This is a genomic window from Nocardioides sp. (genome assembly GCF_025965415.1).
Lineage (GTDB): Bacteria > Actinomycetota > Actinomycetes > Propionibacteriales > Nocardioidaceae > Nocardioides.
Genome location: NZ_JAOPWY010000020.1, coordinates 1 through 50,487 on the forward strand (window position 1 = coordinate 1; position 50,487 = coordinate 50,487).

The 50,487-nt window shown below is 71.8% G+C and carries 50 protein-coding genes; 12 read left to right on the forward strand and 38 right to left on the reverse strand.

Going from position 1 to position 50,487, the window contains the following annotated elements:
* The 6 genes from JWN97_RS02140 to JWN97_RS02165 all read right to left on the reverse strand — a co-directional run.
* The coding region (locus JWN97_RS02140; RefSeq protein WP_297617455.1) for an SAM-dependent methyltransferase at nucleotides 1-1,337 on the reverse strand (1,337 nt) is incomplete at its 3' end.
* On the reverse strand, nucleotides 1,334-2,281 hold the full coding sequence (gene hemC, locus JWN97_RS02145) for a hydroxymethylbilane synthase (RefSeq protein WP_297617468.1): 948 nt from the start codon (nucleotides 2,279-2,281) through the stop codon (nucleotides 1,334-1,336). The genes JWN97_RS02140 and hemC, both read right to left, overlap by 4 nt.
* Nucleotides 2,278-3,564 carry a glutamyl-tRNA reductase gene (locus JWN97_RS02150; protein WP_297617479.1) on the reverse strand — a complete coding sequence of 429 codons (1,287 nt, stop codon included), beginning with the start codon at nucleotides 3,562-3,564 and terminating at the stop codon, nucleotides 2,278-2,280. The genes hemC and JWN97_RS02150 overlap by 4 nt, the downstream gene beginning before the upstream one ends.
* Nucleotides 3,561-4,235: a redox-sensing transcriptional repressor Rex gene (locus JWN97_RS02155; protein WP_297617482.1), complete on the reverse strand. Its 675-nt coding sequence runs from the start codon at nucleotides 4,233-4,235 to the stop codon at nucleotides 3,561-3,563. The genes JWN97_RS02150 and JWN97_RS02155 overlap by 4 nt, the downstream gene beginning before the upstream one ends.
* Nucleotides 4,236-4,524: 289 nt before the next feature.
* Nucleotides 4,525-4,776 (reverse strand): glutaredoxin family protein, encoded by a 252-nt coding sequence (locus tag JWN97_RS02160; protein ID WP_297617485.1) that lies wholly within the window; start codon nucleotides 4,774-4,776, stop codon nucleotides 4,525-4,527.
* Complete coding sequence (locus tag JWN97_RS02165; protein ID WP_297617487.1) at nucleotides 4,773-6,332, reverse strand: AMP-binding protein; 1,560 nt, start codon at nucleotides 6,330-6,332, stop codon at nucleotides 4,773-4,775. Before JWN97_RS02165 ends, JWN97_RS02160 begins: the two co-directional genes overlap by 4 nt.
* A gap of 195 nt (nucleotides 6,333-6,527) precedes the next feature.
* Between JWN97_RS02165 and JWN97_RS02170 the strand changes: the two genes are divergently transcribed.
* The 3 genes from JWN97_RS02170 (at nucleotide 6,528) to JWN97_RS02180 (ending at nucleotide 9,601) form a co-directional block, all read left to right on the forward strand.
* A complete protein-coding gene (locus tag JWN97_RS02170; RefSeq protein ID WP_297617490.1) occupies nucleotides 6,528-7,415 on the forward strand; it encodes an HAD-IB family hydrolase in 888 nt (295 codons plus the stop codon).
* A gap of 85 nt (nucleotides 7,416-7,500) precedes the next feature.
* Nucleotides 7,501-8,283 (forward strand): sigma-70 family RNA polymerase sigma factor, encoded by a 783-nt coding sequence (locus JWN97_RS02175; protein WP_297617492.1) that lies wholly within the window; start codon nucleotides 7,501-7,503, stop codon nucleotides 8,281-8,283.
* 79 nt (nucleotides 8,284-8,362) lie between these two features.
* Nucleotides 8,363-9,601, forward strand: a complete 1,239-nt coding sequence (locus tag JWN97_RS02180; protein WP_297617495.1) for a DUF5667 domain-containing protein — start codon at nucleotides 8,363-8,365, stop codon at nucleotides 9,599-9,601.
* Between the two features lie 21 nt (nucleotides 9,602-9,622).
* On the opposite strand, the gene JWN97_RS02185 is transcribed toward JWN97_RS02180, so the two are convergent.
* The 7 genes from JWN97_RS02185 to JWN97_RS02215 all read right to left on the reverse strand — a co-directional run bounded on the left by JWN97_RS02185 (nucleotide 9,623) and on the right by JWN97_RS02215 (nucleotide 15,417).
* The gene (locus tag JWN97_RS02185) at nucleotides 9,623-10,855 is read right to left on the reverse strand and encodes a lysophospholipid acyltransferase family protein (protein WP_297617498.1); all 1,233 of its coding nucleotides are present in this window, start codon (nucleotides 10,853-10,855) and stop codon (nucleotides 9,623-9,625) included.
* Entirely contained in the window at nucleotides 10,848-11,825 is a 978-nt protein-coding gene (locus JWN97_RS02190; protein ID WP_297617501.1) for an NAD-dependent epimerase/dehydratase family protein, read from the reverse strand. The genes JWN97_RS02185 and JWN97_RS02190 overlap by 8 nt, the downstream gene beginning before the upstream one ends.
* An 11-nt stretch (nucleotides 11,826-11,836) precedes the next feature.
* Nucleotides 11,837-11,938 (reverse strand): AURKAIP1/COX24 domain-containing protein, encoded by a 102-nt coding sequence (locus tag JWN97_RS02195; protein WP_008356322.1) that lies wholly within the window; start codon nucleotides 11,936-11,938, stop codon nucleotides 11,837-11,839.
* A 110-nt stretch (nucleotides 11,939-12,048) separates the two neighbouring features.
* Nucleotides 12,049-12,255: a helix-turn-helix domain-containing protein gene (locus JWN97_RS02200; RefSeq protein ID WP_297617505.1), complete on the reverse strand. Its 207-nt coding sequence runs from the start codon at nucleotides 12,253-12,255 to the stop codon at nucleotides 12,049-12,051.
* A gap of 182 nt (nucleotides 12,256-12,437) precedes the next feature.
* Nucleotides 12,438-13,619 (reverse strand): acetoin utilization protein AcuC, encoded by a 1,182-nt coding sequence (locus tag JWN97_RS02205; protein ID WP_297617508.1) that lies wholly within the window; start codon nucleotides 13,617-13,619, stop codon nucleotides 12,438-12,440.
* 58 nt (nucleotides 13,620-13,677) lie between these two features.
* Nucleotides 13,678-14,478: a pyrroline-5-carboxylate reductase gene (gene proC, locus JWN97_RS02210; RefSeq protein WP_297617511.1), complete on the reverse strand. Its 801-nt coding sequence runs from the start codon at nucleotides 14,476-14,478 to the stop codon at nucleotides 13,678-13,680.
* A 9-nt stretch (nucleotides 14,479-14,487) separates the two neighbouring features.
* Nucleotides 14,488-15,417: a proline dehydrogenase family protein gene (locus tag JWN97_RS02215; protein ID WP_363321242.1), complete on the reverse strand. Its 930-nt coding sequence runs from the start codon at nucleotides 15,415-15,417 to the stop codon at nucleotides 14,488-14,490.
* A gap of 89 nt (nucleotides 15,418-15,506) precedes the next feature.
* Between JWN97_RS02215 and JWN97_RS02220 the strand changes: the two genes are divergently transcribed.
* Nucleotides 15,507-15,878 (forward strand): hypothetical protein, encoded by a 372-nt coding sequence (locus JWN97_RS02220; RefSeq protein WP_297617517.1) that lies wholly within the window; start codon nucleotides 15,507-15,509, stop codon nucleotides 15,876-15,878.
* Nucleotides 15,879-15,887: 9 nt separating this feature from the next.
* Here the strand turns inward: JWN97_RS02220 and JWN97_RS02225 are convergent, their stop codons facing one another.
* The 6 genes from JWN97_RS02225 to JWN97_RS02250 all read right to left on the reverse strand — a co-directional run bounded on the left by JWN97_RS02225 (nucleotide 15,888) and on the right by JWN97_RS02250 (nucleotide 21,475).
* The gene (locus JWN97_RS02225; RefSeq protein ID WP_297617521.1) at nucleotides 15,888-16,625 is read right to left on the reverse strand and encodes an ABC transporter permease; all 738 of its coding nucleotides are present in this window, start codon (nucleotides 16,623-16,625) and stop codon (nucleotides 15,888-15,890) included.
* Entirely contained in the window at nucleotides 16,622-17,341 is a 720-nt protein-coding gene (locus tag JWN97_RS02230) for an ABC transporter ATP-binding protein (RefSeq protein WP_297617535.1), read from the reverse strand. Before JWN97_RS02230 ends, JWN97_RS02225 begins: the two co-directional genes overlap by 4 nt.
* 51 nt (nucleotides 17,342-17,392) lie before the next feature.
* Nucleotides 17,393-19,027 carry a heme peroxidase family protein gene (locus tag JWN97_RS02235; protein ID WP_297617538.1) on the reverse strand — a complete coding sequence of 545 codons (1,635 nt, stop codon included), beginning with the start codon at nucleotides 19,025-19,027 and terminating at the stop codon, nucleotides 17,393-17,395.
* Between the two features lie 74 nt (nucleotides 19,028-19,101).
* Nucleotides 19,102-19,716 carry a TetR family transcriptional regulator gene (locus tag JWN97_RS02240; protein ID WP_297617541.1) on the reverse strand — a complete coding sequence of 205 codons (615 nt, stop codon included), beginning with the start codon at nucleotides 19,714-19,716 and terminating at the stop codon, nucleotides 19,102-19,104.
* A 7-nt stretch (nucleotides 19,717-19,723) separates the two neighbouring features.
* The gene (locus tag JWN97_RS02245) at nucleotides 19,724-20,527 is read right to left on the reverse strand and encodes a sugar phosphate isomerase/epimerase (RefSeq protein ID WP_297617544.1); all 804 of its coding nucleotides are present in this window, start codon (nucleotides 20,525-20,527) and stop codon (nucleotides 19,724-19,726) included.
* Nucleotides 20,528-20,530: 3 nt separating this feature from the next.
* Entirely contained in the window at nucleotides 20,531-21,475 is a 945-nt protein-coding gene (locus tag JWN97_RS02250; RefSeq protein ID WP_297617548.1) for a Ppx/GppA phosphatase family protein, read from the reverse strand.
* 45 nt (nucleotides 21,476-21,520) lie between these two features.
* Here JWN97_RS02250 and JWN97_RS02255 point away from each other — a divergent pair, with 45 nt between their 5' ends.
* From JWN97_RS02255 to JWN97_RS02265, 3 genes are all read left to right on the forward strand, one after another.
* Nucleotides 21,521-22,297, forward strand: coding sequence for a hypothetical protein (locus tag JWN97_RS02255; protein WP_297617551.1), 777 nt, complete (start codon nucleotides 21,521-21,523; stop codon nucleotides 22,295-22,297).
* A gap of 94 nt (nucleotides 22,298-22,391) precedes the next feature.
* Nucleotides 22,392-23,030 (forward strand): VOC family protein, encoded by a 639-nt coding sequence (locus tag JWN97_RS02260; protein WP_297617554.1) that lies wholly within the window; start codon nucleotides 22,392-22,394, stop codon nucleotides 23,028-23,030.
* 2 nt (nucleotides 23,031-23,032) lie between these two features.
* On the forward strand, nucleotides 23,033-23,716 hold the full coding sequence (locus JWN97_RS02265) for a methyltransferase domain-containing protein (RefSeq protein ID WP_297617557.1): 684 nt from the start codon (nucleotides 23,033-23,035) through the stop codon (nucleotides 23,714-23,716).
* Nucleotides 23,717-23,776: 60 nt separating this feature from the next.
* On the opposite strand, the gene JWN97_RS02270 is transcribed toward JWN97_RS02265, so the two are convergent.
* Nucleotides 23,777-24,820 carry a LacI family DNA-binding transcriptional regulator gene (locus JWN97_RS02270; protein WP_297617560.1) on the reverse strand — a complete coding sequence of 348 codons (1,044 nt, stop codon included), beginning with the start codon at nucleotides 24,818-24,820 and terminating at the stop codon, nucleotides 23,777-23,779.
* 624 nt (nucleotides 24,821-25,444) lie between these two features.
* On the opposite strand from JWN97_RS02270, the gene radA reads away from it, so the two are divergent.
* A complete protein-coding gene (gene radA, locus JWN97_RS02275) occupies nucleotides 25,445-26,839 on the forward strand; it encodes a DNA repair protein RadA (RefSeq protein WP_297617563.1) in 1,395 nt (464 codons plus the stop codon).
* Between the two features lie 116 nt (nucleotides 26,840-26,955).
* The gene (gene disA, locus JWN97_RS02280; protein WP_297617566.1) at nucleotides 26,956-28,038 is read left to right on the forward strand and encodes a DNA integrity scanning diadenylate cyclase DisA; all 1,083 of its coding nucleotides are present in this window, start codon (nucleotides 26,956-26,958) and stop codon (nucleotides 28,036-28,038) included.
* Nucleotides 28,039-28,377: 339 nt separating this feature from the next.
* Here the strand turns inward: disA and JWN97_RS02285 are convergent, their stop codons facing one another.
* Nucleotides 28,378-29,184, reverse strand: coding sequence for a hypothetical protein (locus tag JWN97_RS02285; protein ID WP_297617569.1), 807 nt, complete (start codon nucleotides 29,182-29,184; stop codon nucleotides 28,378-28,380).
* A 67-nt stretch (nucleotides 29,185-29,251) separates the two neighbouring features.
* On the opposite strand from JWN97_RS02285, the gene JWN97_RS02290 reads away from it, so the two are divergent.
* On the forward strand, nucleotides 29,252-30,136 hold the full coding sequence (locus tag JWN97_RS02290) for an A/G-specific adenine glycosylase (RefSeq protein WP_297617572.1): 885 nt from the start codon (nucleotides 29,252-29,254) through the stop codon (nucleotides 30,134-30,136).
* Nucleotides 30,137-30,403: 267 nt separating this feature from the next.
* Here the strand turns inward: JWN97_RS02290 and JWN97_RS02295 are convergent, their stop codons facing one another.
* The 13 genes from JWN97_RS02295 to JWN97_RS02355 form a co-directional block, all read right to left on the reverse strand.
* Nucleotides 30,404-32,983 (reverse strand): ATP-dependent Clp protease ATP-binding subunit, encoded by a 2,580-nt coding sequence (locus JWN97_RS02295; protein WP_297617575.1) that lies wholly within the window; start codon nucleotides 32,981-32,983, stop codon nucleotides 30,404-30,406.
* A 150-nt stretch (nucleotides 32,984-33,133) separates the two neighbouring features.
* The gene (locus JWN97_RS02300; RefSeq protein ID WP_297617577.1) at nucleotides 33,134-33,457 is read right to left on the reverse strand and encodes an Lsr2 family protein; all 324 of its coding nucleotides are present in this window, start codon (nucleotides 33,455-33,457) and stop codon (nucleotides 33,134-33,136) included.
* 130 nt (nucleotides 33,458-33,587) lie between these two features.
* Complete coding sequence (locus JWN97_RS02305; RefSeq protein WP_297617580.1) at nucleotides 33,588-34,358, reverse strand: type III pantothenate kinase; 771 nt, start codon at nucleotides 34,356-34,358, stop codon at nucleotides 33,588-33,590.
* A gap of 10 nt (nucleotides 34,359-34,368) precedes the next feature.
* Entirely contained in the window at nucleotides 34,369-35,274 is a 906-nt protein-coding gene (nadC, locus tag JWN97_RS02310; protein WP_297617584.1) for a carboxylating nicotinate-nucleotide diphosphorylase, read from the reverse strand.
* A complete protein-coding gene (locus JWN97_RS02315) occupies nucleotides 35,271-36,944 on the reverse strand; it encodes an L-aspartate oxidase (protein ID WP_297617588.1) in 1,674 nt (557 codons plus the stop codon). Before JWN97_RS02315 ends, nadC begins: the two co-directional genes overlap by 4 nt.
* A gap of 9 nt (nucleotides 36,945-36,953) precedes the next feature.
* Nucleotides 36,954-37,370, reverse strand: a complete 417-nt coding sequence (gene panD, locus JWN97_RS02320; protein ID WP_297617591.1) for an aspartate 1-decarboxylase — start codon at nucleotides 37,368-37,370, stop codon at nucleotides 36,954-36,956.
* Nucleotides 37,370-38,305, reverse strand: a complete 936-nt coding sequence (gene panC / locus JWN97_RS02325) for a pantoate--beta-alanine ligase (RefSeq protein ID WP_297617594.1) — start codon at nucleotides 38,303-38,305, stop codon at nucleotides 37,370-37,372. Before panC ends, panD begins: the two co-directional genes overlap by 1 nt.
* The gene (locus JWN97_RS02330) at nucleotides 38,302-39,201 is read right to left on the reverse strand and encodes a Rossmann-like and DUF2520 domain-containing protein (protein WP_297617597.1); all 900 of its coding nucleotides are present in this window, start codon (nucleotides 39,199-39,201) and stop codon (nucleotides 38,302-38,304) included. Before JWN97_RS02330 ends, panC begins: the two co-directional genes overlap by 4 nt.
* A 126-nt stretch (nucleotides 39,202-39,327) precedes the next feature.
* Nucleotides 39,328-40,008: a methionine ABC transporter permease gene (locus JWN97_RS02335; RefSeq protein ID WP_297617600.1), complete on the reverse strand. Its 681-nt coding sequence runs from the start codon at nucleotides 40,006-40,008 to the stop codon at nucleotides 39,328-39,330.
* Nucleotides 40,005-41,033: a methionine ABC transporter ATP-binding protein gene (locus tag JWN97_RS02340; RefSeq protein WP_297617603.1), complete on the reverse strand. Its 1,029-nt coding sequence runs from the start codon at nucleotides 41,031-41,033 to the stop codon at nucleotides 40,005-40,007. The genes JWN97_RS02335 and JWN97_RS02340 overlap by 4 nt, the downstream gene beginning before the upstream one ends.
* Nucleotides 41,034-41,066: 33 nt before the next feature.
* A complete protein-coding gene (locus JWN97_RS02345) occupies nucleotides 41,067-42,011 on the reverse strand; it encodes a MetQ/NlpA family ABC transporter substrate-binding protein (RefSeq protein ID WP_297617606.1) in 945 nt (314 codons plus the stop codon).
* 177 nt (nucleotides 42,012-42,188) lie between these two features.
* A complete protein-coding gene (locus tag JWN97_RS02350; RefSeq protein WP_297617609.1) occupies nucleotides 42,189-43,139 on the reverse strand; it encodes a glycosyltransferase in 951 nt (316 codons plus the stop codon).
* Nucleotides 43,136-44,236: a sulfotransferase family protein gene (locus JWN97_RS02355; RefSeq protein ID WP_297617612.1), complete on the reverse strand. Its 1,101-nt coding sequence runs from the start codon at nucleotides 44,234-44,236 to the stop codon at nucleotides 43,136-43,138. The genes JWN97_RS02350 and JWN97_RS02355 overlap by 4 nt, the downstream gene beginning before the upstream one ends.
* Before the next feature lie 58 nt (nucleotides 44,237-44,294).
* Here JWN97_RS02355 and JWN97_RS02360 point away from each other — a divergent pair, with 58 nt between their 5' ends.
* Nucleotides 44,295-45,416 carry a glycosyltransferase gene (locus JWN97_RS02360; RefSeq protein WP_297617615.1) on the forward strand — a complete coding sequence of 374 codons (1,122 nt, stop codon included), beginning with the start codon at nucleotides 44,295-44,297 and terminating at the stop codon, nucleotides 45,414-45,416.
* A 3-nt stretch (nucleotides 45,417-45,419) separates the two neighbouring features.
* On the opposite strand, the gene JWN97_RS02365 is transcribed toward JWN97_RS02360, so the two are convergent.
* From JWN97_RS02365 to JWN97_RS02375, 3 genes are read right to left on the reverse strand one after another with little or no spacing between them, the layout of a single operon-like run.
* Entirely contained in the window at nucleotides 45,420-46,367 is a 948-nt protein-coding gene (locus JWN97_RS02365; RefSeq protein WP_297617618.1) for an ABC transporter substrate-binding protein, read from the reverse strand.
* A gap of 54 nt (nucleotides 46,368-46,421) precedes the next feature.
* Nucleotides 46,422-47,186 carry an ABC transporter permease gene (locus tag JWN97_RS02370; protein WP_297617620.1) on the reverse strand — a complete coding sequence of 255 codons (765 nt, stop codon included), beginning with the start codon at nucleotides 47,184-47,186 and terminating at the stop codon, nucleotides 46,422-46,424.
* Entirely contained in the window at nucleotides 47,183-47,881 is a 699-nt protein-coding gene (locus JWN97_RS02375; protein ID WP_297617622.1) for an ABC transporter permease, read from the reverse strand. Before JWN97_RS02375 ends, JWN97_RS02370 begins: the two co-directional genes overlap by 4 nt.
* Before the next feature lie 30 nt (nucleotides 47,882-47,911).
* Between JWN97_RS02375 and JWN97_RS02380 the strand changes: the two genes are divergently transcribed.
* On the forward strand, nucleotides 47,912-48,871 hold the full coding sequence (locus JWN97_RS02380) for an ATP-binding cassette domain-containing protein (RefSeq protein WP_297617628.1): 960 nt from the start codon (nucleotides 47,912-47,914) through the stop codon (nucleotides 48,869-48,871).
* A gap of 84 nt (nucleotides 48,872-48,955) precedes the next feature.
* Here JWN97_RS02380 and JWN97_RS02385 read toward each other — a convergent pair whose 3' ends face one another.
* Nucleotides 48,956-50,038, reverse strand: coding sequence for a GNAT family N-acetyltransferase (locus tag JWN97_RS02385; protein WP_297617625.1), 1,083 nt, complete (start codon nucleotides 50,036-50,038; stop codon nucleotides 48,956-48,958).
* Between the last annotated feature and the right edge of the window lie 449 nt (nucleotides 50,039-50,487).

A 50,487-nucleotide genomic window follows, 5' to 3' on the forward strand; every position in this document is an offset into this window, starting at 1 on the left:
GCGTCGCGCACCGGCGCCGGCGGCGGCGTGGCTCGCACCGTGCGGTAGGCGGTGACGTCGTCGCACTCCCAGCCGAGGTCGATCAGGCCAGCGACGAGGTTCTCCGTCGCGATGTCGGCGCGGGGCAGGAAGACCCGGTTGATCGGGTCGAGCATCTCGTCGTACGGCGGCCACTCCTCGAGCAGGCCGGCCGCGGACTGCTCGCCCGAGGGCACCAGGTCGGCGCGCAGACCCCAGGCGGCGATGGCCTGCGCGGTCTTGTCGCCGACCGCGGCGATCTTGAGCCCGGAGAAGGCGCGGGCGTCGAGGCCGTACTCCTCGAACTTCTCGCGCACGGCCTTGACGGCGTTGACGGAGGTGAAGGCGATCCACTCGTAGCGGCCCTCGACCAGGCCGCGTACGGCCTTGTCCATCTGCAGCGGGTTGCGCGGGGGCTCGACGGAGATGGTCGGCACCTCCTCGGGCACGGCGCCGTAGTCGCGCAGCCGGCGCGACAGCGAGCCGGCCTGCTCCTTGGTGCGGGGCACCAGCGCACGCCAGCCGAAGAGCGGCTTGGTCTCGAACCACGACAGCGTCTGGCGCAGGTCGACGACGTCGCCGATGACCGTGATCGCCGGCGGGGCGATGCGGGCGGCGCGGACGTCGGCGGCCACGTTGGCCAAGGTGGACACGAGGGTGTGCTGCTCGGTCGTGGTGCCGACGCGGGTCATCGCGACCGGTGTCTCGGGCGACCGGCCGGCCTCGATGAGAGCCGCGGCGGTCTCGCCGATGCTGCCCACGCCGGAGAGCAGGACGAGGGTGCGGTCGTCGGCGTAGGCGCTCCAGTCGACCTTCTCGCCGCAGGTGACGACGCACATCTCGCGGTGGCGCTTGGTGGTCAGCGGGATGCCGGCGTAGGCCGGGACCGCGCTCACCGAGGAGACACCGGGGACGACCTCGAAGCCGACGCCCGCCTTGACGCAGGCCTGCGCCTCCTCGGGGCCGGAGGCGTAGAGGAACGGGTCGCCCACCATGAGGCGGACCACGCGCTGCTTCTTGCCGTGGCGTACGACGACCTTGGCGCGGGCCGCGTGGGTCAGCGGCTGGCCGTCCTCGCCGAAGCCGCCGTCGACGATCTCGGGGCCGGTCTCGTCCTCGGTGAGGCCGAGCACGGAGCGGACCAGATCGGCGTGCTCCGGCGTCTCGGTCACGATGACCTCGGCACTCTCGATGAGCTCCACGGCGCGCACCGTCAGCAGACCCGGATCACCGGGTCCACTGCCGACGAACGACACCCAACCCGTGTTGGCCACCTGGGTCGCGGCGGTGCTGGCCTGCGGGGTCTGTACTCGCGTCATGCGTGCTGATTCCTCACTGGTGGTGCTTCCATCAGGTCTGCTGCTCCCTCGTCGAGCATGTCGCTCGCGAGGCGTGTTCCCAGGGCCTCGGCCTGGTCGACCGGGCCGGTGCTGCTCATGCGTACGGAGAGGGCGCCGTCCTCGGAGAGGGCCACGGCTCGCAGCCACAGTTCCTCACCGTCCTCACCTTCGACAACTTCAGCCAGCGCCCCCAGCGGCGCGGAGCAGCCGGCTTCGAGGGCGGACAGCACGGCACGCTCGGCGGTGACCGCCGCGCGGGTGGCGGGATCCTCCAGCCGGGCGAGCGCGGCGACCAGCTCGGCGTCGTCCGACCGGCACTCGATCGCGAGGGCGCCCTGGCCGGGTGCGGGGAGCATCTGGAGCGGGTCGAGGACCTCGGTGACCTCGTCGAGGCGGCCCAGCCGCGCCAGCCCGGCACGCGCCAGCACGACGGCGTCGACCTCGCCCTCGCGGACCTTGCGGATGCGGGTGTCGACGTTGCCGCGGATGCCCTGCAGGTCCAGGCCGAGGCCGAGCGCCTCGAGCTGGCTGACCCTTCGCGGGGAGCCGGTGCCGAGGCGGCTCCCGACCGGCAGCTCGCCCAGCGTCAGGCCGTCGCGGGCGACCACGACGTCGCGCGGATCCTCGCGCAGCGGGACCGCGGCGAGCGCGATGCCGTCGGCGGGCGCGGTGGGCAGGTCCTTGAGCGAGTGCACCGCGACGTCCACCCGGCCGGCGAGCAGGGCGTCGCGCAGCGCGCTCACGAAGACGCCGGTGCCGCCCATCGTCGCGAGCGGCGCCGAGCTGCGGTCGCCCTCGGTCGCGACCTCGACCAGCTCGACCTCGCGCCCGAGCTGCTCGCGGATCAGGTCGGCGACGAGGCCGGACTGGGTCGTGGCCAGCGCGGAGGCACGGGTGCCGAGGCGCAGGGCGGGGGTCCTCACTGCTTGCCCTCCGCCCGGGTCATCGCGTCCACGGCCTCGGGGTCGAGGCGGAAGAGCTCGGCCAGGGCGGCGGTGTAGGAGACCGCCGGCTCGGCATCGGCCAGCTCCTTGACGCGCACGGTCGGCTCGTGGAGCAGCTTGTCGGCGACGCGGCGCACCGTCTGGAGCAGCTCGGCGCGGGTCACATCATCCAGGTCGGGCAGCCGCGCGGCCAGCCGGGCCATCTCGGCGTCCACCACGGCGGTGGCCATCGAGCGCAGGGCCACGACGGTGGGCGTCACGCTCGCCTGGCGTCGTACGGCGAGGAAGGCGGTGATCTCCTGCCCGACGATGGTGCGTACGTCCTCGACCCCGGCGGTCGCCTCGAGGCCGCGCAGCTCGTCGGCGAGGCCGGTCAGGTTGACCAGCTCGACACCCGGGAGGTCGGCGACGGAGGGGTCCACGTCGTGGGGCAGCGCCAGGTCGATGACGGTGAGCGGCCGGTCACTGCTGCCACGGGCGGTGACGACATCGGCGAGGCGGACCAGCGGCTCGGGGGCGCCGGTGCAGGAGACGACGAGGTCGGCGCCGGCCAGCTCGTCGAGGAGCGCTGTCATCGGCAGGGACGTCGCGGAGTACTCCTCGGCCAGCCGGTCGGCGTTGGCGGCGGTGCGGTTGAGCACCGCGATGCGCGACGCGCCACCACGGGAGAGGTGGGCGACCGCGAGGGAGGCCATCGCACCGGCGCCGATGACGACGGCGCGAGCCCCCGCGACCGGGACGGTGCTGCGCTCGAGGGCGGCGCTGACGAGGGACGGGGCGGCCCGGTCGATGTCGGTCTCGGCGTGGGCCCGCTTGCCGACCCGGAGGGCCTGCTGGAAGAGCGTGTTGAGCGCCGGGCCGACGGTGCCGTGCTCCTGGCCGATCCGCAGCGCGTCGCGGGTCTGCCCGAGGATCTGGCCCTCGCCGACCACCATCGAGTCGAGCCCGGAGGCGACCTGGAAGAGGTGGGAGACGGCGCCCTCGTCGTAGTGGACGTAGAGGTGGGGCAGCAGCGCCTCGGTGGGCTGCTCGGCGCGCGCCACGAGGAGGCCGGAGAGGTCCTCGACGCTGCCGTGGAAGCGGTCGACCTCGGCGTAGACCTCGAGCCGGTTGCAGGTGACGATCGCGGTGGCCTCGGTGACGTGCTCGCCAGCGACGACGTCGGCGATCAGCTTCACGGTGGCGTCACCGTCGAGCGCGAGCCGCTCGAGCAGCTCGACCGGGGCCGACTTGTGGGAGATTCCGACGACGAGCACACTCACGATGCGTCCTCCGAAGCAGGAGCAACGGACTTGCGCTGCTCGTGGTAGGCGAGGATCTGCAGCTCGATGGACAGGTCCACCTTGCGTACGCCGACGCCGTCCGGCACCGACAGGACCGTCGGGGCGAAGTTGAGGATGCTCGTGATGCCGTTGGCGACCATCCGGTCGGCGACGGACTGGGCGGCGATCGCGGGGGTGGCGATCACGCCGATGGAGACCGCGTGCTCGGCGACGATGGACTCGAGGTCCTCGAAGGAGCGGACGTCGAGGCCGGCGACGACCTCGTCCTTGCGCTGGGGGTCGGCATCGAGCAGCGCGACCACGCGGAAGCCGCGGCTGCGGAACCCCGAGTAGTTGGCGAGCGCGTGGCCGAGATTTCCGATGCCCACGATGACCACGGGCCAGTCCTGGGTCACGCCGATCTCACGCGCGATCTGGTAGCGCAGGTATTCCACGTCGTAGCCGACGCCGCGGGTGCCGTAGCTGCCGAGGTAGGAGAGGTCCTTGCGCAGCTTGGCGCTGTTGACGCCCGCCGAGGCCGCGAGCTCCTCGCTGGAGCAGGTCGTCGTGCCGTCCTCGGCGAGGCCGGTCAGGGCACGCAGGTACACGGGAAGCCGGGCGACAGTTGCCTCGGGAATGTCCCGGGAAGAGTCGGGGGTCCGTGCGGTCACAGCTGCTTCTTTCCAGTCCCGCGAACCTCGCGTGGACCCCGCCACTGTAGGAGTTTGTGAACGGGAGAACAAAACGGGACGAGGGTCGACTAGCACATGTGAGATGACCCACCCCATAGGGGGGTCACCGGACTTGCATCAGGCACCGGAGAGGGCGTACGCACCTCGGACACGTGCCCGCTCGGCGGCCCGTCGACGAGCACACGGGTGACGACATCCCGGACACGCTGTCGGAGGGTGCCGGGCCCTCGCGATCAGGCCGTCGGCGTCCAGCGCGTGCAGGTGGCCCTCACCCGAGCGCCGCCCGGAGCCGGCCCTCGTCGACGCGCCAGTAGTCGTGCTGGCGCCCGTCGACGAAGGTCGCCGGGACCTCCTCGCCGAAGCGGTCGGCGAGGTCGCTGTCGGCGTCGATGTCGATCTCGACCCACGACTCGCCCAGGTCCTCGCAGACCTTCACGACGACCTCGCGGGCGGCGTCGCACAGGTGGCAGCCCGTCCGGGTGTAGAGGGTGACGCGCGGCTCGCTCATCGGGGTGCTCATGGAAGGAGGCCGTCGACGCGTCGTCGTTCGATCCCGCGCAAGCGGCCCTTCTGGACCTTGCCGGTGACGGTCAGGGGGAGCGCGTCGACGACCTCGACACGGGTGGGCTGCTTGAAGCGCGCGAGCCGCGAGGAGGCGTGCTCGCGCACCGCCGCGTCGACCGCGGCGCGTTCGGTCCCCGGCGCGACGACGTACGCCACGACGCTCTCGCCGGTCTCCGCGTCCGGTGCCCCGATGACCGCGACCTCGGTGACGCCCTCGACCTCGCGGATCACGTCCTCCACCTCGCTGGGGTAGACGTTGAAGCCGCTGACGATGACCAGCTCCTTGACCCGGTCGACCAGGAACAGGTCGCCGCTGGCGTCGAGGAAGCCGACGTCGCCGGTGCCGTACCAGCCGTCGGCGTCCGGCCCGTCGACCCCGAGGGGCCAGTAGCCGCTGAAGAGGTTGGCGCCGCGGACCTCGATCTCGCCCGGGTCCTCCCCCTCGATGACGTGGTAGGTCTCGTCGACGAGCCGCAGCTCGATCCCGGGCAGGGCGGCGCCGACCGAGCCGGGCTGGTTGCGCCGGCTGCAGAGCGTGCTGGTGACGACCGGCGACGCCTCGGTCAGGCCGTAGCCCTGGTGCACCGGGATCCCGGTGATCGCGGTGAACTCCTCGACGACGGCGGGCTCGAGCGGCGCGGAGCCGGAGAGCACCAGCCGCACCGGGCCGAGCCGCTCCTTGAGGTGCTGGTCGGGCAGCCAGTGGGCGAAGACCGGAGGGGCGATCGGGACGACGCTGCACGCCTCGTCGTCGATGAGGTCGAGGACCGCCTGCGGGTCGAACTGCTCCACCAGGAGCAACCGGGCGCGGTGGCGCAGGACGCCACCCAGCACCGCGTTGAGTCCGTAGACGTGGAAGAGCGGCAGCACGCCGAGCACCACGTCGTCGCCGTGCATCATCGGCGGCTCGACGGCCGCGACCTGCTCGATGTTGGCCAGCAGCGCCCGGTGGCTGAGCATCGCGGCGCGCGGCCGGCCGGAGGTGCCGCTCGTGTAGAGGAGGGCGGCCAGCTTCTCGGGGTCCGGGAGGGGCGGTACCGGTCGTACGTCGTCCGCACGGAGCTCGGCGAAGGCCACCTCGCCCTCGCCCGGCTCGGCCCCGGTGACGACGACGGTGGGCGCGGCGACGCCCCCGATCCGCTCGAGGTCGACCAGCGCAGCGCGTACGAGGTCGAGTGCCGTCTCGTCGACCACGACCAGCCGCGTGCCGGAGTCCGCCATCATCCGCGCGACCTCGCCGGGTGCCGAGCGCGGGTTGACCGGGACGGCGACGACCTGGGCTCGCAGCACGCCGAGGTAGGCGGTGACGAACTCGATCCGGTTGCCGACGACGATCATCACGCGCTGTCCAGCGCGGATGCCCCGCAGGCCCAGGCCGGTGGCGATCCGGGCGACCTCGTCCTCGAGGCCGGACCACGTGAGGATGCGTCCGCCGGACTCCACGAGCGCCTGGCGTTCGGGCACGTCCGCGGCAGCCTCGGCCACGAAGGCGGAGATGTCGTTGCGCGGCATGCGGGGATCCTTCCACAGCCTGTCATCATCGATCGACGCCGTCGCGAGCGTCATCAGGCGGGTGTGCTGGCAAGGCGGAGGGTCGAAGGCGGGCCGCTAGGCCCGTCGAGTGCGCGACAACGCAGCCAGCGCGCCCGCGTGGTGGCGCGCAGCAGGCGAGAGATCGGTGGTGCCAGGCGGCGCTACGCTTGCCGGGTGACCCGGTCCGAGCGTCCCCGTCGGCTCAACCTGCAGCAGCGCTCGGCCCTCGCCGGCGAGGCCGCGGCCGCGTCGGCAGAGGTCGAGAGCGCGCTCACCACGCCCAGCGACCTGACCGCGGCAGCCTTCTTCGACGTCGACAACACGGTCATGCAGGGCGCCAGCATCTTCCACCTCGCCCGCGGCCTGCACCGCCGCAAGTTCTTCACCACCCGCGAGATCGCCGGTGCGGCGTGGAAGCAGGCCTACTTCCGGATCGTGGGCGTCGAAGACCCCGAGCACGTGGCCGAGGCCCGGGCGTCGGCTCTCTCGTTCATCGCCGGGCACACCACCGCCGAGCTCGAGGAGCTCGGCGAGGCGATCTTCGACGAGGCGATGGCCCACCGCATCTGGCCCGGCACCCGCGCCCTGGCCCAGATCCACCTCGACGAGGGCCAGCGCGTGTGGCTGGTCACCGCGGCGCCGATCGAGATCGCCAGCATCATCGCCCGGCGCCTGGGCCTCACCGGGGCGATGGGCACGGTCTCCGAGCACGTGGACGGCGTCTACACCGGGCAGCTCGTCGGCGACCTGCTGCACGGACCCGCCAAGGCCGAGGCGATCAAGGCGCTCGCAGCCCGCGAGGGGCTCGACCTGGCGCGCTGCTCGGCGTACTCCGACTCCAGCAACGACCTGCCGATGCTCTCGCTGGTGGGCGACCCGTGCGCGATCAACCCCGATGCCAGGCTCCGCGCGCACGCCAGGGCCCACGGCTGGCGGGTCCACGACTACCGCACCGGCCGCAAGGCGGCCCGGGCCGGCCTGGTCGCCGCCGCGGTCGCCGGCGCGGTCTCCGGCGCCGTCGTCGCCGGCGTGAGCGTGCGTGGTCGCGGCCACTCCGCCTGAAGCTGTAACTGAAAGTTACGGACGGGTTCACAGGAGCCACGCGGCCACTTATCGTGGGGGTGCTGCAACCGGGGAGGGAATCCGCATGCGGTCAACACACGACCTCGAGCATGCCGTCGAGGCAGGACTGGACGCGCTACGGCGCGCAGTTTGGGCTGCCCTCTCCCCGCAGGTCCTGCTGGCCGAGACCGCGGTCCCCGGCTCGGCCTCCCGTCCGGCCGGCGGAGCCGGCCGCGCGGGCTCCTCAGGTTCTTCGGGCTCGAGCCCGGTCGGCGACGAGGACCAGGCCACCTCGTCCGAGGTCGACGGCGCCGAGCGCGAGCGGCTGATCGCGCTGGTGGAGCTGGCCCGGGCCGGCGACAAGGACGCCTTCGGCCTCCTCTACGACCACTACCAGTCGTCGGTCTACCGCTTCCTCTACTACCGCACCCGCTCCCAGGTGCTGGCCGAGGACCTCACCTCCGAGACCTTCTTCCGGGCGCTGCGGAGCATGAACAGCTTCCGCTGGCAGGGCAAGGACTTCGGCGCCTGGCTGATGACCATCGCGCGCAACCTCACCACCGATCACTTCAAGGCGGGGCGCACCCGCCTGGAGATGACCACCGAGGACATGTCGCCGCACGACGACGCCGAGGAGGGCCCCGAGAGCGCGGTGCTCGCGGGGCTGACCAACGAGGTGCTGCTCAAGGCGCTCACCGAGCTGCCGACCGAGCAGCGCGAGTGCCTCATCATGCGGTTCCTGCAGGGCCTGTCGATCGCCGAGACGGCGCTGGCCCTCGACCGCTCGGACGGCGCCGTGAAGCAGCTCCAGCTGCGCGGCGTACGCAACCTGGCCAAGCTGCTGCCGGAGGGGTTGAGGGACCTGTGACCCCACCCGTAACCCTGGCCTCGTCCCGCTCGTTCGTCTGGGTGGGAGCACCCACCAGCAGTGAGACAGGACGAGCACCATGACAGCCCCATTCTCGGCACGACGACGTGCCGACGAGTTCGAGGCACTCCTCTCCCGGGGACCCGGCACGCCGCTCACCGAGCGCGATGCCGAGCGTTTCGCTGCCCTCCTGGACGTCGTGTCCGACCTGCGCTCGTTCCCCGAGGTGACGCCGCGGGCGGAGTTCGTGAGCTCCCTGCGCGAGCGCCTCATGGCCGAGGCCGACACGGCGCTGGTGCGCCAGCCCGCCACCCCGGCGCGCCTGGCGATGCCGATCGCGTCCGGCCGCCGTGACCGCCGCGTCGCCGTGCTGCTCGGCGGTGCCGCACTCGTCGGTGCCACCGCCACCCTGGCGGTCGCCGCCCAGACCTCGCTGCCCGGGGAGTCGCTGTACGGCGTCAAGCGCGGCATCGAGTCCGCCCAGGTGCGCCTCGCCTCCGACGACGCGGCCCGCGGTCGCACCCTCCTCGCCCAGGCCGGCACCCGCCTCGACGAGCTCGAGGAGCTCGCGGCGGGCAACGGCGGCAACGACCGCCTCATCCCCGACACCCTCGACGCCTTCACCGAGCAGTCCGGCGACGGTGTCCGCAGCCTGCTCTCCGCCTACGAGGTCAGCGGCGCCGAGCAGGACGTGCAGAGTGCGCGCGACTTCACCGCGGAGAGCATGGACCGCCTCACCGCCCTGCAGTACGAGCTGCCCTCCAGCGCGCGTGACGAGCTGCTGGCGGCCGGTCGCACTCTCACCGACCTCGACGTGGAGCTCGACACCGCCTGCCCGGTGTGCTCCGGCGGAATCACCACGACGCCCGACTTCCTGCTCAGCAGCGCGCCGCCCGACCTGCTCACCGGTCTCGACAGCGACGAGCTGACCCTGGAGGCCGCTCCGATCTCGGGCCAGGACCTCGAGGGCATCACGGTGCCCGAGGCGCTGCGGTCCCCCGAGGCCAACCTGCCGACCCCGACGCCCACCGCGCCCACGTCCACGCTCACGCCCGACGCCGTACCCGACCCGACGAAGGCCGACCCCACGAAGGACCCGGACAAGGTCAAGGACATCACCAAGGGTGTCACCGACGGCGTCACCGACACGACCACCGACCTGGCCAACCAGCTCGACGGGGTGACCGGCGGAGCGCTCGGCGGCCTCAGCACCGGCCTCGACAACGCCACCGGGGGCCTCATCGGCGAGGTGACGGGCACGCTCGACGGGGCCACCGGTGGCACCCTCGGAAACGCGACCGGCGACCTGCTGCCCTGACGACCCGCGACCGGTGAGGGCCTAGCTGAAGACGCCGTCGCGCTCGCGCAGCAGGTCGAAGAGCGTGTGCTGGATGGTCTCGCGCACCTGGTCGGTGACGTTGAAGACCAGCATCGGGTCCTCGGCCTCGGTGGCGTCGTAGGAGTCGGTGCGGATCGGCTCGCCGAACTCCAGGATCCACTTCGAGGGCAGCGGCACCATGCCGAGCGGCCCGAGCCACGGGAAGAACGGTGTGATCGGGATGTAGGGGACCCCCAGCAGCCGCGCCAGTGACGGCACGTTGCCGACGAGGGGGTAGATCTCCTCGGCGCCGACCACCGACAGGGGGATGATGGGTACGCCGGTGCGCAGCGCGGCCGACACGAAGCCACCGCGGCCGAAGCGCTGAAGCTTGTAGCGCTCGCTGAACGGCTTGCCGATGCCCTTGAAGCCTTCCGGCCACACGCCCACGAGGTCGCCGCCGGACAGCATCCGCTCGGCGTCCTCGACGCACGCGAGGGTGGCGCCTCCCTTGCGGGCCAGCGAGCTGATGACGGGCATCTTGAAGACCAGGTCGGCGCCGAGCGGGCGCAGGAAGCGGTGAGCCTGGTCGTGCACCGCGAGCATCGTCATCAGTCCGTCGAGCGGCACCGTGCCGGAGTGGTTGGACACGACGAGCGCGCCGCCCTCCGCGGGGATGTTCTCCAGCCCGCGCACCTCGAGGCGGAACCACTTCTCCGCCACCGGTCGCAGGGCCGCCATGAAGAAGCGTTCGGTGAGCTCGCGGTCGAAGCCGTAGTCGTCGACCTCGTAGTCGCCCTCGAGGCGGCGACGCATGAACGCCATCAGCTCGGCGAGGCGTCGCTCCCAGTCGTCACCGAAGACCTCCATCGCAGCGCCCTGGGCGGCCGAGAGCCAGTCGCCGGCCGGGATCCCGGTCCTGGGCGGTGCGGCAGCCACCTTCTCTCGGGGAGATCCTGTGGCTGGACCACCGCTCGCCACGGCACCCGGGGCGGCGGGCTCGGCGACGGGTGCGCTGCGCGGGGCTTTCGTCGCCGGCTTCGTGGCGGCCGGCTTCGTGGCGGCCGGCTTCGTGGCAGCGGGCGTGGCGGCGGGCGGCTTGGCGGCGGACTTCTTGGCGGCGGACTTCTTCTGGGCGGCGGGGGCCAGGTCGCGCGCCGCCGACGACGGGCGGGCCCGGCCCGAGCCGCGACCCGGACGGCCTCCGGTGCCGATCGGGATGACCACGGCGTCCTCGCGCGCCTTCTCAGGCACGACCGGCTCCTTCCAGCGGCGCCGGCGTGAGCTCGCGGCAGAAGTCTGCGAACGCCTCGGCGGTGGAGTAGGTCGGCTCGAAGCCGAGCTGGGTGCGCATCCGGGTGGTGTCCACACCACGACCGTAGGTGAGGAACACCAGCTGCTCGGGCGAGAAGTCCGACAGGCGAGCCTGCCGCATCGTCGCGCCGAGGCGGCCCACGGCGAAGCGCGGCATCGCGAGCGACGGCTTGCCGAGGCGGCGTACGGCCTGGCTCAGCGTCATCAGCCCGTCGCCGGCGACGTTGAACGTGCCGGGGATCCCGGACGTCGCGGCGTGGCGCAGCACGGCGAGCAGGTCGTCCTCGTGGAGGAACTGCAGGCGCGGGTCGAAGCCCAGCACGCGCGGCACCACCGGGAGCCGGAAGTAGTTGGTCAGCGGGCTCGAGACGTGCGGCCCGACGACGTTGGCGGCGCGGATCATCGTGACGTCGACGTCGGGGCGGCGGCGGGCGAACCCGCGGACGTAGCCCTCGATCTCGTAGACGTCCTTGCCGTAGCCGGAGGAGGGCAGGCGCTTGGGCCCCATGTCCTCGGTGAACATCGCGGGGTCGCGCGGGCTCGAGCCGTAGACCGTGGTCGTCGACTTCACCACCAGGCGATCGACCGTCGTCGACTTCTGGCACGCAGCGAGCAGCTGCATGGAGCCGATGACGTTGAGCTCCTTCATCGTCCCGCGACCACCGGCCGAGCCGGGCGTCGCGATCACGCTCATGTGGACGACCGTGTCGACGTCCTCCTTGGCGAGGACCTTCGCGATGACGGGGTTGCGGATGTCAGCGCGGACGAAGGAGACGTCCCCGATGTCGCCCCGCGGGGGGACGACGTCCACCCCGATCACTCGCTCGATGGACGGGTCGCCGGTCGCGGCGCGCGCGAATCGTCGACCGATGTCCCGGGAGATCCCGGTGACCAGCACGACCCGTCCCATGGTCGAGGGTGTTACTTGCCGAGCTTGCGGCGCTGGACGCGCGTCTTCTTGAGCAGCTTGCGGTGCTTCTTCTTGGCCATGCGCTTGCGCCGCTTCTTGATGACAGAACCCACGTGGATCAGACCTTTCCTTTCGGCCGACACCTGTCGGCCGGACCCGCCCACCCTACTTGGCAGGGGTGGGCAGCGCGGAATCGCGTCAGGTCAGTGCATCCACGCCGAGCTCAGCCCGCGTTGTAGAAGCTCTTGCGCAGGTAGTCGTTGACGTCGTCCTCGGTGACCCGGAACGAACGGCCGACGCGGACCGCGGGCAGGTCGCCGCCGTGCACGAGCCGGTAGACCGTCATCTTCGAGACGCGCATCCTGGACGCCACCTCTGCGATGGTGAGGAAATGGGCCTCGGACATGTCTCCAGGGGTGTTCGCAGCCATGATGTGCACCGATCCTTCTGTGCGGGACGGCGCCGGCTTCCCCACCGGCGTCACAGGCGTGCCGCTTCTCGTGAGAATAGGGCTCGCGTGACGGGTGGGGAAGAGGAACGCCAAAGAAACATGTGGGACTGACGGCGTGTCGGTTTGATTCTTTACCGTGGCCCTCCCTCCCCCGGCCGCGCTCAGGGCAGCGGGTCGAGGCCGTGCAGCGGGAAGATCTCCATCCGCGTGGCGTGGATGGCACGGTCCAGCCAGGCGTCCGGGTCGTAGCCCGCGGACCAGTCCCGGTAGGCCGGGGTGCGCCCGTCGGTCATCCGGTGCGGCGCGGTCGCCCCCAGCACCTCCTCGACGTACGCCCGCCAGGCCGGCGGCGTCGCCAGCGTGGGCTCGAGCGGGTGCCCGGCGGCGATGGCGATGAGGTGCGTCCAGGCTCGCGGCACGACGTCGACGACGGAGTAGCCGCCACCACCGGTGACCACCCAGCGGCCGCCGGCGACCTCGTGGGCGAGCTCGTGGAGGGCGACGTACGCCGCTCGCTGCCCGTCGACGCTCAGCATCATGTGGGCGAGCGGGTCGTTCATGTGGGAGTCGCAGCCGTGCTGGGTGACCAGCACGTCGGGGCGGAACTCGCGCAGGAGCGGGGGTACGACGGCGTGGAAGGCGCGCAGCCATCCCGCGTCGGCGGTGCCCGGCGGGAGCGCGACGTTGACCGCCGACCCCTCGGCACCCTCGCCGCCGGTGTCGGTCGGGAAGCCGGTGCCGGGGAACAGCATCTGCCCGGTCTCGTGCAGGGAGATGGTCAGCACCCGCGGGTCGTCCCAGAAGATCTTCTCCACGCCGTCGCCGTGGTGGACGTCGATGTCGACGTAGGCCACCCGTTCGGCTCCGTCGGCCAGCAGCTGCGTGATGCCGACGGCGACGTCGTTGTAGATGCAGAAGCCGCTGGCGCGGTCGGGCATCGCGTGGTGCAGGCCGCCGGCGATGTTGACGGAGTGGAGCGACTCGCCGCTCCACACCTGGCGGCAGGCCTCGAGGCTGGCGCCGACGACGTGGGCGCTGGCGAGGTGCATGCCCTGGAAGACCGGGTCGTCCTCGGTGCCGAGCCCGCGGTCGTGGTCGACCCAGCCCGGCGTCGTACCTGCCTTGGTGACCGCCTCGATGAGGCCCTGGTCGTGCACGGTGGCGACCTGCTCGGCGGTGGCCATGGGTGCGTCGACGCGCTTGACGCCGTCGAGCACGCCGAGCTCCTCCGCGAGCCGCATCGTCAGGTCGACGCGGACCGGCGACATCGGGTGGGTCGGCCCGAAGTCGTAGTCGGTGAGCGTCGGGTCGAAGACGATCGACGTGGGCCCGGCACACTCCATGTGGCGGACGTTACTCCTGGCAGACGGTGACGGACCGGTCGGCCCGACGGGCGTCGTGTCAGGATCCCTCGGCCAGCTCGCGCGAGCGGTTGCGGGCGGCCTCCATGGCGGCGAGGAACGCCGCGCGGACCTTGTGGATCTCGAGCTCGCGCAGCGCGGACGCCGTCGTCCCTCCCGGCGAGGTGACCTGCTCGCGCAGGACGACCGGGTGGGTGCCGGTCTCGCGGAGCATCGCGGCGGACCCGACGAGGGTCTGCACGACGAGCTCGGTGGCGGTGGCGCGGGGCAGGCCGAGGTGGACGCCCGCCTCGATCATCGACTCGACGACGAAGAAGATGTAGGCCGGGCCGGAGCCGGAGATCGCGGTGACCGCGTCCATCTGCTTCTCGGGGATCCGGAGCACCTTGCCGGTGGAGGCCATCAGCGACTCGGCCTCGGTCAGGTGCGACTCGTCGCAGTGGGAGCCGGGCGCGATGGCCGCCATGCCCTCGTCGACGAGGGCGGGAGTGTTGGGCATGACGCGGACGACGGCGATGCCCTCGGGCACGCGCGACTCGATGAAGGCGGTGGTGATGCCTGCGGCGAGCGACACGACGAGCTGGCCGGGGCGCAGGTCACCGGCGATCTCGTCGAGCACGTCGCCCATGTCCTGCGGCTTGACCACCAGCGCGACGGTGTCGGCCTTGGCGGCCGCCTCGCGGTTGGAGACGACGGCCACGCCGTAGCGCTCCTCGAGCTCGCGGGCCCGGTCGGCCCGCTTCTCGCCGACCATCAACTGGTCGACGCGCCGCCCGGCGCGCACCAGCCCCGAGAGGAGGGTCTCCCCCATCACCCCGGCGCCGATGATCGCTGTGCTCATGAGGCCAACCTACTTCTTCGAGACGAGCGAGCGCGCGAAGAAGGCGAGGTTCTGGGGCTTCTCGGCCAAGCGGCGCATCAGGTAGCCGTACCACTCGGTGCCGTAGGGGATGTAGACGCGCATGGTCTCCCCGGCGGCGGCGAGGCGCTTCTGCTCGTCGGGTCTGATGCCGTAGAGCATCTGGAACTCGTAGGTCCCCGGGCGTCGGCCGAAGCGGCTCGCGAGCGACGAGGCGATCTGGATCATCCGCGGGTCGTGCGTCGCGATCATCGGGTAACCCTGACCGGCCAGGAGCACCTTGAGGCAGCGCACGTAGGACTTGTCGATGTCGATCTTGTCCTGGAAGGCGACCGCCTCGGGCTCCATGTAGGCGCCCTTGCACAGCCGCACGCGCGAGCCCTCGTAGGCCAGCGACCGGCAGTCGGCCTCGGTGCGGCGCAGCATCGCCTGCAGCACGGCGCCGGTCTCGGGGAAGTCCTTGCGGAGCTCGCGCAGGATCGAGAGCGTCGAGTCGGTGGTGGTGTGGTCCTCCATGTCGAGGGTCACCGTGGTGCCGGTGTTGCGGGCGGCCCGGCAGATCTCGCGGGCGTTCTCCAGGGCGACCTTGTGACCGTTGTCGGGGAGGAACTGACCGATCGCGCTCAGCTTGACCGACACCTCGGCCTGCGCGGCCAGGCCGCGCGAGGACAGCTCGGACAGGACGTCCTTGTAGGCCGCGACGGTCGCCTCGGCCTGCGCGGCGTCGGTGGTGTCCTCGCCGAGGTAGTCCAGCGTCACCCGCAGGCCGTCGTCGACCAGCTCGGAGGTGGCGCGGACGGCATCGGCCGTCGCCTCACCCGGGACGTAGCTGGTGACGATGCCGCTGGAGACGCGCATGGTCGAGACGAGCTTCTTGACCCCCTGGCTGCGGGCGAGCAGGAGGATCGGCTGGCGGAGCAACGACATGGCCGACAGGCTACGCCGATCCTCATCGAACCTTCACAGGTCCTCCACCCCTTCGGCAGGCCCGCGCACCTACCGTCGGAGCCATGATCTCGAGCCCCTCAGCAGCGGCCCCGCGCTACGCCCTCGCCCTCGGCATGTCGCTCATGACCGTCCTCTTCCTGTTGTTCGGCATCGGTGCCCTGGGCATCGTGGGCGACGGGGACCGCGACGCGATCTACCTCGCGGCGCCGGCCGTCGGGCTGCTCGTCGCCGTCCTCACCCGCTTCCGTCCCGGAGGCATGGTGCTCGCGTTGGGCGCAGCCTCGGTGACGACGCTGCTCGCGGGCGTCGTCGCGGTCGTCCTGATCACCACCGACCGCGAGTCCGCGTCCGTCCTCGACGTCGTGGGCCTGACCGGGATGTACGCCGTCCTGTTCGCCGCGGCCGCCGTGCTCTTCCGGCGCGTGCCTGAGTAAGCGGACGGGTCAGGGCGTACGACGGCGCAGGGTGGCCGCCCCCAGCACGAGCGCGGCGACGCCGAAGCACGCCACGACCGCGATGGAGCGCCAGACCTCACCCTGGTCGGCAGCTCCGACGAGCTCCTGCATCGCGTCGACGGCGTACGACAGCGGCAGCACGTTGCTGATCGCCTCGAGCACGCCCGGCATCGCGTCGCGGGGGACGAACAGCCCGCAGAGCAGGATCTGCGGGAGCACGAAGGCCGGCATGAACTGCACGGCCTGGAACTCCGTGGTGGCGAAGGCACTGACCAGCAGCCCCAGCGCGGTCCCGAGGACCGCGTCGACGACCGCGACGACGCCGAGCAGCCAGACCGGTCCGTTGACGTCGAGGCCGAGCAGGCCCACGCTCACCGTCACGGCGAGCGCCGACTGGACCGCCGCGAGCAGGCCGAAGGCGAGGGCGTAGCCGAGGAGGAAGTCGAGCTTGCCCATCGGCATCGTGAGGAGTCGCTCGAGCGTGCCGGACGAGCGCTCGCGCAGGGTGGTGACGCTGGTGACCAGGAACATCACGATGAAGGGGAACATCGCCAGCAGCGCGGGACCGAAACGGTCGAAGAGGCCGCCGGGCAGGTCGTCGAACATCCACCACAGCAGGCTGATCAGCAGGCACGGGACGACCAGCAGCATCGCGAGCGTGCGGTGGTCCCGGCGGACCTGGGTGAGCACGCGGTCGGCGACGGCGAGCGTGATGCGAAGGCTCATGCTGCGTCCCCCCGGTCCTCGACGAGGTGGAGGAAGGCCTGCTCGATGTCCGGGGCACCGGTGCGCCCGCGGATCTCGTCGGGCGAGCCGTCGGCGATGATCCGGCCCTCGCGCATCAGCAGCAGCCGGTGGCAGCGCTCGGCCTCGTCCATGACGTGGCTCGAGACCAGCACGGCCGCACCGGCGTCGGCGAGGCGGTGGAACAGCTCCCACAGGTCGCGCCGCAGGACCGGGTCCAGTCCGACCGTGGGCTCGTCGAGCACCAGGAGGTCAGGAGTGCCGAGCAGCGCGACGGCGAGGCTGACCCGGCTGCGCTGCCCGCCGGAGAGCCGGCCGACGACCTGCTGGCGCTGGTCGGCGAGCCCGACCACCTCGATCGCCTCGTCGCCCGACGACCGGTCGATGCCGAGCACCCTGGTGAAGAACGCGAGGTTCTCGGCCACGGTCAGGTCGTCGTACACGCTGGCCGCCTGGGTGACGTAGCCGATCCGGGTGCGCAGCGCCGCGCTGCCGGCCGGCTCGCCGAGCACCTCGACGGACCCGGACCGCACCTGCTGCGCCCCGACCAGGCACCGCATCAGCGTGGTCTTGCCGCAGCCGCTCGGCCCCAGCAGCCCGGTGACCCCGGCCGTGACGTCGATCGATATGCCCGGCAGCACCCGGCGTCCACCGCGTACGACGACGAGGTCCCTCACCTCGATGACGTTTTTCATCATGTGTTGAATTGTGCGCGCGGGTCCCGTGCTCGTCAACCCCGGGCGCGCCGCTCAGTCCCCCAGCGGCGCGAGCAGCGCCTTCTTCCCCTCGAAGGCGACCAGCAGCAGGTCGCTCATCCGGAACCGGCCGTCCTTCTCCCCCAGGTCGGGACGGAAGCCGGGGCTGCGGACGATCGAGTGGCTGCTGCCCTCCATCGCCCGGTGGAAGGTCTCCACCACGATCCGCGCCCCCACGCCTGTCAGCCGTCCGTCGTTGAGCTCCGCCTCCCGCAGGACGTAGAACCACAGCGGCGTGTCGGCCAGGAAGGCCTCGCGCTGCGGGTCGGTCAGCCCGTCGAGCCGTGCCGAGCTCGCGCCGCCGGCGCCCTCACGGAGCTGCGCCTTGGTCAGTGTCGTCACGGGTACGCCGGCCGCGCGCATGAGCGCCGCCATCTGCTGGCCGCTCGCCAGGCGCATCATCCGCGCCCGCACCAGGTTGCGGAAGGCGAGGTTGGCCCGGATGGTGAACGCGTCGGAGTCGGCACCGCCGAAGGACCTCACCGGCAGCGCGGCGAGCGCGTCGACGAGCCGGGTGTCGATGCGGCGGGCGAGGTTGAACTCGCCGGCCGGCGGCTTGAGCTCTCCGTGCCCGATCTGCGCGAAGCGGTAGAGCCTGCGCCAGTCCGCGATCCAGTTCGACGGCAGGGTCGGGTTGCCGCCGAGGTCCCCGCTCGTGCCGGAGAAGAAGAACAGCAGGTCGAGGGAACCCGAGCCGTTGGGGAACCGGGCGTTCCAGTCGTAGGCCTCGCGGATCATCGAGTGGCCGAGCCGGAACGCGCCGACCGAGAACTCCACGGGCATCGTCGGCATGCTGAGCGGGTCGGCCCCCGGGTCGACCACCTTGCGACCGTCGGTGAAGACGTCGGTGACGACGTCGCCGTCGCAGATCCGCGCCAGGTAGTCGGTGCGCAGCATCCACTGGTAGTGGAGGACCACCTTGCGGCGGGCCTTCTCGAACCGCTCGGCCGGCGGCGTGCCCGGCCCGAGCCCCGCCACCACCCGGTTGTGGAACCGGATCATGGCGGCGTGGGTCTGGGCCACGGCGAGGTTCTCGTCGTTGCGACGGTCCGGGATCGCCGCCTTGCGGGCGGCCGAGGCGGAGCCGGTGCCGACCCGTGGCAGGTCGAAGCCCACGCGCGCCTGGTCCCCGCCGATCCGGGTCGTCTTCCCCACCTTGAGGCGGGTGTGGTCGGACTCGTAGAACTCCGCCGAGACCGGGTCGAGCGGACCCGCGCCGTAGAGGCTGTCGAGGTCAAGAGTGGGCGAGCGCCCCTGCAGGAGCGCGGCCGGCGAGACGTTGTCGCCGAACGCGACCGTGGTCGCGTCGAAGGTGAGGTCGTGGTCGACGAACTGGCCGAGGTAGGTGTAGCCGGACGGGATGGTGCCGTCGACCTCCGAGCCGCCGGTCATCGCGAAGGCGACCTTGCGCAGCGTGGCCTCGGGCAGCCGTACGCCCTTCGGGCCCAGGCGGCTGAAGCGGAACGTCGGTGCGGCGGCCACAGCGGGACCGCTGGCGGCCGTGGTGTGGGCGCGCGCGGTCGTGGGCGGGACGGCCGTCGGGTCCTCGGACCCGACCACACCCTCACCCTCGATGAAGAAGCTCTCGCGCCCGTGGCGGGGGGTACGTCCTTCAGGAGTCGGTGACATGGCACCAACCTGGCTCTTCCGCGCGTCTTCGCGCATCGGCAATCCTGCGGATGTCTGGACCGGTGCCCGGGCGGCTAGCGGGCGATCCGCGGCGAGCCGTCGAGGTCGCCGGTCAGGTAGTGCTGCAGCACGGGCCCGATCCTCGCGACGACGTCCTCCGCCGGCATCTGCGCCATGGGCGGGAGGGCCAGGACGTAGCGGGTGACGATCAGGCCGAGGACCTGGCTCGCCACGAGGGGGATGCGGACCTCCGGGCGGTCCTTGACGAGCTGCCCCAGCACCGGTCCGAGCACCACCGGGATGAAGCCATCCTCGAGCAGGCGACCGCCGCCGTCGCCGAGCGCGGACCGCGCCACCGCGAGCAGCCGCACCTGGATCTCCGGCTCGTCCCACACGGACAGGAACGTGCGCAGCAGGCGTTCGCCCGCGCCGTCCGGGCCCAGGGCCACCACCGGCGCGAGGATTGCGCGCGGGTCGACGGGCATCTCGAGCGCGGCGAGGAAGAGGTCGTCCTTGGAGCCGAAGTAGTGGTGGACCAGCGCCGGGTCGACGCCGGCAGAGGCCGCCACGGCGCGGATCGTCGTACCCCGGAAGCCCTTCTCGGCGAACGACGTACGCGCGGCGGCGAGCACCTCGGCGCGGGTGTCGGGTGCGCCCGGACGCCGGCCCCGGGAGGCCCGTGACGTCACGGGGTGCTCACGGCGTGGTCACGCCCAGGTGGGCCCGGGCGAACTCCAGCGACTCGCGCAGGTCGGCCTCGCGCTCCGTCCGGTCGGCGCACCGACGGGTGTTGATCTCCAGCACGACGTGGCCGGCGAAGTCGGTGCGCGCGAGGTGCTGCAGGAACTCCGCGGCACGCATGACGCCGCGACCGGGCACGAGGTGCTCGTCCTTGGCCGACCCCGTGCCGTCGGTGAGGTGGATGTGCCGCAGCCGTCGGCCCATCCGGTCGGCCATCTCGATCACGTCGCTGCGCGCGATCGCGGCGTGCGAGAGGTCGATGGTGGTGTGGGCGTAGTCCTCCTGGCTGGGGTCCCAGCCGGGGAGGTACATCTCCATGCCGCGGCGCGACGAGGCGCGCCACGGATACATGTTCTCGACCGCGAAGGCGATGCCGGTCCGGGCCTCGAGCGACGCGATGCCCTCGACGAAGCCGGCCGCGTAGTCCTTCTGCCAGCGGAACGGCGGGTGCACGACGACCACGTCGGCGCCGACCGCCTCGGCCATCTCGGCCGACTTCTCGAGCTTGCCCCACGGGTCGGTGCCCCAGACCCGCTGGGTGAAGAGCAGGCAGGGCGCGTGGACCGCGCAGATCGGCACCTCGTGGTGCTCGCTCAGCTTCTTGACCGCGTCGATCTGCTGGCTCAGGGCATCGATCCCGACCATCACCTCGACCGCGTCGTAGCCCAGCGACGCGGCCCAGCCGAAGCCGTGCGCCGTCGACTCGGGGTAGACCGACGCGGTGGACAGGGCGATCTGGGGAGTCGTGGAGGAGGGCATGGCTCAGCGGCGCCCGGGGAAGATGGAGATCTGGTCGAGGCGCTCGAGGATCACGCCCTCGCGCAGGGCCCACGGGCAGACCTCGAGGGCACTGAGGTCGAAGATGTCCATGCACGCCTCCGCCACCAGCGCGCCGGGCACGATCTGGTGGGTGCGGCTCGGCGAGACGCCCGGCAGTGCGGCGAGCTCGTCGGACGACAGGTCCATCAGCTTGGGGATCCAGTCGGAGAGCGTCGCGAGCTCCAGCACCCGTGGCACCAGTGGTCCGTCGCCGCTCGGCGCGGCACCGCAGATGCGCGCCAGCGAGCGGAAGGTCTTCGACGTCGCTGCCGCCCGGTCGGGGACGCCCGGGCGCAGCAGATGGCCCGCGTCGCGGGCGATGTCGGCGCGGATCTGCTTGCGCAGCTCGCGGATCTCCGACTCCCCGGGCTGACCACCCCTGAACCACATGCGGGCCATCCGGGCCGCGCCCAGCGGCAGCGACCAGGCCACGTCGGGCGCCTCGTCGGTGCCGGCGGCGATCTCCAGGGAGCCGCCGCCGATGTCGAAGACCGCCAGGCGGCCGGCCGACCAGCCGAACCAGCGGCGTACGGCCAGGAAGGTCAGCCGCGCCTCGTCCTCGCCGGAGAGCACCTCGAGCCGCACGCCGGCGTGCTTCTCCACGTGGGCGAGCACCTCGTCGGAGTTGACGGCGTCACGGACCGCGGAGGTCGCGAAGCCGAGCATCTCCTCGCAGCCCTTGTCGTCGGCGATCTCGGTCGCGGAGGCGCAGAAGTCGGTGAGTGCCGCGATCCCCTTCTTGGTCACCGCGCCGTCGTCGTCGAGGTGCTCGGCCAGCCGCAGGGGCTGCTTGTGCGAGGAGGCCGGGAGCGGCGCGGCGCCGCCGTGCGCGTCGACCACCAGCAGGTGGCCGGTGTTGGAACCGATGTCGAGGACGCCCAGGCGCATGAAGGCCACGCTACTAGGCGGGGGGCACGCGACTAGGCTCGTCGCGTGCCCGAAGTCGACCTGGTGTTCCCCCGTGCGTTCGTCGAGTTCGCCGATCCCGCCGACGAGGGCCAGGTGTTCCGCTGCGACCTGACCTGGCTGACCTCGGCCTACATGTGCATCTTCGGCCAGGGGTGCCAGGGGATCTACGCCGACGCCCCCGACGTCGGCTGCTGCACCCTGGGCGCGCACTTCGCCGACAAGGACGACGAGAAGCGGGTCGCGGGCTTCGTCGCCCAGCTCACCGCCAACGACTGGCAGCTGCACCCCGGCCGGGTGGTGAAGAAGTCCGACTGGATCGAGACCGACGACGACGGCGAGCGCAAGACCCTCGCCGTGGTGTACGACGGCCAGCGGGCGTGCGTGTTCCACAACCGCACGGACTTCGCGCCCTCCGTGGGGGCCGGTGGCGCCGGCTGCGCCCTGCACGGGCTGGCGCTGCGACAGGGCCGCAACCCCCTGGAGACCAAGCCCGACGTGTGCTGGCAGCTGCCGATCCGCCGCCAGTACCGCACCGTCGAGGTGCAGGACGGGTCGTCCTACGTCGAGGTGTCGATCGGCGAGTACGACCGCCGAGGCTGGGGTCCGGGTGGGCACGACCTCGACTGGTACTGCTCCGGCAACACCGAGGCGCACGTCGCCCTGGAGCCGGTCTACCTCACCCACGAGCCCGAGCTCGTGGAGCTGATGGGACGCGCGGCGTACGCCGAGCTGACCCGCCACTGCGAGGCCCACGTCCGCTCGCGATCGGCCCTGGCGCTCCATCCGGCCGACCCCCGCTGAGCCGATCAGGGATTCCGCACTCCCGAATCGCTCGACATCAAGACAACCTGACCCCGGTGTCAGGAGCGTCAGGACACAGGCTCAGAATCTGTGCATGCGCCTGGACCACGTCAGCTTCGCCGCCGGACCTGATGGACTTGCCAGCAGCGCCCAGCGCATCGGTGGGCTGCTCGGCACGGACTTCGTCGATGGTGGTGTCCACCCTCGCTTCGGCACCCGCAACATGATCCTGCCCCTGGCAGACGGCACCTACATGGAGATCGTCGAGGTGCTCGACCACCCCGCCAGCGACAAGGCCCCCTTCGGCCAGGCCGTGCGTGCGCGGTCGGCCCTCGGTGGCGGCTGGATGGGCTGGGTCGTGTCGGTCGACGAGATCGCCCCGATCGAGGCCCGCCTGGGCCGCGAGGCCGTCAAGGGCAACCGGCACCGTCCGGACGGCACCGAGCTGGTGTGGCAGCAGATCGGCGTCCACGGCCTGATCAACGACCCGCAGCTGCCCTACTTCATCCACTGGCAGTCGCCCGCCGACCTGCACCCGAGCAACGGCGCCAGCGGCGACTTCTCCCTGGCCTGCCTGGAGATCGCGGGCGACCCCCAGCGGGTCAGCGAGTGGCTCGGCGAGACCGTCGAAGCGCCCCTCGAGGACGTCAAGGTCGACTGGGTCGCCCACAACGGCACCCCCGGCATCGTGGCCGTGCAGCTCCAGACGCCCCACGGCCTCGTCCGCATCTGAGCTTGAAGCCCCGGCCCTCCCCCAACATCTGGCACACCCCCGAGCTCTACGAGCTCGAGAACCGGGCCGCCGACCCGCACGGCCGGATCACCGCCGCGATGCAGGAGATCGGCGACTGGGCCGGGCGCACCCTCCTCGACGTCGGCTGCGGCAGCGGCTTCCACCTACCCCTGTGGGCCGGCGCCGCGGCGAGCGTGGTCGGGGTCGAGCCGCATCCTCCGCTGGTCGCCCTCGCGCGACGGCGTACGAAGAAGCTGACGAACGTCACCGTGCTGAAGGGCATGGCCGAGTCGCTGCCGGTCGCGGACGCGTCGGTGGACGTGGTGCACGCGCGGTGGGCCTACTTCTTCGGCCCCGGCTCCGAGCCCGGGCTGCGCGAGCTCGACCGGGTCGTACGCCGCGGGGGCACGGCGTTCGTGATCGACAACGACGCGACCAGGTCTACCTTCGGCGGCTGGTTCCGTCGCGGCTACCCCGAGGTCGACCCCGCGGCGGTGGAGCGCTTCTGGTCGACCCACGGCTGGAGTCGCCGCGAGATCGACATGGGCTGGTCGTTCACCTCCCGCGAGGCGCTCGAGGCCGTCGTCCGGATCGAGCTTCCTCCGGCGGCCGCCGAGGAGGCGCTCGCCTCCCACACGGGCACCGAGGTCGACTACGCCGTCAACCTGTGGTGGCGCGAGTTCTAGCTGCTGGCGACACGGTCCTCTGCCCGTGAGGACGACGGCGGGACCGGTCGGACCTGGGAGCTAGGAGGACTCGCGGATCGCGAGGGTCGGGCTCAGGAGGACGCCGCGCGACTCGACGGGCTGGTGCGAGAGCAGCGCCCGCAGCGTGTGCACGATCTCGACCGCCACGTCCTCGAGCGGCTGGCGCACGGACGTGAGGCCGACGGGGTAGACCTGCGCCACCTGCGAGTCGTCGAACCCGACGACGGCGATGTCGAGACCGGGCGCGAGCTGACGGATCCACAGCGTGTGGAGCACCCCCATGGCAAGCGTGTCGGAGGCGCAGACGAAGGCGGTGGGTGCCGCCGCGTCGAGGAGCACGGCGGACGCCTCGGCGCCGCTGTGCACGACGTCCTCGACGCGGGAGGCCAGGCCGGTCGTGGAGAGGCCGTTGGCGTGCATGGTCGAGAGCCAGCCGGCGCGGCGGTCCTCACCGATGGGCGAGTCCTTGCGCCAGCCGATCCAGGCGATCCGGGTGTGGCCGCGGTCGATGAGGTGCTGGGTGGCCAGCGCCGTGCCGGCGGCCCCGTCGACGTCGACCCACACGTGCCGGGCCGTCTCGTCGTCCCAGGGACGGCCGAACGCCACGAAGGGTGCGCGCTGCTGGCTCAGCCAGGCGGCCTGGGGGTTGCCGAGATAGGTGTCGGTCACGACGAAGGCGTCGACGGCGGTCGAGCGCAGCAGGTTGTCGTAGCCGCCGATCGGGTCCTCGTCGTCGGCCGGGAAGAGCAGGACGTGGTAGCCGGCCTCCTCGCTGGCCTCGACCAGGGAGTGCACGAACCGGTCCATCATCATGTTGGCCGTGCCCTCCTGAGCGGGCGTGAACCTGAGCCCGATCAGCGAGGACGTGCGGGTGCGCAGGTTGCGGGCGGCGCGGTTGGGCGAGTAGCCCAGCTCGGCGATCGTCTGGCGGACCCGCTCGAGGGTGTCGGGTCGGAGCAGGTCGGGGTTGTTGACCGCGTTGGAGACCGTCTGGCGCGAGACGCCGGCGCGCTCGGCGACGTCTGCCAGCGTCGGCGGCGTGACGGGCAGCTGGCTGCCGCTCCGGTGGTCGCTGCGCCCCATGCAAGCCCCCTTGATCGATCCAACGGGCGTCAGCATAGGCCGCGCGGAGTCCGGGCTCCTCACCGGAAAGGACGAATCCGCCGATCGATGCCGTGCGCACCAGGCGGGAGTGGGTACCGGAGACAGACGAAGGGCCCTTGCGAGTATGAGTCGCAAGGGCCCTCCGCTGACCGGATCATGTGACGAACTCCGGTCGACGTCTCGTCCTCGATGATCCCCGCGCCTGCGTCACCCAGTCGCGGCGGGCGGTACGCCGAAGCGTCCCGCCCGGATGGATCCTCGTCTCCGAGTCGTCCCGCCTCCCCTTGCGGGGCGGCGTAGGAGAAGTTCTACGTCGTCCGCGCAGGGCCGCGCAAGGGTTTCGCGAGGTCGGTTCCCCCTCCCCAGCTCCTCCCCTGATGAAGGCACTCCATCCCCAGATCTCCGCCGGCTCGTCCACAGATCTCGAGCCTCTTCCACAGGTCTCGGCCGCCTGCTGTGGAGAGGTGGTCTGGTCCAGCTGGCGTTCCGGGGGACGTCGTACGTCATGGGGACCGGGGGTTCGCACCCGCAGATCCCATGACGTACGCCGGGGGCGAGCGCGGCGTCCCGCGGGTGTCGGTGCCCTGACCTAGCGTGACGTCCATGTCGACGAAGGCGAAGACCCGCCCCTCCTACCGCTGCTCGGAGTGCGGGTGGGAGACGGGCAAGTGGGTCGGTCGCTGCGGCGAGTGCCAGGCCTGGGGCTCGGTCGCCGAGGCGGGCGCCCCGACGATGCGAGCCACGGCGGGGCCGGTGTCCACGCCGGCCGTCCCGATCGGCCAGGTGTCCACCACCGAGTCCGTGGCCCGGCCCAGCGGCGTGCCCGAGCTCGACCGGGTGCTCGGCGGCGGGCTGGTCCCCGGAGCGGCCATCTTGCTGGCGGGCGAGCCCGGCGTCGGCAAGAGCACGCTCCTCCTCGAGGTCGCGGCCCAGACCGCGCGCGTGCAGCAGCGCACCCTCTACGTCACCGGCGAGGAGTCAGCCGCCCAGGTGCGGTTGCGCGCCGACCGCACCGGCGGGGTCCATGACGAGCTGTTCCTCGCCGCCGAGACCGACCTCGGTGCCGTGCTGACGCACATCGAGGAGGTCCGGCCGACCCTGCTGGTGGTCGACTCCGTCCAGACCATCGGCGCGTCCGGCATCGACGGCGTGCCGGGCGGTGTCACCCAGGTCAAGGAGGTCGCCGCGGCCCTGATCCGCGTCGCCAAGACCCGCAACATCACGACCGTGCTCGTCGGCCACGTCACCAAGGATGGGTCGATCGCCGGCCCGCGCGTCCTCGAGCACCTCGTCGACGTCGTCCTCCACTTCGAGGGCGAGCGCAACTCCCGCTTCCGGATGCTGCGGGCGATGAAGAACCGCTACGGCCCGGTGGACGAGGTCGGCTGCTTCGACCTGTCGTCCGAGGGCATCTCCGCCGTCGCCGACCCGACCGGGCTCTTCGTGGAGCACCACACGCAGGACGTCTCCGGCACCTGCGTCGCCGTCACCATGGAGGGCCGCCGGCCACTGCTCGCCGAGGTGCAGGCACTGCTGACCCCGTCACCGCTCGAGCGACCCCGGCGCACCGTCTCGGGCGTGGAGTCCTCGCGGGTGGACATCGTGCTGGCGGTGCTCCAGCGCCACGCGCGCCTACGCATCACCCAGAGCGACACCTTCGTCGCGACCGTCGGCGGCGCCAAGCTCCACGACCCCGCGGCCGACCTGGCCATCGCGGTGGCCGTGGCCAGCTCCCACCTCAGCCTCCCGCCCCCGCGGGGCGCCGTCGCCATCGGGGAGATCGGGCTCGCCGGTGAGCTGCGCCGGGTCCGCGACCTCCCCCAGCGCCTCGCCGAGGCCGCGCGGCTCGGCTTCAAGGTGGCCGTCGTCCCCCGCGGTCGGAGCCTCCCCGGCGAGCGCGGGATCCCCAGCCGACGGATGGTCGACGGGCTCAAGGTGATCGAGGTGGACGACATCGTCGGGGCGCTGCTCACCCTCGACCTGACGCCTCCGCTCTAGCCGGCCGCCCCCGCCACCGTCGGCTGCGACGAAACGATCGGCGGAACCGGGCCCCGCGCCCCTACACTTCACCCGATGGCGCACGGGGGCGCCCCGACACAGCACGCGGAGGACCGGTGGCAGAGCGCATCGACGACCAGCTCAGGCTGCGCGCCACCTTGGCGTCGATCGCCCCGGGTACGCCGCTGCGCGACGGGCTCGAGCGGATCCTCCGCGGCCGCACCGGTGCGCTGATCGTGCTGGGGCAGGACAAGACCGTCGACTCGATCTCGACCGGCGGCTTCACCCTCGACGTCCCCTTCACCGCCACCGGGCTGCGCGAGCTGGCCAAGATGGACGGCGCGATCATCCTCGACAAGGACATCACGCGGGTGCACCGGGCCGCGGTCCACCTGATGCCCGACCACACCATCCCCTCCGAGGAGACCGGCACCCGGCACCGTACGGCCGAGCGGGTCGCCAAGCAGACCGGCCACCCGGTCATCTCGGTCTCGCAGTCGATGCAGATCATCGCCGCCTACGTCGGCGACATCCGCCACGTCCTGGAGGACTCCGGCAAGATCCTCTCCCGCGCCAACCAGGCCCTGGCCACCCTCGAGCGCTACAAGCTGCGCCTCGACGAGGTCTCCGCGACCCTGTCGGCACTGGAGATCGAGGACCTGGTCACCGTGCGCGACGTGGCCGTGGTCGCGCAGCGGCTGGAGATGGTCATCCGGATCGCCGCCGAGATCGAGGACTACGTCCTCGAGCTCGGCACCGACGGCCGGCTCCTCTCGCTCCAGCTCGAGGAGCTCGTCACCGGTGTCGACGCCGAGCGCGAGCTCGTGGTCCGCGACTACCTCCCCGGCGGCAAGCGGCGCCAGGCCAGCCCCGAGTCGCACCTCGCCGAGCTCGAGGCCCTCTCCCCCACCGAGCTCGTCGACCCGGCCGCGGTCGCCCGCGCCATCGGCCTGGGTGGTGCCGAGCACCTCGACGCGGCCGTCGCGCCTCGTGGCTACCGGCTGCTCGCCAAGGTCCCGCGCCTGCCCGCTGCCGTCGTCGACCGGCTGGTCGACCACTTCGGCGGGCTCCAGCAGCTGCTCTCGGCCGGGATCGACGACCTCCAGGCCGTGGAGGGCGTCGGCGAGCTCCGCGCCCGCAGCGTGCGTGAGGGACTCTCGCGCCTCGCCGAGTCCAGCATCACCGAGCGCTACATCTGAGACGAGCCGCCAGCGACGAACGAGCTGGCGGTGTGGGCTCGGCCAGGTTGAGCAAGCCCCACGACCGAGGCGCCGCCTGAGGAGGCGCGCTAGCGCCGTCTCGAAGGGCACGAGGTCGTGACGGGCGCGTCGAGACCCAGCTCGACGGCAAGGTCATCGGAGACGCCGGCGGTCGGCGTACCGGGATTTGCGGACGGTCATCCCGCGGAGCTTCCGTCGACCCGAGCCACCTACTGACCGGTTGGCGGGTTGGGTGGGGCTGGACGCGCCGTTCGGGACCCCAAGTCGCCAACTCACGAGTTGGCGCGCCAACTGGTGAGTTGGCGGACGAGGCCCCGGTCAGCCGGCGGAGTTGCCGCCGCCGTCCTCGCCGGGCGTGTGGGCCTGGTCGCCGTTCTTGTTCTTCTTGCCACCCTGCTCCGGCTCAGCGGTCTGGGTGATCACGGGCGCGGTGGGGGCCACCAGCTCGAACTGGACGTCGGTGCCGTCGCCGCCGAGAGCGGCCGCCTCGACGTGGTAGAAGCCCAGCTCGGCCCACGCCGTACGGTCCGAGCAGGTCTCGTCGGATCGCTTCGCCGACCACGTCACCACGACGGGGGTCTCGACGGCCTGGCGGATCACCACGTCCTGGACGGGGATCCCGACCGGGCACTCGCGGGTGCTCCAGATGTAGTCGTCGCCGGAGGTGATCGTGACCGTCATCGTCTCCGGGGAGGCCTGCCAGGTGCAGGCCGCGGTGACGACCGTGCGCAGGTTGATCGTGATCGGGATGTCGGAGCCGCCGGGAACGGACGTGATCGCCGGCGTCGCGACGATGTCGGAGTCGGTGCAGGGACCTGTCGGCTCGGCCAGGACCGGCTCGGGCGGTGTGGTCTCCTGGTTGCCCTTCTTGCCCTTCTTGCCCTTCTTGCCCTTGCCCGTCCTCGCACCGGCCGTCGGTCCGGCGGTGGGCGCCGACGAGGTCTCCTCGACCGTGGCACCGGCCTGGGTGGCCGTGCCGGCCGCCTCGTCCTGGCCGTCGGAGGAGCCACCGAGGACGCGGGCCAGCACGACGACGAGCAGCAGCGGGACGCCGAGCACGACGAGGCGACGGGTCCAGTAGACCCGGGCCGGGAGCGGCCCGCGAGGTCGCACGGTCGACGGCATGGGCACAGGTTAGGTAGCGGGCGGCCCGTCTCGGCGGAGGCGCACCGGCTCACCTACGATCACCGCGATGGATGCCCCCTCCCCCGACGCGCTGCACACCGCAGTGCTCGACTGGTACGACGACCACGCGCGCGAGCTGCCGTGGCGGGGCGCCGAGGCGTCGCCGTGGTCGGTGATGGTCAGCGAGCTCATGCTGCAGCAGACGCCCGTCGCCCGGGTCCTGCCGGTCCATGCCGCCTGGCTCGAGAGGTGGCCGACGCCGGCCGCTCTCGCTGCGGAGTCCACCGGCGAGGCCGTGCGGATGTGGGGCCGGCTGGGCTACCCGCGCCGCGCGCTCCGCCTCCATGCAGCCGCTGTCGCGCTGGTCGAGCGCCACGGCGGCGAGGTGCCGGCGTCGTACGACGACCTGCTCGCGCTGCCCGGCGTGGGTGACTACACGGCGTCGGCCATCGCGAGCTTCGCCTTCGGCCGGCGGCACGTCGTGCTCGACACCAACGTCCGACGCGTGCTCGCCCGGGCGGTGTCCGGCCAGGAGTTCCCGGCCACGGCGGTGACCCGCGCGGAGCGGGACGTGGCGACGTCGCTGCTGCCCGACGACCCGGCGACCGCGGCGACGTGGGCGGTCGCGACGATGGAGCTGGGCGCGCTCGTCTGCACGGCACGCCAGCCGTCGTGCGACGCCTGCCCGATCTCCGAGCTCTGCGCCTGGCGCAGCGCGGGATTCCCGGCGTACGACGGGCCGCCGCGGCGAGGGCAGGCGTGGGCCGGCACCGACCGCCAGTGCCGCGGTCGCCTCATGGCGCTGGCCCGTGAGGCGGAGGGCTCGGTGGGGCTCGCCGCGATCGAGTCCGCCGGGCCGAGCGCCGAGCAGCGCGAGCGCTGCCTCGCCGGCCTGGTCGCCGACGGACTGCTGGCGCAGGTCGCGCCCGGGCGCTACGCCCTCCCGAGCTGACGCTCGTGCACGCGCCACCACCCGCGAGCTGACGCTCGTGCACGCGCCACCACCCGCGAGCTGACGCTCGTGCACGCGCCACCACCCGCGAGCTGACGCTTGTGCACGCGCCCCGTGCACATAAGAGTCAGCTCGGCGGCTCCTGCGTGCGCACAAGCGTCAGGTCGGCGGCTCCTGCGTGCGCACGAGCGTCAGGTCGGCACATGACGACCGGGCGCCCCCGCGCAGTGCGGGAGCGCCCGGTCGGCGTGTCGATCGGTCGGTGCGTCAGGCCTCGGTGGCCTTGGACACGTCGGTCGGACCCTCGGTGTCGTCGGGACCCACGACCGGGGTGCCCTCGGCGTCGACCGTCTCCAGCGGAGGCATGTCGGGCACCGTCGAGTTCTTCTGGCCCTTGAAGGTGAAGGTGGCCGTCGGGCCCTCTCCCTCCACGTCCACCAGGACGATCTGACCGGGGCCGACCTCGCCGAAGAGCATCTTCTCGGCGAGCACGTCCTCGATCTCGCGCTGGATCGTGCGACGCAGCGGACGAGCACCGAGCACCGGGTCGAAGCCGCGCTCGGCGAGCAGCGCCTTCGCCGGCTGGGTGAGCTCGAGCGACATGTCGCGGTCCTTCATGCGCAGCTCGACGGCGGCGATCATGTTGTCGACCATCGCGACGATCTGCTCCTGCGACAGCGGCGGGAACACGACGATCTCGTCGACACGGTTGAGGAACTCGGGACGGAAGTGCTGCTTGAGCTCCTCCGACACCTTGCCCTTCATCCGCTCGTAGGAGCCCGCCGGGTCGGCGCCGACCGCGCCGAAGCCGAGGTTGACGCTCTTGGCGATGTCGCGCGAGCCGAGGTTGGTGGTCATGATGATGACGGTGTTCTTGAAGTCGACCACACGACCCTGCGAATCGGTCAGGCGACCTTCCTCGAGAATCTGCAACAGGCTGTTGAAGATGTCGGGGTGGGCCTTTTCGACCTCGTCGAAGAGCACGACCGAGAACGGCTTGCGGCGCACCTTCTCGGTGAGCTGGCCGCCCTCTTCATAACCGACATAACCGGGGGGCGAACCGAAGAGGCGCGACACGGTGTGCTTCTCGGAGAATTCGCTCATGTCGAGCTGGATCAGCGCGTCCTCGTCGCCGAAGAGGAATTCGGCGAGCGTCTTGGACAGCCACGTCTTGCCGACGCCCGAGGGGCCCGCGAAGATGAACGACCCGCCAGGGCGCTTGGGGTCCTTCAGACCCGCACGCGTACGACGGATGGCGCGGCTGAGGGCCTTGACGGCCTCCTCCTGGCCGATCACGCGCTTGTGGAGCTCGTCCTCCATCTTGAGCAGACGGGTGGACTCCTCCTCCGAGAGCTTGACGATCGGGATGCCCGTGGCCACGGCCAGGACCTCGGCGATCAGCTCCTCGTCGACCTCGGCGATCTCGTCGAGGTCACCGGCACGCCACTGCTTCTCGCGCTCGCTGCGCCGGGCGGCGAGCTGCTTCTCCTCGTCGCGCAGGCGGGCCGCAGCCTCGAAGTCCTGCCCGTCGATCGCGGCCTCCTTGCGCTGGCGTACGTCGGCGATCTTGTCGTCGTACTCGCGCAGGTCCGGCGGCGCGGTCATCCGACGGATGCGCAGGCGCGAGCCGGCCTCGTCGATGAGGTCGATCGCCTTGTCCGGCAGGAAGCGGTCGGAGATGTAGCGGTCGGCCAGCGTCGCCGCCGAGACCAGGGCCTCGTCGGTGATGGTGACGCGGTGGTGCGCCTCGTAGCGGTCGCGCAGGCCCTTGAGCATCTCGATCGTGTGCGCGATCGAGGGCTCCTGCACCTGGATCGGCTGGAAGCGGCGCTCGAGCGCGGCGTCCTTCTCGAGGTACTTGCGGTACTCGTCGAGCGTGGTGGCACCGATGGTCTGGAGCTCACCGCGGGCCAGCATCGGCTTGAGGATGCTGGCGGCGTCGATCGCGCCCTCGGCCGCGCCGGCGCCGACGAGGGTGTGGATCTCGTCGATGAACAGCACGATGTCGCCGCGGGTGCGGATCTCCTTGAGCACCTTCTTGAGGCGCTCCTCGAAGTCACCGCGGTAGCGCGAGCCGGCGACCAGCGCGCCGAGGTCGAGCGTGTAGATCTGCTTGTCCTTGAGCGTCTCGGGCACGTTGCCCTTGACGATGTCCTGCGCCAGGCCGGCCACGATCGTCGTCTTGCCGACGCCGGGCTCGCCGATGAGGACGGGGTTGTTCTTGGTGCGGCGCGACAGGATCTGCATCACGCGCTCGATCTCCTGCTCGCGCCCGATGACGGGGTCGAGCTTGCCCTCGCGCGCGGCCTGGGTGAGGTTCTGGCCGAACTGGTCGAGGACCAGCGAGCTGGACGGAGCCTCGCCGCCGGAGCCGGTGGTCGCGGCGCCCGCGGCGGCCGACTCCTTGCCCTGGAAGCCGCTGAGCAGCTGGATGACCTGCTGGCGGACCCGGTTGAGGTCGGCGCCGAGCTTCTGCAGGACCTGGGCCGCGACGCCCTCGCCCTCGCGGATCAGCCCGAGCAGGATGTGCTCGGTGCCGATGTAGGAGTGGCCGAGCTGGAGGGCCTCGCGCAACGAGAGCTCCAGCACCTTCTTGGCGCGCGGCGTGAACGGGATGTGGCCCGAGGGCGCCTGCTGGCCCTGGCCGATGATCTCCTCGACCTGGGCGCGCACGGCCTCCAGGGAGATGTCGAGGGACTCCAGCGCCTTGGCAGCGACGCCTTCGCCCTCGTGGATCAGCCCGAGCAGGATGTGCTCGGTGCCGATGTAGTTGTGGGAGAGCATGCGGGCCTCTTCCTGGGCCAGCACGACAACTCGCCGGGCTCGGTCGGTGAACCGCTCGAACATGTGCGCTCCTCTACGTCTGCGTGGTCCGCGGGTCCGACGTAGTCGTCGGGATGCGGACACTGGGCTCAACGCCCGACATCAGCCTACGTGTTCCCGCCCACGACACGAGGCCGTCCGCTGAGGGCGAACAGCCCGGGCAGCCGTGGGTGGTCAGTGCGCGGCGTCGTAGGCCTGCTGCACGTCGGCGGAGATGCGCCCGCGCTCGGAGACCTCCATGCCCTGGCCCTTGGCCCACTCACGCACGTCCTTGGTGTTGGAGCCCGAGGCGCCGCTGGACTTGCGCGTACGGCGGGTGCCGCCGCTCACCTTGCGGGCGTGGCCGACGTAGCCGCCGAGCGCGTCGCGCAGCGCCGCCGCGTTGGCGTCGTTGAGGTCGATCTCGTACGCCGTGCCGTCGAGGCCGAAGGAGACCGTCTCGGTGGCCTCGGTGCCGTCCAGATCGTCCACGAGAACGATGTTGACCTTCTGTGCCATGTCTTTTCCTTTGCCGTGATGCGTTCAGGGGTTAAGCGCGAGGACATGGGCAGTGTGGCAGGAATTGAATGTATTCGGCAAAAAGGTCAGGAGAAGCTTGACGAGTCAATTATTGGCAAATGGTGCGCGGTCAGGAATTGCGTTCGAAGACGAGTCGCAAACCGTGCAGCGTCAGCCACGGGGAATGCACCGTGAAACATCCGCAGTCGTCGATCAGCTGGGGCGCCAGGTGCCCCGTGGCGATCACGGTGACGTCCTCGGTGGCCGCGCCGAGCTCGGCGATCATGCGGGCGACCAGGCCCTCGACCTGTGCCGCGACACCGAAGAGCATCCCGCTCTGGAGGGCCTCCACGGTGTTCTTCGCGATCACCGAGCGCGGCCGGACGAGCTCGACCTTGCGCAGCTGGGCGCCGCGGCGCCCGAGCGCCTCGAGGGAGATCTCGATGCCGGGCGAGATCGCGCCGCCGACGTACTGGCCCTTCGCGTTGACCACGTCGAAGGTGGTGGCGGTGCCGAAGTCCACGACGATCGCCGGGCCACCGTGCAACGTGGCGGCGGCGAGCGAGTTGACGATCCGGTCGGAGCCCACCTCACGGGGGTTGTCCATCAGCACCGGGATGCCGGTCCTCACGCCAGGCTCGACGACGATCGCCGTGACGTCGCCGAAGTGGCGCTCGAGCATCTCGCGCCACTCGTGCAGGACGGCCGGCACGGTCGCGCACACGGCGATGCCGTCGACGTCGTCGACCCGCTCGGCCAGCAGGCCGCGGATCAGCACCGACCACTCGTCGGCGGTGCGGCGCTCGTCGGTGTTGACCCGCCAGTGGGCGGTGACGTCCTCGCCGTCGAGGAGGCCGAGGAACGTGTGGCTGTTGCCGATGTCGGCGGCGAGCAGGCTCATGCGGGAATCCTCACTCGTCCACGAGGTCCATGCCGATGTCGAAGACCACCACGGAGTGGGTGAGCGCGCCGACCGAGACGAAGTCGACGCCGGTGGCGCCGATGCGGGCCGCCCGCTCCAGGGTGATCCCGCCGCTGGCCTCGAGCGGCACGCGCCCGGCCGTGCGGCGTACGGCCTCGGCCATCATCTCGTCGCCCATGTTGTCGAGCAGGACCCGTTCGGGCGGCTCCGGGAGCGCCAGCAGCTCCTCGAGCTGGTCGAGGGTGGTCACCTCGACCTCGACCGGGAGACCCGGGAACCGGCCGCGGATGGCCTCCAGCGCCGGCAGCACTCCCCCGGCGGCGATGACGTGGTTGTCCTTCACCATCGCCATGTCCTGCAGGGAGGTGCGGTGGTTGACGCCCCCGCCGCAGCGGACGGCGTACTTCTGCAGGGCGCGGAGCCCGGGCAGCGTCTTGCGGGTGTCGAGCACGCGCGTCGGCGAGCCCTCCAGCGCCTCGACCCAGCGCGAGGTGGCCGTCGCGATGCCGGAGAGGTGGCAGGCGAGGTTGAGGGCGGTGCGCTCGGCGACCAGCAGGCGCTGGGTGAGGCCGGTGACCCGCATGACGACGTCGCCCCTCCCGACGCGCGTGCCGTCGGGGAGCCGGTCGGTGATGGTGGCGTCGGCGCCGAGCATGAAGAACGTCACCGCAGCCACGCCGAGGCCGGCGACGACCCCCGGCTCGCGGGCGGCGAGGACGGCCTCGCCGCGGGCGTCGGGCGAGATGGTCGACGAGCTGGTCGGGTCGTCCATCCGGCGGTCGGGAAGGTCCTCCTCGAGCGCGCGGCGGATCGTGTCCCAGACGTGGTCGAGGTCGAGACCGGCCGCGGTGAGCTCGTCACGCAGCTGGAGGGGCACGTCGCCGAGACTCGTCATCCCGACACCTCCGCCGTGCTGGGGTCGGTCGACGGGGAGAACGTCCACTCGACGCGGATCGTGCCGTCAGCGTCGAGCCACGAGTCGATGTGGCCGGCCCTGGTGTCGTCGCGGTCGGGGAAGTCCTCGCGCCAGTGGGAGCCGCGCGTCTCGGTGCGGAGCGCGGCGGCCTCGGCCAGCGCGAGGCTGATGGCGAGCAGGTTGGTGGTCTCCCACGCAGCCGGGCCGACGCCGGCCTCGCCGGGCTCCAGCGCGTGCAAGAAGGCCAGCGCCTCGGCGAGCCCCTCGGCCTGGCGGAGCACGCCCACGCGGGTGGTCATCACGTCCTGCATCGCGGGGCGGAGGTCGCCGTCGACCAGGCCCTCGACCCGCTGGTCCTCGACCGGCTCGCCCCAGTCCCGCAGCTCACCGGGCAGCACGTCGGCGATCCGGCGGGAGAAGACCAGTCCCTCGAGCAGCGAGTTGGACGCCAGCCGGTTGGCACCGTGGATCCCGGAGCAGGCGACCTCGCCGGTGGCGTAGAGCCCGGCGACCGACGTACGGCCCCACAGGTCGGTGGCTGCGCCACCGGAGGCGTAGTGCTGGGCCGGGGCGACCGGGATCAGCTCGGTGACCGGGTCGACGCCGTGTTCGCGGCAGACGCCGAGGATGGTCGGGAAGCGGCGCTCCCAGAACTCGGCGCCGAGGTGGCGGGCGTCGAGCCACATGTGCGGCCGGCCGGTCTCGATCATCCGCCGCGTGATGGCCTTGGCGACGACGTCGCGGGGCGCGAGGTCGGCGAGCTCGTGCTCGCCGCGCATGAAGCGGTCACCCTCGAAGTCGACGAGGAAGGCACCCTCGCCGCGCACCGCCTCGGAGATCAGCGGCTGCTGGCCCTGCGAGTCGGGGCCGAGCCACATGACGGTGGGGTGGAACTGCACGAACTCCAGGTCGCGCAGCCGGGCGCCGGCGCGCAGCGCCACCGCCATGCCGTCGCCCGTCGACACGCTGGGGTTGGTGGACTGGCTGAACACCTGGCCGAGACCGCCCGAGGCGAGCACGACGGCCCGGCAGTGGACCGCTCCGACGCCGTCGTGCTGGCCCTCGCCGAGCACGTGCAGGGTGAGCCCGGCGACGCCGCCGTCGGCGGCGCGGAGCAGGTCGACGGCCAGTGCGTGCTGGATGACCTCGATCGCGGGAGCCCGCTCGACCGCGGCGATGAGGGCCCGCTGGATCTCGGCGCCGGTCGCGTCGCCGCCGGCGTGGGCGATGCGGTCGCGGTGGTGCCCTCCCTCGCGGGTCAGCGACAGCTCCCCGTCGGGGTGGTGGTCGAGCTGGGTGCCGAGCGCGATCAGCTCGCGGACGGCCTCCGGGCCCTCGGTCACCAGCGCACGGACGGCCTCGACGTCGCACGCCCCGGCGCCCGCCACCAGGGTGTCGCGCTCGTGCTGCTCGGGGGTGTCGCCCGGGCCGAGGGCCGCGGCGATGCCGCCCTGGGCCCACTGGGTCGAGCCGGCGTTGAGCACGTCCTTGGTGACGACGAGGAGGTGGAGCGAGGGATCGGCCGCGTGGATCCGCAGCGCGGCGGTGAGCCCTGCGATGCCGGACCCCACCACCACGACGTCGGCGCGGGTGTTCCAACCGGGTGCGGGCGCTCGGAGGCGGCCCGGGACCGGCCGGTGTGCAGTCATTCGTGCAATCTAGCGATCGATGACGTCGCCGCGGGTCAGCGCCTTGTCGCCGAACGTCTCTGCGGGGTCGAAGCCGGTGGCCATGACCTTGTTGTCGGCGTCGACGAAGACCACGTGCGGCTTGAGCTCCTTGGCCTCCGCGGTCTCCATCTGGGCGTAGCCGATGAGGATGACCGTGTCACCCGGGTGCACCAGCCGCGCCGCGGCACCGTTGATGCCGATCACGCCCGACCCGCGCTCACCGGCGATCGTGTAGGTCTCGAGGCGGGCCCCGTTGGTGACGTCGACGATGTGGACGAGCTCGCCGGCGAGCAGGTCGGCGGCGTCGAGCAGGTCCTCGTCGACGGTCACCGACCCGACGTAGTGGAGGTCCGCCTGGGTCACGGTGGCCCGGTGGATCTTGGACTTCATCATCGTGCGCAGCATCAGCTGCTCCTCTCACTGGTGGTCGAGGCCGCGGTCGCGGTCCCCGCCGTCGCGACCGGGGTGGCCCGGTCGAAGGTGATGGGCACGTTGTCGATCAGGCGCGTGGTGCCGACCCGTGCCGCCACCAGGATCCGGCCCTCCCCGGCCTCCGGTGCGTCGCCGAGGTCGGGCGAGGTGAGGGCGAGGTAGTCGAGCTCGAGACCCGGCTCGACGTTGAGGATCGACATCGCGGCCCAGCGTGCGGCAGGTGCGCCGTACGGTGCCCGCTCCTGCGCGGCGCGCAGCGCACGGCTGAGGGCGAGCGCGACCCGGCGCTGGCCGGCGTCGAGGTAGCGGTTGCGGCTCGACAGGGCCAGGCCGTCGGGCTCGCGCACGGTCTCGGCGCCGATGATCTCGATGCCCATGCAGAGGTCGCGGACCATGCGGCGGATCAGGGTGAGCTGCTGGTAGTCCTTCTGGCCGAAGACCGCGACATCGGGACGGACCAGCCCGAAGAGCTTGGCGACGACGGTCAGCACGCCGTCGAAGTGCCCCGGACGCGACTCGCCGTCGAGGATGGTGGCCAGCGCGCCGGGCGCGACGGTGACGCCGTCGTGGACCGAGTCGTGGCTGAAGCCGCCGGGGTACATCTCCTCGACGCTCGGGGCGAAGACCACGTCGACGCCCTCGGCGGCGCAGACCTCGAGGTCCGCGTCGAGCGTGCGGGGATAGCGGTCGAGGTCCTCGGCCGGCCCGAACTGCATCGGGTTGACGAAGATGCTGACCACGACCGGGCCATCCGTCGCCGCGCGGGCGGTGCGCATGAGGCTTGCGTGCCCCTCGTGCAGCGCGCCCATGGTGGGAACGAAGGCGATGCGCTCACCGGCTCGGCGGGCGCCTGCGAGCAGGTCGGCGAGCTCCTCACGTGTGTGCGCGAGGACGGGGGCGGAGGTCATCGAGAGATGCCCCCGGCGGCGACCCGCTCCTCGGCGGCGTCGAGCACCTGCAGCATCTTGGTGGCCCGGATCGGCAGGAGCCGGCCGTCGGTGACGGCGCGGTCGAGCGTCGCGCGCGCCATGGTGACGTACGACGGCAGGGTCTGCGGCGCGTCGGCGACAAGGTCGGCGACGTGGGCGCGGACCGTCTCGACGTCGCCGCGCACGATGGGGCCGGTCAGTGCGGCGTCGCCGTGCTCGAGGGCGTTGTCGAGGGCCGCGGTCAGCAGCGGTCGCAGGGTCGCGGCGGGGTCGTCCGCTCCGGCCGCGGAGAGGATCTCCATCGCCTCGGAGATCAGCGTGACGAGGTGGTTGGCGCCGTGCGCGAGGCCGGCGTGGTAGAGCGTACGGCGGTCCTCGGGCACCCACATGGCCCGGCCACCGAGGTCGGCGACGAGGGACTCGGTGAGTGCACGGTCGGTCTCGTCGGCGGTGACACCGAAGACGCAGCCGGCCAGGCGAGGCAGGTCGACCGCGGTGCCGGTGAAGGTCATGGCCGGGTGCATGGCGATGGTGCGGGCACCGACCTCGCGGGCCGGCTCGAGCACCGCGAGGCCGTGGCGGCCGCTGGTGTGGACGACCACCTGGCCCTCCCGGATCGCACCGCTCGCGGCGAGCATGGTGACGACGTTGGACAGCATGTCGTCGGGCACCGTCAGCAGCAGGAGGTCGCAGGCGCGGGCGACATCGGTCGGCTTCGCGAGCACGACGCCGGGCAGCAACGTCTCGGCGCGGCCCCGGGAGGCATCGGACTCACCGGCGGCGGCAACGACCTCGTGGCCCGCGGCCCGGAGGCTGGCAGCCAGCACGGCACCCACGCGGCCAGCGCCGACCACACCCACACGGAACTTCGTCATGTCGACCTCTTCGTTTCAGTCCCTCGCGGGTACCGATCTACTGCGATCACAACGAGCCTACGCCCGGGGATTCCACCGTGGAACTGGTCGGCGACGTGATGCATCCCACTCGTCGGCGTACGTCGCTCAGCGCCGCAGGATGCGGCGGGCCGCCGTGTTTCCAGCGAGCTGCACCACCTGCACGAGCGCGACGATGATGATCACCGCCGTCCACGTCACGACGGCGTCGAACTGGCGGAAGCCGTACTGCAGCGCGAAGTTGCCGAGCCCGCCGCCGCCGACCACGCCCGCGATGGCCGTCATGTCTACCAGCGCGACGAACGCGAACGTGTAGCCCAGCACGAGCGGTCCCAGCGCCTCCGGGATCACCACGGTGCGGACGATCCGTGCGCGGCTGGCACCGACGGACCTGGCCGCCTCGATCACACCGGGTTCGACGGTGACGAGGTTCTGCTCGACGATGCGGCTGATCCCGAAGGCCGCAGCCAGCGTGAGGGCGAAGATGATCGCCGGGTTGCCGATGCCGGTGCCCACGACCACGCGGGCCAGCGGCTGCACGGCCGCGATGAAGATGACGAACGGGATCGGCCTGAAGAAGTTGACGAGCAGGTTGAGCACGAGGTTGGCGGCCCGGTTGGCGTACAGCCCGCCGCGTCGGGTCACGTACAGCGCGAGGCCGAGCAGGAGCCCCAGCACGCCGCCCAGCGTCAACGTGATGGCGACGATGTAGAGGGTCTCGTAGGTCGCCTGCCACACCAGCGGCCACAGCTCGCCGATGTTGGAGTCGACAACGATCTGGGGGGTCATCGGATCAGCTCCGTGGTGGGGACGAGGGCGCCGACGGCGGCCACGGCGGCCTCGACCGCGGCGGGCTCACCGTCCAGCGCCAGGGTCAGGTTGCCGAAGGTGTCTCCCTGCACCTCCTCGATGCCGCCGTAGACGAGCTCGAAACGCACGCCGTGGCGCAGCAGCTCAGCGAAGACGTCGCTCTGGCGCACCTCGTCGCCGCGGAAGGCGAGCTTGACGAACCTGCCGTCGTGCCGCGCGTGCAGCGCGGCCAGCGCCTCGGGGTCCGGCTCGTCGTCGACGATCGTCGCCACGAAGCGCCGGGTGACGGGCTGCTGGGGGTCCGACAGGACCTGCAGGACCGGGCCCTCCTCGACGATGCGCCCCGCCTCCATGACGACCACGCGGTGGGCCAGGCTGCGCACGACGTCCATCTCGTGGGTGATCACGACGATGGTGATGCCGAGCTCGCGGTTGACCCGCCGCAGCAGGGCCAGGACCTCCTGGGTGGTCTCCGGGTCCAGTGCACTCGTGGACTCGTCGGCCAGCAGCAGGCTCGGGCTCGTGGCCAGCGCGCGGGCGATGCCGACGCGCTGCTTCTGGCCCCCGGAGAGCTCCTCGACGTGACTGTGCGCCTTGTCGGCGAGGCCGACGAAGTGGAGCAGGTCGGAGATCCGCTTGTGCTGCTCCGCCTTGGCCACGCCGGCCACCTCGAGCGGGTAGGCGATGTTGCCCCACACGGTGCGCGAGCGGAACAGGTTGAACTGCTGGAAGATCATCCCGATCCCGAGCCGGACCTCACGCAGGTCGCGCTCCTTGAGCCCGGTGATCTCACGGCCGCCGATGCGCACGCTGCCCGAGGTGGTCGTCTCGAGCGCGTTGATCAACCGCACCAGGGTGGACTTCCCGGCGCCGGAGTAGCCCACGATGCCGACGATCTCGCCGGCCTCGACGGTCAGGTCGACGCCCCGGATCGCCTCGACGGCCCGGCCGCCGCGGGCGGCAGGGAACGTCTTGTGGACGTCGGTCATCTCGACGAGTGGCATCGTGGGCTCCTCCGATGTGCTGGGCCGCGAGGACTAGTTCCGGGCCTCGGTGTCGGCCTCGACCTTGTCGAGCGCCCCCTGCAGCTCGTCCTGCGGGATCTTCACGAGCTGCGCCGTGCCACCGGAGACGTCCTGCACGCCGTCGAGGACGGACTGGGTGTCCTGGTAGATCTCGACGAGCTTGAGCAGCGTCGGGTCGTCCCGGTCCTCGGCACGGACCGCGAACACGTTGACGTACGGCAGCGAGTTGGGGTCCTCGGGGTCGTCGGTCGCGAGCGCGTCCTCGAACTTCAGCCCGGCCTTCTCCACGAAGTCGTTGTTGATGATCGCCGCGGCCACGTCGGGCAGCGAGGTGGGCGTGAGGTCGGCCTTGATCGCCTTGACCTCGACCCGCGAGGCGCTCTCGTCGATGTCGGCGAGCGTGGAGTAGATCGAGCCGCCGTCCTTCAGCGTGATGAGGCCCGCGGACTGGAGGATGAGGAGGCCGCGCGCCTGGTTGCTGTCGTCGTCGGGCACGACGACGGTGTCACCGTCCTCGATCTCGTCGACCGAGTCGACCTTCGTGGAGTAGAGGCCCAGCGGGTAGATCGCGGTCGAGCCCAGCGGCACGACGTCGTCGTCGTTGGCGAGGTTGTACTCGGCGAGGTAGACGAGGTGCTGGAACTGGTTGACGTCGAGCTCGCCCTCGCTCAGCGCAGGGTTGGGCTGGGTGTAGTCGGCGAAGTCCTTGACCTCGAGGTCGATGCCCTGCTTGGCGGCCTCGTCGACGAGGACCTGCCAGTAGGGGTCGCTGGCGCCGACGGTGCCGAGCACCACCTTCTCGTTCGCCGCGCCGCCGGCGGCGGCGGCGTCGTCGCCGCTGCGCGACCAGGCGATGATGCCGCCCACGACGACCAGGACGAGCAGCACGGCGATGCCGATCAGGAGGGGCGTACGCCGCGAGGTGGGCGGCGCGATCTGCGGGTGGTTCTCGGACATGGCGGGAGCCTTTCGTCGTACGTGGTGGTCGGCTCCGTCCCTGCCCACGTCGAGAATTCTATAAATTCACTACACAAACCGGACTAAAGCCACCGGGACCATAGACCGGTGGAACCACGAACCACCGACCCGGTATGCCCCACCGGCCTGTGAACCCCGTCACGGGTGCCGTGTCGATCAGGCACGCAGGTGCAGCTTCGCGTGGTCGGGGTCGTCGACGACGAAGGGGCGTGGGGCCCGGGGCAGCCAGGTGTGGGTGACGTGGTCGACGACGTGCACGCCCTCCGGTGCGACGATCTCGACGACGCCCTCGGGCACCTCGCCGGCGTGCAGCGCGTTCCAGACGAGCCACTCGCGGCGCTTGCGGCGGTTGCGGATCGAGGTCGCGAAGGACTCGGGGTCGGTCCAGTGCGCGAACTCGTCGCCGTCGAGCCACTTGAGCTCGACGCACAGCCCCTGCGGCAGGGCGAACTGCTCGATCCGGTCTGGCGTCGTGCGGATCTCCCACTCCGGCGCCTTGGCATAGACGTAGTCGGGGCTCATCGGGAAGCCCCACTCCTCGATGTTGCGCAGGCCGAGGTCGAGGTAGGCCTTCGACTCCGACTCGATGTAGAGCCCGTGGCGCGGGAAGCGGATGACGGCCTCGGCCATCCCCACCTGCCAGGACAGGTCCGCCATCGACACCTCGCCCTCGGTGGTGAGGACCATGTCGCCGTCCCACTTCCACGAGTAGCGGGTGCGGACGTGGGAGAAGCACCAGTTGTAGAAGTAGGCCAGGGAGTGCACCGAGCGCTCGTTGACGGCGAGGTGCTCGCCCCCGGCGCGGGCGACCGCGAAGGGGTACTCCTTCAGCGTGAAGCGGTCGGACAGCCCGTGCTCGGCGGCCACGCGGAGCGCCTCCTCGCCGGTGCCGTCGTCGGAGCCGTTGTCGACGAGCAGCACGTGGTCGCAGGCCCGCAGCAGCGGCGGCAGCACGAAGCGCAGCCCGGGCGCCTCGTTCTTGACCCGCAGCACCGCCGTCGCGCCGCGGCGCAGGCCGCCGGGCTGGTTCCACGGCCAGACGAGGTCGAAGTCGGTGTGGCCCTCGAGGTTGGTGAGCCCTTGGCCGGAGCCGATCGGGACGGTCACGGCTGGCCGTCCCGCGTGCGGCCCAGCGCCTTGCGCACCCCGCGGCGTACGGACGGAGGGATGGCGGCGCGTACGTCGTGGGGCACCCGGTCCGCGAGGGAGCGGGCCTCGGACCCGGTCGAGGCCTCCGCCAGCGCGCGGCGGCGTGCCTGGAGGCGGGCGTGCTCGGCGCTCGAGCGGCTGATCGCCTCGGCCTCCTCGTAGAGGTCGACGTACGCCTCGCGGAGCTGGTCGAAGGTCGCGTGCGCGTCGGGGGTGTCCCCGCCCTCGTCGGCGAGCTTGTTGAGCTCCTCCCACGTCTGGCCGGTCAGGTCGTGCAGTCGCCTGGGCAGGGCGAGGTCGTCGAGGCTGGAGGTCACGCGGCGGAGGTTGGGGTCGATGAAGCGGTGGACCTCGCGGATCTGGTCGCTGCGCGTGTGGATGATCGTCTGGAGGTCGAGGGCGTGGCCCAGCGCGGTGGTGGTCTTCACCCAGTCGGTCAGCAGGTCCTCGTAGCGGACGAACACGCGACCGCCGTCGCCCTCGGCCGGGCGGGTGGCCCGCTCGGTGTGGAGCAGCATGTTGACCCAGCTGGCGGCGAGGTGGGAGGAGCCGAGCTTGTTGGCGTAGTACTTCTGCTTCGAGCCGACCACCTCGGCCGGCGCGCGCAGCATCGTGGCGAAGACCGGCGTCGCTCCCGTCCGGATCGCGGCGACCCGCCACAGGCCGAGGAACCAGCTCAGCCGCGGGTCCTTGACGACCAGCTCGGGGTGGTCGGCGAAGTGCGGCTCGAGCCACTCGCTGACCCGGATCCGGGCGGGCTCGCGGCTGCAGATGCGTCCGGTGTCGAACCACGCCGTCGGCCGCGAGTCGCTGACCTGCACGAGCGCCTCGGCGAGCCACTCGTCGTGGACGTCGACCACCCACTGGGGCTCGCTGAAGCCGCGCGGGTTGGAGTCGTCCGGCGGCACCTCGGGCAGGGGGACGTGCATCCCGAGCCTGGACACGATCCCGGCGAGGGTGCTGGTGCCGCTGCGACCGGCGCCGGCGACGAGGAGGACCTTCCGCGGCACTCCGTCGGGGTTCATCTCGTCGATCGCTCTGGGCTGCTCGGTCACGGCGGGCAGCCTACCGGCGGCCGGGCGGACCGGTCCGGCACCACTAGGCTCGCGCCCCATGAAGAGGCTCTTCTCCCGCGCTCCGCTGCTGGGAGTCGTGATCCCCGCGTGGGGCGTGGAGGACTACCTCGACGACTGCATCCGCTCCCTGCTCGCGCAGACCCACCGGCGCTGGGAGGCGGTGATCGTCGACGACGGCTCCACCGACCGCACCGGGGAGATCGCCGACGAGTGGGCGCACCGTGACACCCGCATCAGCGTCGTGCACTCGGTGAACGGCGGCCTGGGGGCCGCGCGCAACCTCGGCGCCCAGCGCGTGCGCGGCGACTACCTCGCCTTCCTCGACTCCGACGACGTCCTGCCCCCGACGGCGTACGCCGACCTGGTGGGCGCCCTCCAGCAGTCGGGCTCCGACTTCGCGACGGGCTCGATCGTGCGCTGGGAGGGCGACGCCCTGGTCGAGCCACCGTGGATGCGGCGGCTGCACCGTCCCCTGCGCGGCGCGCGGGTGGAGGACCGGCCCGAGATCCTGGGCGACGTCTTCGCGTGGAACAAGGTCTGGCGTCGCTCCTTCTGGGACGCGGCGGGCCTGGCGTGGCCGGAGGGCGTGCGCTACGAGGACCAGCCCACCACGACCCGGTCCTTCCTGGCGGGCCGCTTCGACGTGCTGGAGGAGGTCGTCTACCGCTGGCGGATCCGCGAGGGCTCGATCACCCAGACCCGGGCCTCGTCGGTGCAGGACCTGTCGGACCGCTGGGAGACCAAGCGGCGGGCCCTGGCGTCGGTACGCGCCCACGGCTCGGCCGAGGTGGAGCAGGTCTTCGTCGACCGGGTCCTCGCCGGCGACCTGTGGCGCTACTTCCTGCTGGTGCCCGGCTGCTCACCCGAGTGGTGGCGGCTGCTGCGCTCAGGCGTGCTCGAGCTCTGGGGATCACGCACGCTCGTCGAGAGCGGCCTGCCGCCGGTGCACCGGCTCGCCGGCTGGCTCATCGCCCAGGACCGACGGGCCGACGTCACCGCGCTGATGGAGTGGGTGGCGACCCTCGACGGCCCGGCCCCGCGCGTGCAGGACGTGGCGACCGGCGCCTGGCGGCTCTCGGTGCCGCACTCGGTCCTGGACGAGACGACCGTGGCCCCGGAGGCCTTGGCGCTCCGGGACCACGAGGTCATCACTGGCTGAGCCCTACAGCAGGCCCTCGGAGGTCAGGAACTCCTTGGCCACGTCCTCGGGCTTGGCCCGGTCGACGGCCATCTGACCGTTCATCTCGGTGAGGTTCTCCGTGGTGAGTGCGGCCATCAGCGGGTTGAGGATGTCGGCCACGTCGGGGTGCTCGGCGAGGAAGTCGGCGGAGACGGCGGGCACGAGGTTCTGGGCCGGCTGGATCTCCTTGTCGTCCTCGAGCACGACGAGGCCCTGGGACTCCAGGGTGCCGTCGGTGGTCGAGGTCTCGCCGAGCTGCGACTCGCCGTCGATCACGGACTTGTAGGTCTGCGCCGAGGCGTAGCCGAGCTCGAGGACCTTGGTCACGTCGACGCCGTAGTCGTCGGAGAGACCGCCCTCGCAGTCGAGCCGGCCCTCGCAGTCGGGCGCGGCCGCGAGCACGACGCTCTTGCCCTCGAGGTCGGAGAGCGTGGTGACGCCCTCGGCGTCGGCGTAGTCCTGGGTCACGAAGAACGCATTGGTGTCGGTGGCCGGGGAGATGTCGAGCAGCTCGATCCCGGCGTCCTCGAGCAGGCTGGCGCCGTCGTCGGCGAGCTGCTGGCCGTCGCCGGCCTCGAAGGGCTCGGCCTCGGCGTCGGCCTGGGTGTTGAGGAAGTTGACGATGCCGCCGACGTATTCGGGGACGATGTCGACGTCGCCGGGGAACGTCGGCATGTAGGCGTCGCGGGAGTCGACGAGCTTGGTCTCGACGGTGTAGCCGGCGTCCTCGAGGAGCTGCTCGTACATCGATGCGACGAGGGTGGCCTCGGGGAAGTTCTGACCGGCGATGGTCAGCGATCCCTTGTCTGCGCTGCCCGACGAGCCCGAGTCGTCGGAGGCGTTGTCACTGGAGAGGTCGTCACCGGCGCAGCCGGTGAGAGCGAGGGCCGTCGCGGCGAGGAGCGCGGCGAGGGGACGAGCGATCTTCATGATGTTCCTTCTGTGTCCCGCAGCGTGCGGCTGCGCGTGTCCGGATGTGCATCGTCAGCCGACAGGTTCGGCGGGCTCGTCCACGGTAGACCCGACCACCGACAACGCATCGGTGCGCCCACCTGTAGGGGTGCCTCGCCGGGCCGGGTCGACCGCCCACTGCACGAGCGCCGCGACAAGCTCGAGCACCAGCGCGACGGCCGCCACGACGAGCGCCCCGGCGATGCCCTTGCCGTAGTTGGAGCGGAAGAAGCCGTCGGTGATGATGCGACCGAGTCCCGGGCCCGCGACGAGCGCGGCGATCGTCGCGGTCGCCCAGACCTGCACCAGCGCGAGCCGGAGCCCCGAGACGACGAGCGGCAGCCCGAGCGGGAGCTCGACGCGCCAGAACTGCTGCACGCGCGTCATCCCCATCCCCCGGGCCGCCTCGCGGACCTCCGGTGCGACCTCGCGCATGGCGACGTACGAGTTGGTGATGATGGGTGGCAGCGCGAAGAGCGTGAGCGCGATGAGGGTGGCCAGGCCGGCGCGGCCGTAGGGGCCGAGGGTGTCGGCGCCGGGCCACGGCGCGACCACCAGCAGCGCGAGCAGGGCGAACGTCGGGATCGCGCGACCGACGTTGGAGATGTTGATGGCGAGGAAGCCGCCGCGGCCGAGGTGGCCGAGCCAGAGCGCGATCGGCAGGCCGACGACCATGGCCATCAGCAGCGCGGTGAGCGTGAGGAGCAGCTGCTGCCCGAGCAGGGCCGCGATGCCGTCGCCGCCACTCCAGTTGGCGCCGTCGGACAGGTAGGCCCACATGTCGCCGAAGACGCTCATGCGCGCACCCCCCTCGTCCAGGGCGTCAGGAACCGCTGGGCCAGCACCAGGACCACGTCGAGGACGACGGCGAGCAGGACGCACAGCAGCGAAGCGGTGAAGAGCTCGGCGCGGAAGTTGGTGAGGACGCCGTCCTTGATCAGGTTGCCGAGGCCGCCGTAGGCGACCAGCGAGCCGACCGTGGTCAGCGCGACCGTCGACACGGTGGCCACGCGCAGGCCGGCCATCACGACGGGCAGCGCGAGCGGCAGCTCGACCCTCAGCAGGAGCTGGGTGCGGTTGTAGCCGAGCCCGGTCGCCGACTCGCGTACGTCGTCGGGCACCGAGCGCAGGCCCTCCAGCAGGCTGCGCACCAGGATCGTCAGGGCGTAGAGCGCGAGCCCGATCACGACGGTCGTCGCGGTCAGCCCGGTGAACGGCACCAGCAGCGGGAAGAGTGCCAGGGAGGGCACCGTGTAGATGCCGGTCGTGATCCCGAGGATCGTGGACTCCAGCCGCGGCAGGCGGCGCGCGACGAGCGCGAGCGGGAACGCGATCGCCAACCCGACCAGGACCGAGACCACCGTGATGCCGATGTGCTGGACGGTCGCGTCGAGGATCTCCTGCTGGCGATCGGCGACGTAGTCGAGGCAGACCCAGTCGTTGACGAGGCTGCTGTAGCAGCTCGGGTCGTCCGCGGCTCCCAGTAAGGTCACCGCATGGACGCTACACGGGGCGGCGACTCGATGATCAGGCTCGAAGGTGTGGGCAAGACCTACCCCGACGGGACGGTCGCGGTCCACGAGCTCGACCTCGACGTCGCCCGCGGAGAGATGGTCTGCCTCGTCGGGCCGTCCGGCTGCGGCAAGTCCACGACGCTCAAGATGATCAACCGGCTCATCGAGCCGACCACCGGCCGGATCTGGCTCGACGGCCAGGACGTCACCGACGCCGACCCGGTCGAGCTGCGCCGCGGCATCGGCTACGTCATCCAGCAGATCGGCCTGTTCCCCCACCAACGCATCGAGCAGAACGTGATGACCGTGCCGCTGCTCTACGGCGAGTCGAAGTCGACCGCCCGCGAGCGCGCCCACGAGCTGCTCAGCACCGTCGGCCTCGATCCGCAGCAGTACGCCAGGAAGTACCCGCACGAGCTGTCCGGCGGGCAGCGGCAGCGCGTCGGCGTCGCCCGCGCGCTGGCCGCCAACCCGCCCGTCCTGCTGATGGACGAGCCGTTCGGCGCCGTCGACCCGATCGTGCGCCACCGGCTGCAGGACGAGTTCCGACGGCTCCAGGCCGAGCTCGGCAAGACCGTCGTCCTGGTCACCCACGACATCGACGAGGCGATCCGGATGGGCGACCGCGTGGCCGTCTTCGCCGCCGGCGGTCGCCTCGCCCAGTACGCCACCCCGGGCGTGCTGCTGGCCCACCCGGCCGACGAGCAGGTGGCCGACTTCGTGGGGGCGGGCGGGCTCCGCACACTGACCGTGACCCGGCTCCGCGAGGAGCACCTCGAACCCCTCGACGGCGTCTCGACCGGCGACCTGGGCGCGGCCATCGACATCGACTCCTCGCTCGAGGACGCCCTCGCCGCGATGCTGCGCGACGACAAGCCGATGATCGGCGTGCGCCGCGGCCCCACCTTCCTCGGCGTACTCACTCCGGCCGGGGTGCACCGGGCGCTGCGGGAGTCGCTGCGGTCCTAGCCCGGACCGCGCAACCACCGGGTACCCGGTGGTTGCGGTGCTTCTCGACCGTTGCAACGGTCGAGAACCTCACCGAGAGGACTGTCAGCCGACCGGCACGTCCCGGTGCCAGGACTCCGTGACGTACTTCGTGCCCCAGCCCATCGAGGTGTAGAGCCCGTCAGCACCCGTCGGTGAGTCGGCGTCGACCTCGAGGCCGACGCGGTCGCGGTTGCGGGAGGCGGCGTCGGCGATGATCGTGCGCAGCAGCCCGGTGGCCACGCCCCGTCCGCGCGCGGACTCGAGGACGCCGAGGTAGGAGACGTAGGACCCGTCGGCGCCGCCCGGCGACTCGCTGACCGTGCCGATGAGCGCGCCGGCCGGCTCGACCTCGTCGCCGTCCGTGATCTCGGCCAGCCACCAGTGGTCCCAGCGGTGGCCGGGGTCCTCGCGCAGCCGGTGGATGAACTCGTGGAAGGTCTCCTCGGCGGAGTTGAAGTGGTCGGTGAACGCGCCCTCGAGCACGTCGTGGATGGCGCGCAGGTCGGCCACGTCGGGCATGCCGTCACCCTGCCGCTCCACCAGCCGGAACACGACGCCTCGGCGCTCCCACCGGGCCGGGTCGGGGACCAGCTCGGCCTCGGCGGCCTCCACCGAGCGGCTCATCTGCCACCACGTGCGGACCCGGTCGAAGCCGGCATCAGCGAGCCAGGCGTGCTGCCGCTCGTCGTCGGCGAAGGCACCGGTGTCGATCTGCTGCACCGTCAGCCCGCGGGCCGCACCCACCGACCTGGCCTGGGCCTCGGCCCACTCGAAGAGCACGTCGCTGCACCGGTCGGCGAGGTGCTCGTCGAGGTCGCGGTCGACGACGTGCACGAAGAGCATCCGGCCCTCGGCGCGGTCGTGCACGCTGCCCCAGGCCCGGATCAGCCCGTCGGGGTCGCGCACGACAAGGTTCTCGCGCATGGCCTGGCCGTGCTCGGAGATCTCGACCAGGACCTCCTCCTCGCCGGAGCCCGCCCAGCCGCGCCCGGCGCGCTCGTGGTCGCGCAGCAGCTCGGTCAGCCGGGCCACGGTCGCGGCGTCGGTGCCGTCGGGCGCGTCGGCGGTCCAGCCCTCGGGAAGTCCGGGGTCCTCGGGCAGGACGTCGTCGGGGTCGCTCTCGAACCTGTTGTCCTCGGGGATCACGAGCGGTCATTCTTCCGCACTGCGGCCTGGGGCCCCCCGGGCGGTGGTCCAGCCATCTTCTCGGCGTACGAAGTGTGGCTCCGCCACCGCCGGCGGGAGTGTCGGGGGCTCCATGCGGTGGGGCGGTGGTCCAGCCACCTCTTCAGCGTGAGAAGTGTGGCTCCGCCACCGCCGGCGGGAGCGTCGGGGGCTCCATGCGGTGGGGCGGTGGTCCAGCCACCTCTTCAGCGTGAGAAGTGTGGCTCCACCACCGCTCCCCCAGGACTGGCGGAGGGGCGTACGGCGATCAGGCGCTGCGGTGCCCGCGGCGCGAGGCGGCGTGGAGCGACTCGACCTCGGCGCGGAGCACGTCGATCTCGGCCTCGAGCTCGGCGACCGTGACGATCGCCTCCGCGGCGCGGGTCTCGGCGTCCTCGCGGCCGCGCTCGGCGGCGTCGCGACCGCGCTCG

Coding starts and splice junctions, on each gene's coding strand:
- JWN97_RS02190 (WP_297617501.1), bottom strand. CDS start 11,825: ATGGGACGGGTCGTGCTGGTCACCGGGATCTCCCGGGACATCGGTCGA.
- JWN97_RS02315 (WP_297617588.1), bottom strand. CDS start 36,944: ATGACTGCACACCGGCCGGTCCCGGGCCGCCTCCGAGCGCCCGCACCC.
- JWN97_RS02230 (WP_297617535.1), bottom strand. CDS start 17,341: ATGATGAAAAACGTCATCGAGGTGAGGGACCTCGTCGTCGTACGCGGT.
- JWN97_RS02225 (WP_297617521.1), bottom strand. CDS start 16,625: ATGAGCCTTCGCATCACGCTCGCCGTCGCCGACCGCGTGCTCACCCAG.
- JWN97_RS02295 (WP_297617575.1), bottom strand. CDS start 32,983: ATGTTCGAGCGGTTCACCGACCGAGCCCGGCGAGTTGTCGTGCTGGCC.
- JWN97_RS02160 (WP_297617485.1), bottom strand. CDS start 4,776: ATGAGCACCCCGATGAGCGAGCCGCGCGTCACCCTCTACACCCGGACG.
- JWN97_RS02290 (WP_297617572.1), top strand. CDS start 29,252: ATGGATGCCCCCTCCCCCGACGCGCTGCACACCGCAGTGCTCGACTGG.
- panD (WP_297617591.1), bottom strand. CDS start 37,370: ATGCTGCGCACGATGATGAAGTCCAAGATCCACCGGGCCACCGTGACC.
- JWN97_RS02165 (WP_297617487.1), bottom strand. CDS start 6,332: ATGCCGCGCAACGACATCTCCGCCTTCGTGGCCGAGGCTGCCGCGGAC.
- JWN97_RS02335 (WP_297617600.1), bottom strand. CDS start 40,008: ATGACCCCCCAGATCGTTGTCGACTCCAACATCGGCGAGCTGTGGCCG.
- JWN97_RS02305 (WP_297617580.1), bottom strand. CDS start 34,358: ATGAGCCTGCTCGCCGCCGACATCGGCAACAGCCACACGTTCCTCGGC.
- JWN97_RS02220 (WP_297617517.1), top strand. CDS start 15,507: ATGATCTCGAGCCCCTCAGCAGCGGCCCCGCGCTACGCCCTCGCCCTC.
- JWN97_RS02250 (WP_297617548.1), bottom strand. CDS start 21,475: ATGCGCCTGGGCGTCCTCGACATCGGTTCCAACACCGGCCACCTGCTG.
- JWN97_RS02300 (WP_297617577.1), bottom strand. CDS start 33,457: ATGGCACAGAAGGTCAACATCGTTCTCGTGGACGATCTGGACGGCACC.
- JWN97_RS02235 (WP_297617538.1), bottom strand. CDS start 19,027: ATGTCACCGACTCCTGAAGGACGTACCCCCCGCCACGGGCGCGAGAGC.
- JWN97_RS02285 (WP_297617569.1), bottom strand. CDS start 29,184: ATGCCGTCGACCGTGCGACCTCGCGGGCCGCTCCCGGCCCGGGTCTAC.
- JWN97_RS02270 (WP_297617560.1), bottom strand. CDS start 24,820: ATGGGGCGCAGCGACCACCGGAGCGGCAGCCAGCTGCCCGTCACGCCG.
- JWN97_RS02260 (WP_297617554.1), top strand. CDS start 22,392: ATGCGCCTGGACCACGTCAGCTTCGCCGCCGGACCTGATGGACTTGCC.
- JWN97_RS02180 (WP_297617495.1), top strand. CDS start 8,363: ATGACAGCCCCATTCTCGGCACGACGACGTGCCGACGAGTTCGAGGCA.
- JWN97_RS02365 (WP_297617618.1), bottom strand. CDS start 46,367: ATGAAGATCGCTCGTCCCCTCGCCGCGCTCCTCGCCGCGACGGCCCTC.
- nadC (WP_297617584.1), bottom strand. CDS start 35,274: ATGACGAGTCTCGGCGACGTGCCCCTCCAGCTGCGTGACGAGCTCACC.
- JWN97_RS02330 (WP_297617597.1), bottom strand. CDS start 39,201: ATGACGAAGTTCCGTGTGGGTGTGGTCGGCGCTGGCCGCGTGGGTGCC.
- JWN97_RS02380 (WP_297617628.1), top strand. CDS start 47,912: ATGATCAGGCTCGAAGGTGTGGGCAAGACCTACCCCGACGGGACGGTC.
- JWN97_RS02175 (WP_297617492.1), top strand. CDS start 7,501: ATGCGGTCAACACACGACCTCGAGCATGCCGTCGAGGCAGGACTGGAC.
- proC (WP_297617511.1), bottom strand. CDS start 14,478: ATGAGCACAGCGATCATCGGCGCCGGGGTGATGGGGGAGACCCTCCTC.
- JWN97_RS02345 (WP_297617606.1), bottom strand. CDS start 42,011: ATGTCCGAGAACCACCCGCAGATCGCGCCGCCCACCTCGCGGCGTACG.
- panC (WP_297617594.1), bottom strand. CDS start 38,305: ATGACCTCCGCCCCCGTCCTCGCGCACACACGTGAGGAGCTCGCCGAC.
- JWN97_RS02205 (WP_297617508.1), bottom strand. CDS start 13,619: ATGGAGTGTGCCGGGCCCACGTCGATCGTCTTCGACCCGACGCTCACC.
- radA (WP_297617563.1), top strand. CDS start 25,445: ATGTCGACGAAGGCGAAGACCCGCCCCTCCTACCGCTGCTCGGAGTGC.
- JWN97_RS02245 (WP_297617544.1), bottom strand. CDS start 20,527: ATGCCCTCCTCCACGACTCCCCAGATCGCCCTGTCCACCGCGTCGGTC.
- JWN97_RS02340 (WP_297617603.1), bottom strand. CDS start 41,033: ATGCCACTCGTCGAGATGACCGACGTCCACAAGACGTTCCCTGCCGCC.
- JWN97_RS02370 (WP_297617620.1), bottom strand. CDS start 47,186: ATGAGCGTCTTCGGCGACATGTGGGCCTACCTGTCCGACGGCGCCAAC.
- JWN97_RS02360 (WP_297617615.1), top strand. CDS start 44,295: ATGAAGAGGCTCTTCTCCCGCGCTCCGCTGCTGGGAGTCGTGATCCCC.
- JWN97_RS02200 (WP_297617505.1), bottom strand. CDS start 12,255: ATGGCTGCGAACACCCCTGGAGACATGTCCGAGGCCCATTTCCTCACC.